Below are 53,387 nucleotides of genomic sequence, written 5' to 3' on the forward strand. Positions count from 1 at the left end.
TCAATGCCCTGATCGCGCTGACCATCATGGATATCTTCGGCCCGCTGCCCAACCTGCGCCGCGCCTGGCATGCGGTTGACCGGTCCGATCTGCTGCGCCTGACCATCGGATGCGCGCTGATCCTGCCCGTTGGCCTGTGGTTGCTGACCCTGGTCGCCCCCGAGGTATTTCGTTACGCGGTCAGCCTGATCTCACTGTCGATGCTGGTCATCCTGATCCTCGGCCTACGCTATACCGGCGCGGTGTCACGCGGTATGGTCGCCTTTATCGGCGGCATAGCCGGGTTTCTGGGCGGCGTCGCCGGTTTGCCCGGCCCGGCGGTGATCCTGTTCTACATGACCCGCCCGCTGCCGGTCGAGGTGATCCGTGCCACGATCCTGCTGTTTCTCTTTGCCTTCGACTTCCTGATCCTCGGCTTTCTGTTCGGCATGGGACACTTCACACTTGCTGGCACGGTTCTGGGTCTGTCTCTGGTGCTGCCCAATCTGGCCGGGAACTGGCTGGGCGGCTGGCTGTTCCACCCCGAACGCGAACGGCTCTACCGCGCTGCCGCCTATCTGGCCATCGCAACTGCCGCCTTGTCGGGCCTGCCGCTTTGGGGCTAGAAGACGGCCATGCGTCTGAACGAGATCACCTATACCAACGCCGTCCCCATCGACGGCTACGGCCCCGGCTTCTTCCGTATCGGAGGTCAGGTCCACGAGGGCCCCGTCCTGACCGGCCCCACAGGCACCAAAAGCTGGGGTGGCTACAAGGACCACCCAGCGCTGCTCGCACTCGCCGACCACATCGACGTTCTGTTCATCGGCACCGGCGCGGACCTCTCCCACATCCCCGCTGACCTGCGCAGCACGCTGGAAGAGGCCGGACTGGGCGTCGAAATCATGAACTCCCCCGCCGCCTGCCGCACCTATAACGTCCTCCTCTCCGAAGGCCGCCGGGTCGCACTCGCCCTGATCCCGACCTAACACGGGTCCGTCCTTCATCTGGCCATAAATATCCCGGGGAGCGCGAGGGGCAGCGCCCCTCGCTCCGACCTCTCCGCAAACACCCTGCGTCAAATCCCACCTTTTGCCCGCAACACCAATCGGCTAAGCGGGACCTCATGACACTGACCGTAACCGATCTGGCCATCACCCGTGGCGGCATTCCTGTGCTCGAAGGGTTGAGCTTTACGCTGCCACCCGGCAAGGCCCTGATCCTGCGCGGCCCGAACGGGATCGGCAAGACCACGCTGCTGCGCACATTGGCGGGACTGCAGCCGCCGCTGACAGGCCGGATCGACGGCGCCGAAGACCAGATTGCCTACGCCTCGCACTCCGACGGGCTGAAACCGACCCTGACCGTGACCGAGAACCTGAGCTTCTGGGCCGCCGTCTTCGGCACGAAAGACATCCAACCGGCGCTGGACGCGTTTGCCCTGAATGAATTGTCGGACCGGCACGCAGGCAATCTGTCCGCAGGGCAGAAACGCCGCCTTGGACTGGCGCGGATGTTGGTCACCGGACGGCCGATCTGGATGCTGGACGAACCCACCGTCTCGCTGGACAAAAACGCGGTGCAGATGTTCGCCGACGCGGTGCGCGCGCATCTGGGGCAGGGCGGATCGGCCCTGATCGCCACCCATATCGACCTCGGCCTCGACGGAGAGGTTCTGGATGTCGGCCCCAACAAGGCGAAACCCAAACCCATCGACGATTTCGACGGAGGCTTCCTGTGATCGCCCTGCTGCTGCGCGACCTGAAACTGGCCTTCCGTGCGGGCGGCGGGTTCGGTCTTGGGCTGGCCTTCTTCCTGATCGTCACGGTGCTGGTGCCCTTCTCGGTCGGCCCGCAATCGTCGCTGCTGTCCACCATCGCGCCGGGCGTGCTGTGGCTGGGGGCGCTGCTGGCTTGCCTGCTGTCGCTGGACCGCCTGCTGGCGCTGGATTGGGAGGACGGCTCGCTCGACCTGCTCGCCACCGCGCCGCTGCCGCTGGAAGCCGTGGTCACGATCAAGGCGCTGGCCCATTGGCTGACCACCGGCCTGCCGCTGGTTCTGGCCGCCCCGTTTCTGGGCGTGCTGCTGAACCTGCCGGCACCCGGTTTCGCATGGCTGGTGATCTCGCTACTGATCGGCACCCCGGCGATGAGCGTCATCGGAACCTTCGGCGCGGCCCTCACCGTGGGCCTCAAACGCGGTGGGCTGCTGCTGTCGCTGCTGGTGCTGCCGCTGTATGTCCCAACCCTGATCTTCGGGGCCGAGGTCGCCCGGCGTGGGGCCACGGGCATGGAAACACAAACCCCACTGCTCATGCTGGCCGGGATCACCGCCGCCACCGTGGCACTTTTGCCCTTTGCCAGCGCCGCCGTTTTGCGCATCAATCTTCGGTAGGGTGATCAAACTTTGACTGAGGTCAATTGAGAACAACCAAGACTCGGACTAGATAGGGCCCATGTCAATCGCAGCCAAAGCCAACGCCCTCTGGGAATACGCCAACCCCAGAAAATTCCTCGCCACCAGCGAGCGTGTCTTGCCGTTCTTCTGGATCACGTCGGGGGCCTGTCTGGTCGTCGGTCTGGTCTGGGGCTTTTTCTTCACGCCGGATGATTACAAGCAGGGCTCGACCGTCAAGATCATCTATCTGCATGTGCCCGCGGCCCTGATGGCGATCAATTGCTGGCTGATGATGCTGGCCACTTCGCTGGTTTGGCTGGTGCGCCGCCACCATGTCAGCGCGCTGGCAGCCCGCGCCGCAGCCCCCATCGGCATCGTGATGACCCTGATCGCATTGGCGACCGGAGCGATCTGGGGTCAACCCATGTGGGGCACATGGTGGGCCTGGGACCCGCGCCTGACCTCATTCCTGATCCTGTTCCTGTTCTACCTTGGCTATGTCGCCCTGTGGGAGGCGATCGAGGACTCGGATACCGCCGCCGATCTGACCTCGGTCCTGTGTCTGGTGGGCTCGGTCTTTGCCATCCTCAGCCGCTATGCGGTGAATTTCTGGAATCAGGGCCTGCATCAGGGCGCATCGGTCATGCGGGCAGGGGCCATCACCGGCACGGATACCGAAGAGAAGGTCTCCAACATCTATTTCTATCCGCTGCTGCTGTGCATCGTGGGCTTTGTGCTGCTGTTCATCGCGCTGGTGCTGTATCGCACCGGCACAGAAATTCGCGCGCGCCGGATCAAGGCGCTGCTGACGCGGGAAAGGGTGAACGGATGATCCCTGATCTGGGTAAATATGCCGATACGGTGCTGTGGTCCTATGTTGTGTCCATTGGTCTGCTGATCGTTCTTGTCGGGTTCAGCGTGATCCGGGGCCGCAAGGTGCGGGCCGAGATGGAAAAGGTCGAACAGAGGATGACGCGCAATGGCTAAGATCTCGCCCCTGATGATTGCGCCGCCGCTGATATTCGGAGCTTTCGCGGTATTGGCAGGCATCGGCATGTTTCGCGATGATCCCAATGCGCTGCCTTCTGCGCGCGAGGGGCAATCGGCCCCGCCGGTCGTTCTGACGGATTTCGCAGGCAAACCCGGCTTTGATGACGCGACGCTGCGCGATGGGCAGGTCAAGCTGGTCAACTACTGGGCCAGCTGGTGCGCGCCCTGCCGTGTTGAACACCCCAATCTGCAGGCGCTGGCGGACGAAGGCATCCCGGTCTATGGCATCAATTACAAGGACCAGTTGGACAATGCCCAAGGCTTTCTGACCGAACTGGGCGATCCTTATGCCGGTATCGGCAGGGATGAACAGGGGCGCATGGGGCTGGACTGGGGCGTCTACGGCGTGCCCGAGACCTATGTGATCGATGGCGACGGTACGATCATTCTGCGCTTTGCCGGGCCGATCACCCAGCGCGTTATCGAAGGCACCATCCGCCCGGCGCTGGAAAAAGCCGCAGGCGGTTCATAAGCGATAGCCGCCGGTGACACCCAAAACCTCTCCGGTGATGAATCCCGCCGCATCCGAGGCCAGAAAGCGCACCACTTTGGCGATATCGTCGGGCGCGCCCACCCGGCCCAACGCCGTATCCTTGACGAACAACTCGGTCAGATCATCGGGGCGCGGGGCCTCGGGGATGTTGATGGCACCCGGGGCCACCGCGTTGACGCGAATGCCTTCGGGACCCAACTCTTTGGCCATGGCACGAGTCCACAGGTTCAGCGCCGCCTTGCTGGCCCCATAGGTCGCCGCATCACGCGGCGGCAGAACCGCGTTCATGGATGAGATGCTGACAATCGACGTCCCCCGCTTCAGATGCGGCAGCGCCGCCGCCAGCAGCGCCATCGGAGCCAGCAGGTTGAGGTCCAATACCGCCCGATGCGCCTCGGCCTCGAACCGCTCTTTCGGGGTCGAACGGACCAGTCCGGCATTGTTCACGATCACATCCAGTCGCCCGAACCGCTCGATCACCTGATCGACCACCGCCCCGGCCTGACCCTCCTGCGTCAGATCAGAGCGTAAGGCCAAAGCGCCCTGCATGGCTTCGGGTTCCGAAGTCAACCAGGTGAACGCAACCTGATGATCGCGGCACAGGTCTTCGACAATTGCCCGCCCGATTCCGCGCGCGCCACCTGTTATCAATGCGACTTTGTCCATCCTCACCTCCACGCACCAACAGATCGGGAAAACCGCGCAATGACAACTTCTTCTGTTCAAAAATACCTCGGAGCGCGAGGCAGAGCCTCGCACAAATCAAAAGGGCACCCGTGGGTGCCCTTTCAAAACGATCAGGGATAAGGGCGACCTCAGTCTGCTTTGGCCAGATTCCGCAACACGTAATGCAGCACGCCACCGTTTTCGATATATTCGATCTCGGGCGCCGTATCGATCCGGCATTTCAGCTGGATGGTCTTCTCGGAGCCGTCGCCATAGGTGATGGTGCAGGGCACCTCCTGCAGCGGCTGGATCGTGTCCAGACCGTGGATCGAGACGGTCTCATCCCCCTTCAGACCCAGCGACTTGCGATTGTCGCCGCCGGTGAATTCGAACGGGATGACGCCCATGCCCACCAGATTTGAGCGGTGGATACGCTCAAAGCTTTCGGCGATCACCGCCTTGACGCCAAGCAGCGCGGTGCCCTTGGCCGCCCAGTCCCGGGACGAGCCCGCGCCGTACTGTTCGCCGCCAAACACAACCAGCGGTGTGTCGTCCGCCTGATAGGCCATCGATGCGTCATAGATCGAGGTCTGTTCGCCATCGGGGCCTTTGGTATAGCCGCCTTCGACACCGTCCAGCATCTCGTTCTTGATGCGGATATTGGCGAAGGTGCCGCGCATCATGACCTCGTGGTTGCCCCGGCGTGAGCCATACGAGTTGAACTCGCGCGGTTGCACCTGACGGTCGGTCAGATACTTGCCCGCAGGCGTGGTGGTCGCAAAGGACCCGGCGGGTGAGATGTGGTCGGTGGTGACCATATCGCCCAGAATGGCCAGAACCTTGGCACCTTCGATATTGGTGATGGTGCCGGGCTCATGCCCCATGCCCTGGAAATAGGGCGGGTTCTGGATATAGGTCGAGCTTGCGGGCCAGTCATAGGTCTCGGCATCGGTGGTCTCGACCGCTTGCCATTTCTCGTCCCCTTTGAAGACGTCGGCATATTTCGACTGGAACGCCTCGCGGGTTACGGTCTGCTCGACCAGTTGGGCGACTTCCTGCTGCGACGGCCAGATGTCTTTCATGAAGACGTCATTGCCATCCTTGTCCTGACCGATCGGCTCGGACGTCAGGTCGATATCCATGGTGCCCGCCAGCGCGTAGACGACAACCAGCGGCGGCGAGGCCAGATAGTTGGCACGCACGTCGGGCGAGATACGGCCTTCGAAGTTGCGGTTGCCCGACAGGACCGAGGTGGCGACCAGATCGCCCTCGGCAATCGCCTCGGACAGTTCCTTCTGGATCGGGCCCGAGTTGCCGATACAGGTGGTGCAGCCGTAACCGACGAGGTTGAAGCCGATCTTGTCCAGATCCTCTTGCAGGCCTGCGGCTTCAAGATAGGCAGACACAACCTGCGATCCCGGCGCCAGCGAGGTTTTGACCCACGGTTTGCGATCCAGACCCAGCGCCGCGGCTTTGCGCGCCACCAGACCGGCCCCGATCATCACGTAGGGGTTCGAGGTGTTGGTGCAGGAGGTGATCGAGGCGATCACGACCTTGCCCGATTCCATGGTGTAGTCTTCACCTTTGACGGCCACTTCCTTGCCCATGGGGCGCTTGAAGGTCTCGGCCATTTCCTTGGTGAACGCGGATTTGGCACCGGTCAGCGCGACATAATCCTGCGGGCGCTTCGGCCCCGAGATCGCCGGAACGATGGTGCCCATGTCCAGCGACAGGGTGTCAGTGTAGATCGGAGCGTAGTTCTCGTCGCGCCAGAACCCGTTTTCCTTGGCATAGGCTTCGACCAGCGCGATGCGGTCCTCATCCCGGCCGGTGTTGCGCAGGTAGCGCAGCGTCTCACCGTCGATCGGGAAGAAGCCGCAGGTCGCGCCGTATTCGGGGGCCATGTTGGCGATGGTCGCACGGTCGGCCAGCGGCAGACGGTCCAGACCGCTCCCGTAGAACTCGACAAATTTGCCGACCACGCCCTTTTCGCGAAGCATTTCCACGACCTTCAGAACAAGGTCGGTGCCGGTGGTGCCTTCGACCAGATCACCGGTCAGTTCAAAGCCCACAACCTCGGGGATCAGCATCGAGATCGGCTGACCCAGCATCGCGGCCTCGGCCTCGATCCCGCCGACGCCCCAGCCCAGAACGGCCATGCCGTTGACCATGGTGGTGTGGCTGTCGGTGCCGACCAGCGTGTCGGGATAGGCGACCTCATCCCCGTTCTGGTCGGTGTCGGTCCAGACGGTCTGGGCCAGATATTCCAGGTTCACCTGATGGCAGATGCCGGTGCCGGGGGGCACAACGCGGAAGTTGTTGAACGCGTTCTGGCCCCATTTCAGGAACTGATACCGCTCCATATTGCGTTCGTATTCACGGTCCACGTTCATCTGAAACGCGCGCGGATTGCCGAATTCATCAATCATGACCGAGTGGTCGATGACCAGATCAACCGGGTTCAGCGGGTTGATCTTTTGTGCGTCGCCACCCAGACCCTTGATACCGTCGCGCATCGCGGCCAGATCGACCACGGCGGGAACACCGGTGAAATCCTGCATCAGAACGCGGGCCGGGCGATAGGCGATCTCGCGCGGGTTCTTACCCCCCTTTGCGCCCCATTCGGCAAAGGCCTTGATGTCGTCGACCGAGACGGAAAAGCCGTCATCTTCGAACCGCAGCATGTTTTCCAGCACCACTTTCAGCGCGGCGGGCAGGTTCGAAAAGTCACCCAGACCGGCCTCTTGCGCGGCGGGGATCGAGTAATAGGAAACGGATTTGCCATTCACGCTCAGGCTGCGGCGTGTCTTGGCGGTGTCCTGTCCGACTTTGATGGGCATCTGTGGCCTCCCTCTCAAATGACGTGGAATATGGGATTCGCTGTGCGCTAGATGCATCACCCGTGGCCATGGTTCAAGGTCCAACCGGCCAGGTGCGGCATTTTTTGTATACCATTGCACACATTTTTATTGAATGGAACTGAAACTGGTCTCAAGAAACATTGATTGGTGGGTGAAGCGATCTCTGGTTAGGTTGAAGCCATCGCCCAATCAGATCGAGAACCCGCCATGTTCAAACCCGCCGCCATTGCGCTTGCCACCATGCTTCTTGCCTCAACTGCCCACGCCGATTCTGACCCGGTTGTGGTCGAGTTGTTTACCTCGCAAGGCTGTTCGTCCTGCCCTCCGGCGGATCGGATCATGCATGAGCTGGCGCAACGTGACGATGTCATCGGTCTGGCGCTGCATGTGGATTACTGGGATTATATCGGCTGGAAGGATGAATACGCCAACCCCGATCACACCCTGCGTCAGCGTGCTTATGCGCGGGAAGGCGGGCGGAGCATGATCTATACGCCGCAGATGGTGATCAATGGGCAGCAGGATGTGGTCGGCGCCAAGGAGCATGATCTTGAGCGGATCATCAACGCCCATCTGACCGCCGCGCCAGAGGCCGAGGTGCGCGCGGTGCGTGCAGGCGACGAGATCACCGTTGATGTGATGCCGGTGGAACTGCCGGAAGGGCAGAGCTATGACGTGCGCGTCGTGCAGTATTCGCCGATGCGCCATGCCTCGATCCGGCGCGGAGAGCTGGCCGGGCACGAGTTGGATTATGCCAATGTCGTGGAGGGCTGGCAGTTGGCCGGACAGTGGGACGGGGTCGCGCCGCAACAGTTCACCGCCACTTTGTCTGGTGACCTGCCCGCGGTGGTCCTGATCCAGCGGATCGGGCACGGGCCGATTGTGGCGGCAGCGCACGTCAAATAAGCGGGAAGATCAGGGCATGTCGCTGGGCTGAACGCCCAGCCCGTTCCAGGATTTCCAGCGGCGGTGAATCCAGAACCACTGTCCCATATGCTGGCGCACCATCGCCTCAAGATCGTCATTGGTGAACTGCGTCATGGTTTTGGCGTCGGTATGCGGGACCGGGTCGTGCAGCACGATCTCGAAATCGATCCCGTTGGGCTGACGCACCGCGTAGCAAGGGATCAGCTCGGCCTTGTATTTGATCGCAAGCTCTGCATTCAGCACCGAGGTCACGGCGGGTTTGTCGAAGAACGTCAGTTCCTCGCCACCTTGTGCATGCAGATCCGAGACGATGGCGATGATGCCGCCGCTTTTCAGCGCGCGGACCATTTCAACCATGCCACGGCGGCCCTGTTCGAACATCGGTGCGCCGGTTTCGTAGAACGCCTCGACATACATGTCGTTGAAATAGGGGTTGGCCATGCGGCGATAGAGGCAGCCGATGGGGGCACCACTGCGGGCTTGCAGGGCAACGCGCGCGGCCAGGTAATGGCCGAAATGCGCCGTGATCATCATCACCGGACGTCCCTCGGCCACTGCCTTGTCAAAGGCTTCGATACCGGGGCCCGAGATTTTGGCATTGCTCTGCCGGTCGATGAACCCCTCAGAGGAGAAATGCTCCATGATCGCGCGGCCCGCATTGTCGGGAACCGCGCGGCAGATGCGCTTGATCTCACCTTCGGGCAAATCCGGGCAGGTGAGTTTCAGGTTACGCCTTATGCGGGTGCGAAACCCGACCACGGGGGCCAATGTGCGCATGATCGCCCCCATCGCATTGATGCGCCGTTCATAGGGCAACCGTCGCATCAGGCGGATCACGCCGCTTAGAACCAGATTGGCAACGTAGTATTTTCCAAGCTCAAATCGGCTCAGTTCCGACTTTTCTGCGGGCATGGGGAGGACTCACCGGGTGTTGTGACACGAACCCAGACATACAGCCCCACTCTCTCGTTCACAAGGGTGTGCCTGCCGCGTGCGCTCCGGCGTTATTCTACGGGGCTGTCGGGCCTATTCCTCGTCCTCCTCTTCTTCGATCTGGATGATGGTGCCTGCATCCAGCAGGGTCCGAATGGCGGCAACGACCTCGGACATGGCGTTTTCGGCTTCGGATTGTTTGACCTTGCCACGCTCTGTCACTTCTTCGCGCAGGTTGTCGGCCATGCGGCCCGAGATGTTGGACAGAAGGAATTCGACCACTACGCGATCCTCGTCCGAGGCGGCCCCGGCCATGGCGGCCACCAGAACGGGTTGGTCCACCTCACGCAGGATGGCGGGCACATCGCGGGGCTGAATGCGGGTCGGGATATGGGCGAAGATGAAGATGGATTTGCGCACCGTGTCGGCGAAATCCGCATCCTCTTCATCCAGCGCGGTCAGCAGCCCGTCGCGTGTATTGGCGGCCGACTGGTTCAGAATCGCGCCCACCCGCGCGCCGGGGCCATCCTTGAAGGCCGGGGTGGGACGTTGGTCCAGTTGCGCAGCCAGCGACCAGCCGATCCGCTCCACCGCCTCGGGCGTGACATTGGCGGTTTTCGACACCGCATAGGTGATCCGCCGCGCGGTGGGGCCGGGGAGTTGCCCCAACAACTGCGCCGCCTTGGCGGTTTCCAGTTTCGAGAGCATGACGGCGGCGACCTCGGTGCTTTCGGCCTGCGCCATTTCGGCCAGATCCTCAACCGCGATTTCGCGCAGGCGTTGCCAGGGGTCACCGATCTGGCGCACCCCGGCCACCTTGCGCAGCCGCGCCGCCGTGGCGGGAGCGATCTTGCCGTTCACCGCGTCCAGCGCGCCCGCCAGCCCATGGGGAAAGGCCAGCCCTACACTGTCCAATGCATCGGCAAATTCGCGGGCCACCGCATCCAGCGTGACCCGATCCACCAGTCCCATACGCCCCAGCTGATGGGTCAGCTGTTCCTGTAGCGGGTCTGGCAGTTCCTCCAGCGGAATATCGGCCCCTTCGTTCAGCAGCAGCCGCACGATTACGGCGGCTTTCTGCGTTCGGCTGAGCGTGCGGGGGATGACCTGAGGGGCGTCATCAACCTGTTCAATGCCCGAGGCCTGCGCCCCGGGTATCATCTGTACCAATGCGTTCGTGTCCTGCATCTGCCTGTCATGCCAAGTTTCGCGTCATGGGGCAGAATAGGGACAAGCGGGTAAAGAAACCCTGAACCTTAGTAGCTGTAAGTCAGCCCGGTCTGGATCGCTTCGCGCAGCGAGGCCTCGGCCCAGGTGCCTTCGCCGCCACGGGCCTTGATCTCGCGCCACTGTGCGATGGCCAGATCGGTTTTCCCTTCCGTGACAAAGCCTTGCCCCATATAGCTGCGGGCCAGAATATTGTCGGGATTGGCTTCGATGGCGTTTTCGTAGAAGGCATTCGCCAGTGCCAGCTCACCCATTTTGCGGTAGGTAAAGCCCCAATAGGTCATCACGCGGTCATCGTTTTGATCCATGACGCGCAGGATGTCCTGGGCGTGCTCGTATTGCCCGTCATAGGCCAGTTCGCGCACCGCATCATACAGTTGATCTTCGCTGAAATTGGTTTTGTTCGGCTTGACGCATTTACCGGCGGCTTCGTCAAAGACGCGGCCAAACAGGCATTTCTTGGTGGTGTTGGTCGGTTTCGGCGGGTTGTTGTCACCGCCGCCTGCTGCATGAACTACAGGTGCGAAGGCAAAAGCCTGAAGGGCAATTGCAGAAGCGAATACAAGGCGCATTTTCCTACTCCGTTCTCGGGGCTGCTTTCAAAATCATAAGCGTGATCTCTGAAAAAGCTAACAGCTGGACCGTCGCTTTTATTCACAAGTAGGAAAGTTTTTCGTCAACTGCTGGTAAGTTTCATGCAGCTTTTGGTGTCACTGTCCCAGAATGTGCCTTCCGCGCAGGATTGGGTCTGTTTGGAATGCCCGCTGCAGGCCAGCCCGACTGAGGCGGTGTAGATCAGGGCCAATGCACAGATTAAAGTACGGATCATGGTGTTTCTCCTGTGCGGAAAATGCAGCCCTAGACTATCCGATTATTGACGATCTGGCAAAAGAAAGGCCCGGTCTGCGGGATGCAGCCGGGCCTTGCCTTCGGTGATGCTGGGTTTGGCTTAGTCGCCAAACACCCGTGCAAAGATCGTGTCGACATGTTTGGTGTGGTAGCCGAGGTCGAATTTCTCTTCGATTTCCTCAGCGCTCAGCGCGGCGGTGACTTCGGCGTCACCCAGAAGTTCGGTTTTGAAATCCTTGCCTTCTTCCCAGACCTTCATCGCGTTGCGTTGCACCAGACGATAGGCGTCTTCACGGCTGACACCGGCTTGCGTCAGGGCCAGCAGCACGCGCTGGCTCATCACCAGACCGCGGAATTTGTTCATGTTGGCCAGCATGTTGTCGGGATAGACGACCAGCTTGTCGATCACGCTGGTCAGGCGCGACAGGGCAAAATCCAGCGTGACGGTAGAGTCGGGGCCGATGTTACGCTCGACGGACGAGTGCGAGATGTCCCGTTCATGCCAGAGGGCCACGTTCTCCATCGCAGGCACCACAGCCATACGGACCAGACGCGCCAGACCGGTCAGGTTTTCGGTCAGCACCGGATTGCGCTTGTGCGGCATCGCGGATGAGCCCTTTTGACCTTTCGAGAAGAACTCTTCGGCCTCCAGTACCTCGGTCCGCTGCATGTGGCGGATTTCGATGGCGATGTTTTCGATGCTGCTGGCGATGACACCCAGCGTGGCGAAAAACGCGGCGTGGCGGTCGCGGGGGATGACCTGCGTGCTGATCGGTTCGGGCACCAGACCCAGTTGATCGCAGACATGTTCCTCGACGCGTGGGTCGATATTTGCGAAGGTACCGACCGCGCCGCTGATCGCACCGGTGGCAATCTCAGCGCGAGCGTCGCGCATGCGGGACAGGTTGCGGTCCATCTCGGCGTAGAAACGCGCGAAGGTCAGGCCCATGGTGGTCGGCTCCGCGTGGATTCCGTGGCTGCGGCCGATGCGGACGGTTTCCTTATGCTCATAGGCGCGGCGTTTCAGGGCGGCCAGCAGACCTTCGAGATCGGCGATCAGGATGTCGGCGGCGCGGGTCAGTTGCACGTTGAAGCAGGTGTCCAGCACGTCGGAAGAGGTCATGCCCTGATGCACAAAGCGCGCCTCGTCGCTGCCGACATGTTCGGCCAGATGGGTCAGGAAGGCGATGACATCGTGTTTGGTGACAGCCTCGATCTCATCAATGCGGGCCACGTCGAATTCCACGTCCTTGGCTTTCCACACGGCCTGTGCGTTCTCGCGCGGGATCACGCCCAGATCGGCCATCGCATCGCAGGCATGGGCTTCGATCTCGTACCAGATGCGGAACTTGGTCTCGGGCGACCAGATGGCAACCATTTCGGGGCGGGAATAGCGGGGAATCATTGGCGGCAGCACCTTTTTGTGATTTGGCTTGAGGCGTTGGCGCGGGGTTTAAACGCCCCCGCGCAAGGGAACAAGACGCGAGTGTTGGGATGAGACGGTTTGCCCTGATTTTGATGATCTGGCCGGGTTTTTTGGCGGCAGAGGAGTTTCGCACGCTGAATGGCGATGAAATCCTGGCCGCTCTGACGGGTCAGAAACTGGATTATGGCGAGGGCGTCTGGCAGACCTTCGATGATACGATGCTGACGCAGTATTTTTCGGGCCGTCCCAGCGCGGGCCGCTGGGCGGTGCGCGAGGATCGCTATTGCTCGCTCTGGCCGCCCTCGGATCTGTGGGCTTGCTATGATGTGCAGCAAAGCGGCCAGACCATCCGGTTTGTCGATGACGGTGGCGGCACCACCGACGGGGTTTATGCCGAATGAACCTGCCGCAGCGCCTGTCTGATTTCGAGGGGTGCTGGCAGTTGAATCGCACCATCCGCGATGCCCGTGCCGGGCAGGTGGTACAGGCCGAAGGGCAGGCGCATCTGCACCGGGCCGAGGACGGGTTGATCTATGAGGAAGAGGTCACGCTGCACATCCCCGGCCAGCCCGCGATGAAAGGCACGCGCCGGTATCTGTGGCGCGAGGAGCCAGACGGGATTGCGGTGTATTTCGACGATGGCCGCTATTTTCACAGGCTGAAACTGGGGCAGGCGCGGGTTTCGGATCACCATGATTGCCCGCCCGACAGCTATGACGCCGCCTATGATTTCAACGGCTGGCCCCGCTGGAGCGTGCGCTGGACCGTGTCCGGCCCCCGGAAATCCTATGAAATGGACACGGAATACATGCTGCGCTAGCATAATCATATTGCAGTTTGAGCCTTCTAGGGGCATTGCTGTCGCGGAAATTCTGATCCGAATGGGGAGATATGAAGATGAGTGCAAATGTTCTGGCCAACGCCATTGGCCCGCGTGAGGGCACGGCGCTGCGCGTCAAACAGGCGGTTTTGGTGGTTCTGGGCATCGCCGCCCTGGCCGTGGCCGCCAAGATCAAAGTGCCGATGTGGCCGGTTCCGATCACCATGGGCACCTTTGCTGTCCTGACCATCGGCACCGCCTATGGCGCACGTCTGGGTCTGGTGACCATGCTGGGCTATCTGCTGATCGGTGCGCTGGGCTTTGACGTATTCGCGGGCTCCTCGGCCGAGAAATACGGGCTGACCTACATGATGGGCGGCACCGGAGGGTATCTGGTCGGCTACCTGCTGGCGACCCTGCTGCTGGGCGCGCTGGCCGCGCGTGGTTGGGACCGGTCGGTTGGCAAACTGGCGCTGGCGCTGGTGCTGGCAAACGTGCTGATCTACGTGCCGGGCCTGCTGTGGCTGGGTCAGCTGTTTGGTTGGGACAAACCGATCCTGGAATGGGGCCTGACGCCGTTCCTGCTGGGTGACGCGATCAAACTGGCGCTGGCCGCGCTGCTGATCCCGGCGCTGTGGAAGCTGGTGGGCGACGCGCGCGCCTGATCCTGTTTCACCGTTTCTTCAAAGCCGCGTCCGATGCTGTTCGGGCGCGGCTTTTTCGTGGCCGATCAATGCGACACTGGACAAAACACATTCGCGCAGGTCAATCTGATCCCAATGAAATGATCAGGTTATTGAGATATGCGTATTTTACTGAACACGGCGCTGGCCGGTTGCGCTGCTTGTTGGATCGGCATGACTCCGGCAATGGCGGAAACGCCGGTCACTTATACCGATAATGGCCGGGCGCTGTTTTCCTTTGCCATTCCCGATTTCTGGACCCTGCGCACTGGCGGTCCGCGCGATATCGAGGATACCGAACTGGGTGACCCCCGCGCCGTGGCGCGTGTCATGGGCATCCGGCCGGTGACGGATGAGACCGCATGGATGGGCTTTGTCTCACCCGCCGGGGTGGGTTCGATCCGGGGCGGGGTGCGGTATTTGCAGGATATCGACAAATTTCTGGTGAAAGAGCCCACAGTGACCAGCACCAGCGAAACCCGGATCGGAGGGCTGCCCGCCCGGGTCATCCGCGGCACCGGCAGCCGCGATGGGCGCGGGGTGAATTTCACCGTCGCTGTGGTCGATCTGCCGCGCGACCGCGTGGCCGTGATCGTGGCGGTGCTGCTGAGCGGGGCGAACCCGGATTATGTGGATGACCTGAATGACGTCTTCGCGTCGTTCCGGTCCGCACGCTGAGGGAGGTCCGGATGACACGCAAAATCCTGAAACGTTCCGTTCTGGCGCTGGGCCTTGGGGCATCGGCCTTTACCCTTTCGGCCTGCGATGGCGTCACTTTGGGCGTGGGGGTCGGGTACGGGTATGACCCGTTCTACGACTCGATGCTGTGGAATGACTATTACCACGACGTGGATGTCGATGTGGATGTGAACCGTCCCGATCGCCCGGACCGGCCCAAGCCGAAACCGCCGGTCGCAAAGCCGCCGATTGCTAAACCGCCGGCGCGTCCGCGTCCTCCGGCGGCGCGTCCGCCTGCGGCGCGACCTCCGATCCACCGCCCGCCACGCCCCCGGCGCTAGGGGGGTTTAGGGAAGCAGCTCGGTCGTGATCTGGGCCGAGCCTTCCAGCGTGCGGTGCACCGGGCATTTATCCGCGATCTCCATCAGCTTGGCCTTTTGCGCATCGTCCAAAGGCCCGGACAGGCGGATTTTGCGGCGGAACAGGTCAACCTTCAGGTCACCCGCCAGCCCGGCATCCTGCGCATGGACCTTGTTGTGGCACACATCCACCGTGATCCCGGTCAGCGGCCACCGTTTGCGGCGCGCATACATGCGGATCGTCATCGAGGTGCAGGCCCCAAGCCCCGAGGACACGAAGCCATAGGGCGACATGCCCCGATCCGTACCGCCATAAGAGGCCGGTTCATCCGCAATTGCGTGATGACGCGGGCCGGACTGGATGTCCTGCAGGAAGCCACTGGAATCGACCTCGGTCACCCGCACGACCCCTTCGGGCGCGCCGGGTGGCGGGGCGGGCGGGGAGAGTTTGACATAGCGCGTCACCCAGGCGGCGATCACATCTGCGGCGTATTCGGCATCTGCGGCGCGGGTGATCAGGTGATCGGCATCGTCCAGCGTGACAAAGCTTTTGGGGTGTTTGGCGGCCAGAAAGATGGTGCTGGCATTGTCGATGCTGACGGTCTCATCCCGGGGGGCGTGCAGGATCAGCAGCGCCGCCTTCAGATCGGCAATGGCCGGGGCCAGCGCGGTTTCCGAGATATCGTCTACAAACGCCTTGCCGATGCGGAAGGGGCGACCGCCCAGCGTGACCTCGGCGCTGCCATCCTGCTCGATCTCGGGCAGGGCGTCCTCGAAATGATGCGCCACATGGCCGGGGTCTGCGGGCGCGCCCAATGTCACCACCGCCTTGACCGATGGGATACCGGCCCGTGCGCGCAGCACCGCAGCACCGCCCAGCGAATGGCCGATCAGCAGGGACGGGGCCATATCCCGCCCGGCCAGATACATCGCGGCGGCAATCAGGTCTTCGACATTCGAGGTAAAGGTGGTGTTGGCGAACTCACCCCCCGAATGGCCAAGCCCGGTGAAATCGAACCGCAGCACGGCGATCCCCATCGCCGCCAGCCGGGCCGAGACGCGCCGCGCCGCCGGAATATCCTTGGAGCAGGTGAAACAATGCGCAAACAGGGCCGTCGCCAGCACCGGCCCGTCCGGCAGGTCAAGCCGCGCGGCCAGTTTGCTGCCGTCATGGCCGGAAAAGAAGATGCGCTCGGTCGGCATGGGAACACTCCTGAATCATCAGGTCCCAGAGTGGTCCCGACCGGGCCGTGCTACAACCCGCCTGACACGCGCCTCACGCGGAGGTGACCTTTTGCGTCAATACGTTACGACTGACCCATCAAAGCGGCGTCAAACGGGTATTTGGTCAGGTTCTCGTATCCGTTATCTGTGATCAGCACCTGATCTTCCAGCTTGATCGAGAAATCGCCGCCCTCAGGCGAAACCAGCGCTTCGACGCACAAAACCATGCCGGGTTCCAGCGGGTAGTCATAGGCGCCTTCGACCGCCTGATCGGGATAGGATAGCAGCGGCCATTCATCGCAAAGCCCGACACCATGCATGAAACAGCCGTATTTCTGTTTCTGATATTGGGCATCCAGCGGGTGACAATTGGCGATGATCTCGGGGATCATGACGCCGGGTTTCAGCAGTTCCATATTGGCCATGATGTGCTCATGCGCGTGCTGCATGGCATAGACCATATCGGGCCGCGGTTTTTCATCGCCAATCCACCAGCTGCGCGAGATGTCGACGCAGATGCCGTAAGAGCCGATCAGATCAGTATCGAACGAGACGATCTCGTTCTGCTGCGTGATCCGGGGGCCGCATTCCTGAAACCACGGGTTGGTGCGCGGGCCCGAGGCCAGCAGGCGGGTCTCGATCCACTCGCCCCCCCGGCGGATGTTTTCGGCGTGCAGAACGGCCCAGATATCATCCTCGGAGGTTTTGCCATTGCCGACATTGGCGCGGGCGAACCGCTCCATCTCGGCCACGGCGGATTCGCAGGCGTGGCTGGCGCAGCGCATCGCCAGAATCTCGTCCGGGCCCTTGATGGCGCGGGTCTTTTCGGTGACCTCTTCGCCTTCCATGACCTCGAACCCTTGTGCTTCAAGCGCACGCAAGCCGTGCAGCATGATCTTGTCCACCGCCAGCCGCATATTGCCGCCGCCATGTTCTTCGATCAACACCCGGATTTCGTTCGACAGTGCGTCAGCGGCCACATCCACCTTGTCGCCCCGGTCGAAATAGAACAGGTCCGCGCCCGAGCGTTGTTCGCGCACCAGCGGGTTGAATTCGGACAGGAAGGGCGACTGTTTATAGTCCCAGATCACCATATACCCGTCGGCGCACAGCAGCAGTGCCCGGAACGGGTTGTGGGTGTTCCACAGCTGCATATTGGTGCTGTCGGTGGCGTAGCGGATGTTCAGCGGATCGAACATCAACAACCCGCCATAGCCGCGATCCACGATGGCCTGGGTCAGCCGTTTCCAGCGAAATTCGCGCATCGCTTCAAGATTGGGCAGCTCCAGCCCGGCGACGGCCCATTCGGAAAAGGCAAGCTGAGTCGGGCCGATCTCGACCCGGTCATTGTCGTTTGGGGTGCCATCACCCAGAACCGCACCACGCGTCGGGTCGATCTTTCTGGTGTCCCTGTAATGCCGGTTCATCGCTTGCCTCCCTGCTTGCTGTTCGAACGTGGCCAAATCTGCTGCCGCAGTCGCGGTGGTTTGCGACTGCGCATGGGTCGCTTTTTGACCGACAAAAGCGGGCTTGGGTGCTAGACCGATCCCATGGCGACCATATTGCAGACCCAGATCCCTTACGACCCGCTTGTTGAACGGAACTTACCGGGTATTCAACCGACTGACATGCAGGACTGGCTGCACCGGGACGATGCCTTTGCCGCCCAGATGCGGCACCGGGAAACCCTGTTGACCACCCGCCGGGACGAGGTCCTGGCCCTGGACCCGTCAGCAGAACCCGCCGCGCAAGAGCTGCTGGATACGGTGTTGCAGCAACTTTATCCCGGAGCCGACGCCAGCATCACGCGGCCCGACGGGATGCAGGTTGTCATCGACCGATCCGATCCGCTGGGCACCCTGTGTCTGCTGGCGCAGGAGGATTTCTGCATTCTGCAAAAACAGGGGGATGAGCATGTCCTGACGGGTGCAATCCTGTGTTTTCCGGCCAGTTGGCGCCTGTCCGAGAAATTCATGCGCCCGCTGATCGGGATTCACGACACGGTGGACAGCTATGATGACAATATCGCCCGCCGTGTGCAGCGTCTGTTCGATGGTATCCAACCCGACCGTCCGTTGTGGCGGTTCAATGCGCTCTGGTATCAGGAGGCCGAGCTGTTTCAGCCGCGCAGTGCCGAAGACCCGCGTGAAATCCGGGATCGCGGCGCGGCCCGGTTTCTGCGCACCGAGCGGCAATCCCTATTGCGTCTGCCGCGCACGCAGGCCGTGGTGTTTTCCATTCACACCTATGTTCTGGACGTTGAGCAGGTGCCAAAACCAGAAAACCCCGCCTGATGGCGGGGCCTCCTAGGAGGGTCTTGGTGTATTCTTTACATGCCCAACACGTTGACGACGCCGGCGATGGCACCGCTGGTGTTTAGCCCGAAAATCGCGGTGGTCAGCGCCAGAACTTGCGTGTTCAGGCGGAAATCCTCACCCCGGATCAGGTTGACGGCGGCCATCGACATGGCAATGGGGGCGGAAATACTGGCCACGGCACCGGTCATGCCCCATGTGGTCAGTCGCAGAATATCGCTGGGGCGTTCGTCTTCAACGTCAGGGGCGGGGGTCGAGGATATGGGGGCCTCGGGTTCGGTCCGAAACGCAATGCTGAGCAACTGATCGTCGGTCAGCTGGATCGGCCTTGGTTTGGCTTTTGCTGGCTCGACCATGTCGGCGAGGGGATCCGGCAGGTCGAGCCCAGCGAAAGGACCGCTGATCGCATTGAAGATCTGTTTGCGGTCACGTGGTTTGCGGGGGGCCAAAGTGTCAAAAGCGCCCAGAAACTGTTCCAGCGTCAGGACGGTTTTGGGAGAGAGCCATTCGATGCGCTGGGTCGAGCAGATATCGACCATCCGATACAGCGCCACGACCAGCATCATCTCGGAAATCTCGCTGTCATCCAGCAACTCTGAGACCGGTGAGATCGTCATGGCCAGCCGGTTGCGCGGGCGCGTGGGTGCGGGCCGTGTCAGGGTCTTGAGGCCCGCAGCGCGATCCATCCGCTCGTACCGGTCGGTGTTTTCGACCTCCTGAACCTCAAGCTGCAGGCGTACCAGATACTGGCTGGTGACGATGCTGGCCTCGGACGGGTTCAGCAGGGATTTGCGTTCTACCAGGTGGCCGTAATCTTCCAGCGTGGCCGCGACGATGTCGCTGAACCGTTCCAGCGCGTGATCGGCGCTGCCGCTGAACTGAAGTCCGCCATGATATCTGTGCTTTGCAGTCACAGGATTTCCCTTTGTCGCAATCTTTCTGAAACAAGATGTTATCCGGGGATAAGGGGGAGAATTTGACGAAAATGGAGAAAAATCAAAATTCGGCAAGATTGATTACGTGTTGGAAACCAAAGGAATTAAGGCCAATTTTAATATTTGTGGCGGCATTGTGGCCAAAACGGGGTGGGCAGGTGTCCGAAACCGGGTGGCGTCAATTGTCGATTCGTGCTGCCATGATGGCGATGGATTGCTGGTACACCGTGGCTGCGTTCCACTGTTCGATCACCTTGAAATTCGGCTGCCCCGGCTGATAGCCGCGACCGGGTTTCCAGCCTTTCTTACGCAGAAAATTCGCAGTTGAGGCCAGCGCGTCGGTCATGTTGTAAAAGTCCACCCGCCGGTCCCCGGTCGCATCGACACCATAGGTCAGCGCATTGCCGGGCAGGAACTGCGTATGGCCCAGCTCGCCATGTTTTGCCCCTTTTGTCGCCACGGTGATACTGCCCGCGTCAACCAGTTTTAATGCCCCAATTGCATGCGGAATAAAAAACTCGGATCGGCGACAATCATAGGCCAATGTCGTGATTGCTGAAACAATCTGGCTGTCGCCCATGAAATTGCCAAAGCCGGTCTCCATGCCGTGAATGGCGATCAGGACGCCAGCGGGGACGCCGTATTGACGTTCGAGCGCGGCATAGAATTCGGGGTTGCGCGCCTTGCGCTTGCGCCCCTGTGCCACGATCGTATCGGCGCCACGCACCTGCATGAACTTGTCCAGCGAGTATTTGAAACTTTTCTGATTGCGATCCGCTGCAATGGTGCCGGTGGCATAGTGCGCCTGTGCCAGCGCCTGAAGACCTTTCTTTTTCACCCCGGCCCGTTTGGCGGTTTTGGCAAAATCGGCTTTCCAGCCCTCGAACCCGGCACTGGTATTGCCGCAGGGGGCGGCAAGTGCGGGCGAGGTCAGGGCAAGGCTCAGCATCAGGGCGCGCAACATGGGGGTAATCCGTTGTTTGAAATCTGCCCATCAGGGTAGAGCCCCTTTGTGCGTTCGCAAAGGGCGTTAATAAAGGTCCAGTTCATCTGTGCCTTTCAGGCTTTCGAACCATTCCTCGGGGGTTTTGTCGATCCTTGCGTGTTTGACCATCATCGCGTTCATGTTCGGCAGGCCCGAGGCATCCGGCCAGTTGTCCGGCTGCCACAGGTTCGCCCTTATCACGCATTTGGGGCAATGGGCAAAGGCGGTGTCGATGTGGATCAACAATGCCAACTTGGGTGGGTGGTTCTGCACCGCCATGCCGTTCAGCAGTTCTGGATCAGCGCAAATTCGGGCGGTGCCACGCAGGCGCAGAGTCTCCATCTTGCCGGGAACGAAGAAGATCACACTGACGCGCGGGTCCTGCAGGACGTTGTGGAACGTATCCACGCGCTTGTTGCCGGGTCGGTCGGGAATTGCGATCAGGTTGTCCGAGATCACCTGCACAAACCCCTCGGGGTCGCCGCGCGGTGAGATATCCAGATGGCCGTCCGGATTGGCCGAGGCGATCAGGCAAAAGGTAGATTTCGCAATGAAGTCGCGGCACATCTGATCCAGAGCGGTCAGTTCCTTGGCGATGATCTGGGGCATGGGCTGGCCACAAATCCGCTCCAGTTCTTCGGCAGATGTCACGATATCCGAGAATTGGGCAAAAGACGCGTCGCGGTCGGGCATAGGATTTCTCCGCTGGGAGGTAATGGGGTGAGTGTGAAAGATCGCCCGCGATCCGTCAAATCCTGTGACCTCGCGCAAAAAGGGGCGCCCGATGGACGCCCCGCGAGAATTTTCGTCGAAAATTCTTGGTCAGCAGCTGTAGTACATGCCGTACTCAACCGGGTGCGGTGTGTGTTCGTAGGTTTCGACCTCTTCCATCTTCAGCGCGATATAGCCGTCGATCTGGTCTTTGGTGAACACATCGCCCTGCAGCAGGAAGTCGTGATCGGATGCCAGAGCTTCCAGCGCCTCACGCAAGCTGCCGCAGACGGTCGGGATATCGGCCAGTTCCTCGGCAGGCAGGTCGTAGAGGTTCTTGTCCATCGCCTCGCCCGGGTCGATCTTGTTCTTGATGCCGTCCAGACCGGCCATCAGCAGGGCGGCAAAGGCCAGATAGGGGTTGGCCGCCGGATCGGGGAAGCGAGCCTCAACGCGCTTGGCTTTCGGGCTTTCGGTCCACGGAATACGCACGCAGCCCGAACGGTTGCGGGCCGAGTAGGCGCGCAGAACGGGGGCCTCGAAGCCGGGGATCAGACGCTTGTAGCTGTTGGTCGCCGGGTTGGTGAAAGCGTTCAGGGTTTTGGCGTGCTTCAGGATGCCGCCGATAAACCACAGCGCTTCATCCGACAGATCGGCGTATTTGTCGCCTGCAAACAGCGGCTTGCCGTCTTTCCAGATCGACATGTTCACATGCATGCCGGTGCCGTTGTCGCCTGCGATGGGCTTCGGCATGAAAGTAGCCGATTTGCCGTAGGCGTGGGCGACGTTGTGGATGACGTATTTGTATTTCTGCAACTCGTCCGCCTGTTTGGTCAGGCTGTCGAAGATCAGGCCCAACTCGTGCTGGCACGAGGCGACCTCGTGGTGGTGTTTGTCGACCTTCATGCCCAAACGCTTCATGGTCGAGAGCATTTCCGATCGCAGGTCCTGCGCCTCATCAATGGGGTTGACCGGGAAGTAGCCGCCCTTGACGCCGGGGCGGTGACCCATGTTGCCCATCTCATATTCGGTGTCGGTGTTCCACGATGCGTCGGTGGCATCAACTTCGAACGACACTTTGTTGATGCTGTTCGAGAAACGCACGTCGTCGAACAGGAAAAACTCGGCCTCGGGGCCCATATAGGCCACGTCGCCGATGCCGGAGGCTTTCAGATACGCCTCGGCCTTTTGCGCGGTGCCGCGCGGGTCGCGGCCGTAGGCCTCGCCGGTGTCAGGCTCAACAATCGAGCAGTGCAGGCACAGGGTCTTTTCGGCATAGAACGGATCAATATAGGCCGAAGCGGTGTCGGCGATCAGTTTCATGTCCGAGTTTTCGATCGATTTCCAGCCCGCGATGGACGAGCCATCAAACATGAAGCCTTCTTCCAGAAAGTCTTCGTCAACCAGATCGACGTCCACTGTCACGTGCTGCAGCTTGCCACGCACGTCAGTGAAACGGATGTCGACATAAGCGACGTCTTCTTCGCGGAGTGTCTTGAGAACTGCGTCTACGCTCATTCCCTTGGTCCTTCTGATAGATGTGTGAATATTCGTTAGGATTACAGCGCGTCCGAACCGGTTTCGCCGGTACGGATGCGGATGGCTTGTTCAACGGGCGAGACAAAGATCTTGCCGTCGCCGATCTTGTCGGTCTTGGCGGCCGAAACGATGGCGTCGATGGCGGCGTCGACCTGATCGTCGTCCAGCACCACTTCGACCTTCACCTTGGGCAGGAAATCGACCACGTATTCCGCACCGCGATAAAGCTCGGTGTGACCTTTCTGACGACCAAAGCCCTTGACCTCGATCACGCTGAGGCCCTGGACGCCCACGTCCTGCAGAGCCTCTTTCACTTCGTCCAGTTTGAACGGCTTGATGATCGCTTCGATCTTTTTCATTCCGGTTCACCTTGCATGGTTGTCTGCAGTGCAGTGATCACGTCTAAGATTGGGCGGCAATGTGATTGCTTGTTTGGCCGTGGTCTGATGCGGTGAAAATGGGCGGGTGGTCAATTTTTGACCAAGCTGCACAAAAAATGATCGAAATTGAATCGGGCGAGGGTTTGGGATGACGGAATTGCTGACGGCGGCGCAGATGCGGGCCATCGAACAGGCAGCCATCGAGTCGGGTCAGGTGACCGGGTTGGAGTTGATGGAGCGGGCCGGGCAGGGTGTTGTCGAGGCTGTTTTCGAAGAATGGCCAGCGTTGGACAGGCGAAGGGCCAGCCCCTCGCGCTCCCCGGGATATTTGGGGCCAGATGAAGAGGATCCTTTGCGGGCCGTCGTTTTGTGTGGGCCCGGGAATAATGGTGGGGACGGGTTTGTTGTTGCGCGATTGTTGCGCGAGTTGGGTTGGGACTTGAAGGTGTTTTTGTATGGCGATCCGGAGAAATTGCCGCCGGATGCGCGTAAGAACTTTGAGTTATGGGGCAGCAAGGGCGACGTGAGTATCCGAAGGGTCGATCCGCCTCCGCTCGGAGATGACTACCTCCAGCTACCGCCGGACTTTGATCTGATTGTTGATGGATTGTTCGGAACTGGTTTGACGCGCCCGTTTCAAGGGATTTTCTCGCTGTTGTCGATTGAGCCGGCTAGGAACTTAATTCGAGAGCATAATGTGCGAGTTGTCGCCATCGACATTCCGAGCGGTTTGTGTGCCGACAGTGGGCGCGTGCTTGGGAACGTGATTATGGCGGATTTGACCGTCACATTTCACCGCCGAAAAGTTGGGCACATGATCGGCGATGGCCCTGTCGGCTGCGGGAAAGTTCGGACCAAGTCAATCGGGCTTGAGTGTCAAGACTCCGCTCAAGCTGTTCAATTGGTTTCTGAAGGAAACCGTTCGGTGACGAAGGGGGTGAGGGGCCACAAATACGCACATGGCCATGCCCTGATCCTCTCCGGTGGTGCTGGCAAAACCGGCGCCGCGCGGTTGGCGGGGCGGGGGGCTCTGCGGATCGGGGCGGGGCTGGTGACGCTGGGCGTGCCGCCCTCGGCGCAGTTGGAGGTGGCGGGGCAGGTTACGGCCATTATGCTGCGGCGTATCGAGAACGCGGACGGGTTAGCGGAGGTCTTGCAAGATGAGCGGTTGAATGCGTTGTGTCTGGGGCCGGGGCTTGGGCTGCGGCGAGCGCGGGAGTTGGTGCCGGTGGCGTTGGCGGCCGGGCGCGCGACAGTGTTGGATGCGGATGCGCTGTCGGGGTTTGTCGAAGCGCCGGAAGCTTTGTTCGAATTGCTCCACGAGGATTGTGTGTTGACCCCGCATGGCGGTGAGTTTGCGCGGCTGTTTCCGGATATAGCCGAAAAACTGTCTGCTGTGCCCACCAAGGGTCCGGCCTATTCCAAGGTTGATGCCACGCGTGAGGCTGCCAAGCGGGCCGGGTGTGTGGTGTTGTTCAAGGGGCCAGATACGGTGATCGCGGCGCCGGATGGGCGGTGTTCGATCAATTCGGCCCATTACGAGCGCGCCGCGCCCTGGTTGGCCACCGCCGGATCGGGTGATGTGCTGGCCGGGTTCATCACCGGTTTGTTGGCCCGCGGGTTCGAGCCGATGCAGGCCGCCGAGACCGCCGCCTGGCTGCATGTGGAATGTGCAAGGCAGTTCGGACCGGGGCTGATCGCCGAGGACTTGCCTGAGCAATTGCCATCAGTATTCAAAAATCTTAATATTAGATAGTAACTGGCAAAATACAGCCGAAATCGCACCAGAACGGTGCAGTTTCGCCGCAGCGTCCCACCTGACGCATACCGGGTGTTTGCGGGGCGCAGGGCTGGGCGTCACTATTTACTTGGGCGCGAAATGAATCGAATGCGTGTCTTGGTATAAGGCATTGATAAAATACTATTATTAATAGTTTTCGCTGAGGGTGATGTGGCGAAAATGCAATGAGGCCGGAGCTTGGGCGGGCGATCACTGGAAACACAAGATTTGGTGAACATCTGAGCAGGAGACAACAACCCGAACCTTCATGGTGAATAACATGACAGTGAATTTCAAACTGACTTCAATGGCGGCGGTTCTGGCCGCAACAACGGCGATCCCCGCGGCGGCCGAGTTGAAATACGAAAACAACTCGGGCGGGTATGTGCTGCTTTATGGGCAGTTGAACCCGGCGCTGATCTCGGTCGATGACGGGCAGCAGACGGAAACGCGGGTTCTGGACAATGATCTGTCTAACAGCCGCGTCGGGCTGCGCCTGTTGCAACCCTTTGGCCAGAATGAATTCACCTTCCGGCTTGAGACTGGGCTGGGCCTGCCCAATTCCAGTGAGTGGAACCAGCTGGGCACCAATTTCAGCGGCTGGACGCGCGAAGACATCCGCCATGTGGATTTTGCGCTGAAAGGGGATTGGGGCACATTCTCGGCCGGGCAGGGCAGCATGGTGGCTGATGGCGCGGCTGAGGTGGACCTGTCCTATGTCGGCACGGCGCTGTATTCGTTCACCAATGACGAAAACGGCGGGTTCTTCTATCGCGACACCAATGGCGTTCTGAGCGGGATCACCGTCGGGGATACCAGCAGCAACTTTGACGGTTCGCGGCGCGGACGGGTGCGCTATGACACGCCGGAAATCAGCGGATTTACTGCCGGACTTGCCTATGGTCAGAACATCCTGGCCAGCGGTGATGACGATGACTACTACGATGTCGGCGTGCGCTACTCCAACACTTTCGCCGGTGGGGTCGAGTTTGCTGCCGCTGTGGCCTATTCGGTCCGTTCCAGCGATGCCAATACCGGCGACCGCAAGGATACGATCGGTTCGGCCTCGGTCCTGCTGCAAAACGGTCTGAGCTTTACTGCCGCTGCGGGCACGCGGTCCGACGATGCGGCGGGTGCCTCTGATCCGAACTATGTCTATGGCAAGATCGCGTATGAGGGCGACTGGATTGCCTGGGGCAAAACCGGGGTTGGGGTCGACTATTTCAGCGGTTCGGACTTCGACACCGCAGGCTCCAGCACCGATGCCTGGGGTATCGCGGTGGTGCAGCGGATCGACAGCATCAACACCGATGCCTACCTGAAATACCGCAGCCATGATTTCGACGACGGCACCTCGTTCGACAAGAACGAAGCCTGGGTGCTGGGCGCCCGCTGGCGGTTCTGATCCCGGATCGGGTTGAAGCATGCGCCCCGGCCTTGTCCGGGGCGTTTTTCGTTCGTGAACCGGTCAATTCCGGGTGGGATCGGGCCTTTGCCCCTTGCACGCAGGCGGCTGGGCAAATAGAAGGCGTCAAATTTGCCCGGCGCGCCCGTTTTGCGCGCCCCGAATCCTATGGGGACTACCATAATGCAGGTTACCGAGACGCTGAACGAAGGTCTGAAACGCGGCTACAACATCGTTGTGACCGCAGCCGAGCTGGACGACAAGGTCAACGAAAAGCTGACCGAGGCACAGCCGGATATCGAGATGAAGGGTTTCCGCAAAGGCAAGGTGCCGATGGCGCTGCTGAAAAAGCAGTTTGGCCAGCGCCTGCTGGGCGAAGCGATGCAGGAAAGCATCGACGGTGCCATGAACAAGCATTTCGAGGACAGCGGTGAGCGTCCGGCGCTGCAGCCCGAGGTCAAGATGACCAACGAGGACTGGAAAGAAGGCGACGATGTTGAGGTCGCGATGTCCTATGAGGCTCTGCCTGCGATCCCCGAGGTTGACCTGAAATCGGTTGAGCTGGAAAAGCTGGTGGTCAAGGCTGATGACGCAGCCGTTGAAGAGGCGCTGAACAACCTGGCCGAAACCGCGCAGGATTTCAAAGCGCGCCGCAAGGGGTCGAAAGCCAAGGATGGCGACCAGATCGTGTTCGACTTCGTCGGCAAGGTTGACGGTGAGGAATTCGAAGGCGGTGCGGCTGAGGATTATCCGCTGGTTCTGGGTTCGAACAGCTTCATCCCCGGCTTTGAAGAGCAGCTGGTTGGTGTGAAGGCCGAGGAAGAAAAAGACGTCAACGTCACCTTCCCCGAGGAATACGGTGCCGAGCATCTGGCCGGTAAAGACGCTGTCTTCTCTTGCACCATCAAAGAGGTGAAAGAGCCGGTCGTGGCCGAGGTCAATGACGAGTTGGCCACCAAGTTCGGTGCCGAGGATCTGGACGCGCTGAAAGGCCAGATCTCCGAGCGTCTGGAAGCGGAATATGCCGGTGCCTCGCGCGCGGTCATGAAGCGCAAGCTGCTGGATGTGCTGGACGAGAAGGTCTCGTTCGACCTGCCTCCGTCGCTGGTTGACGCCGAGGCCAAGCAGATCGCGCATCAGCTGTGGCACGAGGAAAACCCCGAGGTTGAAGGCCACGATCACGATCCGATCGAGCCCACCGACGAGCACACCAAACTGGCCGAGCGCCGCGTGCGTCTGGGCCTGCTGCTGGCCGAACTGGGCCAGAAGGCCGAGGTCGAGGTGACCGATGCCGAGATGACCCAGGCGATCATGAACCAGGCGCGTCAGTACCCGGGTCAGGAACGCCAGTTCTTTGAATTCGTGCAGCAGAACGCCCAGATGCAGCAGCAACTGCGCGCGCCGATCTTTGAAGACAAGGTTGTCGACTACATCGTCGAACTGGCGCAGGTTGCCGACAAGGAAGTCAGCAAGGACGACCTGCAGAAAGCCGTTGAGGCGCTGGAAGAGGAATAATCCTCTTCCTTCCTTGCCTTGCAGGGACAAAAAAAGCGGAGCCGCCTGTAGCTGAGGCGACTCCGCGTGGGTGGCTTTTGTTCCTATGAGGTGAGGGGGTCAGGCCTCATGAGCAAAAGCACGGGGGGTCTGTAACAGAGCGTATTTCTGCTCTGGGGTGAATTTCTCAGACAGTTCCTCGATCAGGTTCAGAACAGCCTGTCTTTCTTCTTCGTTCTGCGCCGCGCACATCTGTTCGACAAAGTATTTTTCCAGATCGCTCAGCGGCTTGTGGTCGCGATTTGCGGGTCTGAGTTCAGTGGCTTTCTTCGCCGCAAACATCTCCAGCGCTTTTTCTTCTTCGACAAAGACATCATCATGGATGCCAGCGAATTCGCGAAGCCCTGAAATCCGTTCCTCAGAACAATCCAGCAGGGCCGCCATGGCCGGGACCTTGCCCATCGGAACCGTTTCGCCCACATAGTCGTACGGCGCGCAGTTCGAGCGTTTCAGGACACGGTTCATGACCGGGTCAATCACGGTGATGATGTCCTGAATACCCGCGCTGCGGGCATATTCCAGCGAGCCGATCATCAGCTCACACGTGGCGTAAGAAACCGAGTTCTTTTCCTTGCCGCGGGTCAGGCGCTGCGTGTCCACGCAGAACCGGGTGGATTCCCACATGGTTGCGCTGCGAATGGGTGCTTCGCCACACAGGATTGCAGAAAACACGTCCGACAGCATATGCGGACCTGTGGTCTGGAGCGCACGCACGGCAGCGACGACATTCCCCCCGTCGTCGAGACCGATCACATATGCAGGATCCAGATGATCGAACTGGTCGATTTCCTTTCCATCTTCGATATTGACGTCCCATCCAAGACGTCCACCAAATACCCGGGCTCTCAGTTCAAACATTTCGTCGAGAACCTCGCCGAACAGATGTCTGTTCAGCCCATCAACTACCAAAATCATGTCATCCCCCTTCGAGTGGTTGTTCGGTGACTAAATCGTTACCGGTTTTCCACAGCGATTCTATTGGGGGATTCCCGTAGTTCGGTCTCATTTTTGGGCCGAAATCGTTAATTTTGGCTTTATCCTGGGTAGATTAGCCCGATTCCAATGGCGCGTCCGACGGCCTGAGGAGTGGTCAGTGCATTAAGCTTTTCGCGCGAGGAGCGCAAGTGTACTTCAACCGTGCGGTGAGAAATCGACAGGATATCGCCGATATCCTGCTGCGATTTCCCGGCAGCGGCCCATTGCAGTATCTCCAACTCGCGGCTGGACAGGGTCGGATGGTACAGCATCCGGCTGAGCGCATCGGACGCCATGACGTTGTCATGGATATGCACCGCCAGGGATTGAAGTTCGCTGATTACGTTGGGAACCAGCTTTTTCCATTCGTCCCGGCTGCAACTGCGGGTGGCGCTGAGCAGGCCGATATCGCCATAGGGACCGCGCACCGGGATGGTGATGCCTTGGTCCGGAAGCCCGAAATCATGCGCATCCCTGAAAACGCGCTGAAAATCCTTGTTGCGCTCCAGCCGGCTCCAATCCACCGGGGCGATGCTGCGCTGGCTCATGTGTAACGTCGGGTCAATCAGGTGCAGGCCCTGTTCCTGATAATGGGTCTTCCAGTCGTCGCCATAGGTGACATGGCCATGGATTGTGCCCGCAGCCGGGTTCATGCCCGCATAGGCGGCATGGTCCATTTCGAACTTGTCACAGACCTGTTTGAGGAACTCGTCATAGCGAGTGTCCTCTTGGGGAAGGGTGCTGAGATCTATAATTTCCATAAGGCAAAACCACCTGAACCCGGAGTGCCGGGCGACCCCATTTCCGCCAGAACGAACATACCCCACCGTTCGGACGCAGCCCAGAACACCATATTTCCAGCTATAAGACAAGAACATGTGGCAAATGTCTGCCGTATTGATTTCAATGCCTTCTAAATGCGTGGTTTTTCATGTGCTTCATCGGAAACCGAGCAGCTTTTCAGCGCATGAGAGGGGGTTTCGCGCCTTTTTCGGTCTTTAAAGGTCTGCTCATATAGTCAGATATGACTTCTTGTAGCGCCTAATTTGAGGCCGGGACAAGCCCGGTTTCGACCAGCATTCCGCGGGCCTTGGCTTCGGGGTAATAGCCCTTTGCATAAAGGAAAATCGCGCGTTTCTGGTCGCCATCCGACAACAGCCACGCACCCCGCAGGTATTTCCCGGCAAATTCCAGATTTGTATCGGCGTCCAGCAGACCCTCCGCATTGCCGGTGTACCCCATCGAACGGGCCGTCGCGGGCAGAATCTGCAGCAACCCGTAATAGGGGCGGTTCACGGCCCAAGGCCGGTGCGTGCTTTCGCGGATGGCCAGCTTGTGCACCAGTTCACGCGGGAGCTCGTAATGATCGGCCCATTTGTTGATCGAGGCGCGCAGTTCGGGTGTTTCATTGGGGTAAAGCGGCGGATCAAAGGTTGCGCGTGTCGGCGTGTCAGGCCCCCCGCAGGCGGCCAGCGGGGCGACGAGGAATAGGGCCAGCACGTGGCGGCGAAGAAGGTTGGTCATGAGGTCTGCTCCGAACTGCGAAGGCGGATGATATGGATCACCTTTCCGTTCGCAAGCCTAGGTGTGAATTCTGGCCAAAATTTGCTCATCTCCCCCGGCCAACGAAAAAGGCCGCGCATTTATGCGCGGCCTTCTGATTGGGATGTCCCGAAGGATTAGGCTTTGGCTTCTTCGTCTTCAGCAGCCGGGGCCTCTTCGGCGACCAGATCGTCATCGTCGGACGCGGCCGAGCCGATGTCGTCGAACAGTTCGGCGATTTCGAATTCAGCGGCAGCCTCTTCTTCGGCGGCCAGTTCCTGAATCGATTTGCCCGAAGCCTGCAGTTCGGCTTCTTCTTCCGAACGGGCGACGTTCATCTGGATTTCAACGGCGACTTCGGGGTGCAGGTTGACGGCAACCGCGTGCAGACCCAGTTCCTTGATCGGAGCGACCAGGGCGATCTGTTTCTTGTCGACGGTGAAGCCAGCCTCGGTCGCGGCGTCTGCGGCGTCACGCGGGGTGACCGAGCCGTACAGAGCGCCAGCATCCGATGCCGAGCGAATCACGATGAACTGCTGACCGTCCAGCTTTTCAGCCAGCGCTTCAGCTTCTTTCTTGGTTTCCAGGTTGCGGGCTTCCAGCTGCGCTTTCTGGGCTTCGAACGAAGCGATGTTCGCGCTCGACGCGCTCAGCGCTTTGCCCTGGGGCAGCAGGAAGTTGCGGGCGTAGCCGGGCTTGACGTCAACGACGTCGCCCATCTGACCCAGTTTCGCAACGCGTTCCAGCAGGATAACTTGCATATCAGTCTCTCCTTACTTCACGGCGTAGGGCAGCAGGGCGAGGAAGCGGGCGCGCTTGATAGCACGGGCCAGTTCACGCTGCTTTTTCGCCGAAACGGCGGTGATGCGCGACGGTACGATCTTGCCGCGCTCAGAGATGTAGCGCTGCAGCAGACGGGTGTCTTTGTAGTCGATCTTGGGCGCGTTCTCACCCGAGAACGGGCAGACCTTGCGGCGGCGGAAAAATGGTTTTGCGGCCATGGTTTAGTGTCCTTTTCTCAGGCGTTGATCAACGGCGCTCGCGGCGGTCGCCACGTTCGTCACGCTTCTGCATCTGAACCGACGGGCCGTCTTCGTGGCCGTCGACCTTGATGGTCAGAACGCGCATGACGTCGTCATGCAGGCGCATCAGGCGTTCCATTTCCTGAACCGCGCCCGAGGGGGCATCGGTCTTCAGGAAGGCATAGTGGCCCTTGCGGTTCTTGTTGATCTTGTAGGCCATCGTCTTGACGCCCCAGTACTCGCTATCCACGAGTTGGCCGCCATTGTCCGACAGCACGGTGCCGAAATGTTCGACAAGGCTTTCCGCCTGCGCGTTGGACAGGTCCTGACGCGCGATCATTACATGCTCATACAGTGGCATGTTCACTCCTGTTTATATCAAGGCGCATTTCAAAGGCGGGGTCTGATCATCCTTCGCGACCCTGCCACGAGAGGCTGCGCGATTCATACATATTGCGAAGGATGGCCCCATATACACGTTTCCACGGGCGGGGCAAGCCCTGCCACATATGCCATTGTGAAGTCGCCCTATTTCCTTTGCACTGCCCAATTCCTGACGCTTTTCGACCCGAGGTTGTTCATTAAGCCGGGGCGACCCGGATCATTCGGAACCACAGACAGGGTTAAGACAAATGGCCGTGATGAACACGAACACTTTCAAGCAAGCCGCGCCGGGTGCCGGTTTTGACAAATCCGTCCCCGTTCTGATCTCTTTCGCTCCGAACTGGAAAGCCCGGATGATCCTGTTCCGGGTGCTGGGCGCCTTTATGGTCGTATCGGCCTTTTCCATGTGGCTGATGCCCGGATCGGTGATGGGTACTGATGTCTGGCCGATCAAGCTGGCTGCGTCGCTGATGTTCCTGATTGCCGGTGTCAGCCTGCTGACCATCGAATTCCTGGACACCCGCCCGGACGCCTATTTCGACCCGATCCGCCGCGAGGTCCGCATCCTGCAAAAGAACGAAGACGGCCGTCCCCAGACCGTTCTGCGCCGCAGCTATGACTCGCTGGGCGGTGCGCGGTTTGACGAAGGTCAGGTTGAGCTTTTTGACGTGGATGGCAGCCTGCTGATGAAGCTACCGCTGGAATCGACGGATGTCAGCCGGGCGCTGAAAGGTCAGCTGAGCCAGAACGTGCCGATTTTCGCCTAAAGGGGCTTCTGTTCAAATAGGAACAGAGTTTGTTGAGGGAAATGCCTTGTGTGCCGCCTTTGGGCGGCACATTTTCGTTGGTGGGCAATCCAACCGGATTGCGACACCTAATTGCGGAGATTGTCATGAAATCCACACTTCTTGCTGCTGCCCTGGCCGTTTCGGCAACCGCAGCCCACGCGAGCGCTGAGAAATACCTGCTGGACCCCAGCCACAGTCAGGTTCTGTTCAGCTATAACCATCTTGGGTTTTCCACCACCTACGGCATGTTCTCGGGATTTGAGGGCGAGATCATGTTCGATCAGGAAGACCCCGCCGCGTCCAGCGTATCCGTGTCGATGCCTGTGATCGAGATGATCACCGGTTGGAAACCGCGCGAAGATCACTTTATGACCGAGGATTTCTTTGGCGCAGCCGAGGGCGATCTGGTCACCTTCACCTCGACCGGGATTGAGGTGACGGGCGAAAACACCGCCAACATCACCGGCGATCTGACCATGAACGGCGTGACCAAATCGGTTGTTCTGGATGCCAGGCTGAACCAGATCGGCGATCATCCGATGGCAGGCAAGCCCTGGGCCGGGTTCGACGCAACCACCACACTGGTACGCAGCGATTTCGATCTGGGCCAGTTCGCGCCTTTTGTCAGCGACGAGGTGGAAATCCGCATCTCGGTTGAGGCTCAGAAAGCCGAATAATCTGGCCAGAATACCCAAAGGAAAACCGCCGGAGCCTGCAGGCCCCGGCGGTTTTCTTTATTCGGCTCTTGTCGCCGTCAGTTCGACCGAAACCGTGACGCCAAAGCCCAATGACGCCTCGGTCGGTTGCGAGGTGCCGACATCGAAATCCAGCCGGTTCAGGTCGATCGAGCCCGCCATGGTGGCGGTATCGTCCTGCAGGTCCAGCGTGAAGGGCAGAACGATGTCCAGAGTCTTGTCGCGGATGGTCAGGGGGCCACGCGCCTCGTACCCGGTGTCGGTCTTGTAGAGGTCGGCCTTGAAAATTGCGGTCGGGAATGTGGCCGCGTCAAAGAAATCGGGGCCTTTGGCCTGATCGGACACGGTACCCAGATTGACGGACCCGATGGCGATCATGACATCGACCGTCCCCGCCAGGCCGGGGGCGTCCGGCTCGGCAAAGGCAATTGCTGCCGTCCAGTCGGCAAATGTTCCGGTTGCGGGGCTGCCCAGCTGGGTAAAGGTGATCGACAGGGTGCCGTCCTGTACCTGCCAGTCCGATTGCACCTCGGTCAGTTCGGTGGCGTCGTCGTCATCATCGGAATGGCCCGAGAATGTGCCAGTTGACCAGCCGAAGACCAGCACGGCACCCCAGATGGCGGCGGCGGCCAGCGCAGGCATTGCGGAATGGTGTTGTTGCGGCGGTTCGGGCGCGTCCGAGCGGCCCGGCAGCATCCGGCGCAGTGTGCTGTCCTTGTCCACCACATGGTGCTTCAGCGCGCCCAGAACATGCAGGCCCAACGCCACCGCCAGCACCCAGATGAACAGCCCGTGCAGGTCTGCCGAGACTTCGGACACGAAATGGGATTTGGGGACGAAGGGCAGGTTCTGCCCAAAGGGCCACAGGATCGGGGCAAAGCCTTCCTCGGCGGCGTGATGAATCCAGCCGGTCAGTGGCACCAGAACCAGCGACCCGTACAGCATCCAGTGCACGGTTTCCGCGGCAAATGCCTCGGGCTTGTTGTCGGCGTTCAGCAGGCCCGGTTTGGGTTGCGTCACCGTCCATGCGATCCGCGCCAGCGCGACGAAGAACACGGCCACGCCCACGGTCTTGTGAACCGAAAAGACCCGAGCGGCCCAGGCAATGTCTGCTTCGGTGGTCTGAATCGCGGGGTTGAACACGGCATGCGCCAGTTCGTCCGCGATCCAGCCCAGCGGCAGGGCAGTCAGGATCAGCAGGGCGGTCAGCCAGTGAAAAGTCTTGGTCACGCTGCCGTAGCTGGAAAAGGAATTGGTCGAGGCCATGGGGTGTTGCTCCGGAGGATTCGTCGGCTGATCTCAACCTAAAGACAGGGGGGCGGGAAACAAGTACCCGCCGATGCACAGTAAAGGTGTCGTTATGCAGAGCGCAGGCAGTGCTTGTGCCAGACGGTCAGTCAGTTTACACCCCGCCGCAACCTGACGTCATCCAAGAGGCAACCATGACACGTGCGTTCGTTTTTCCCGGGCAGGGCGCCCAGACCATCGGAATGGGCAAGGCGCTGGCCGAGGCATATCCTGCCGCCCAGGCCATCTATGATGAGGTGGACGAGGCCCTGGGGGAAAAGCTGAGCGCGCTGATCTGGGATGGCGACATTGCCGAACTGACCCTGACGCAGAATGCGCAACCGGCGCTGATGGCAACCTCGATGGCGGCGCTGCGCGCGTTGGAGGCTGAAGGGGTCGCGATCACCGATGCCGCCTTTGTGGCGGGGCATTCGCTGGGTGAATACTCGGCACTGGCGGCTGCCGGGTCCTTCTCGGTGGGCGACGCGGCGCGTTTGCTGCGGACACGCGGGCAGGCGATGCAAAGTGCGGTGCCGGTGGGCGTGGGCGCGATGGCCGCCATTCTGGGGCTGGATCTGGACGCTGTGCGCGCGGTGGCCGAAGAGGCCGCGCAGGGCGAGGTCTGTCAGGCCGCAAATGACAACGATCCGACGCAGGTTGTGGTCTCGGGCGCCAAGGCTGCCGTGGAACGCGCTGCCGAGATCGCCAAGGAAAAGGGTGCCAAGCGGGCGGTGATGCTGCCGGTGAGTGCTCCGTTCCATTGCGCGCTGATGCAGCCCGCCGCTGATGTGATGGCCGAGGCGCTGGCAAATGTACAGATCAACGCGCCTGCCGTGCCGCTGGTGGCCAATGTGCGGGCCGAGGCGGTCTCGGACCCTGATCTGATCCGCAGCCTGCTGATCGAACAGGTAACCGGCGCGGTGCGCTGGCGGGAAAGCGTGCAATACATGGCCGCGCAAGGTGTCACCGAGACATGGGAAATCGGCGCTGGCAAGGCGCTGTCGGGCATGGTGCGCAAGATCGACCGGGCCATTGCCGGAAAGGCAGTGGGTACGCCCGAGGATGTGCAAAAGGCCGTTCAGGTCGAAGATTAATCGAGGCATACGTCAGAAAACGACGAGACAAGAGGGAAACCGAATGTTTGATTTGACAGGTAAGAACGCGCTGATCACCGGCGCTTCGGGTGGTATCGGGGGCGATATTGCGCGCGCCCTGCATGGCGCGGGCGCAACAGTAGGTCTGTCCGGCACACGGGTCGAGCCGCTGCAGGCGCTGGCGGATGAGCTGGGCGAGCGCGCCCATGTCCTGCCCTGCAACCTGAGCGACCCCGAGGCTGTTGCCGCCCTGCCGAAACAAGCGGCGGAGGCGATGGGATCGGTCGATATTCTGGTCAACAATGCGGGTATCACGCGGGACAACCTGTTCATGCGCATGTCGGATGACGAATGGCAGAGCGTTCTGGACGTGAACCTGACCTCGACCATGAAACTGTGCAAAGGTGTCATTCGCGGCATGATGAAGGCGCGTTGGGGCCGGATCGTGAATATCTCGTCCGTTGTGGGATCGATCGGCAACCCCGGTCAGGCGAACTATGCGGCGTCCAAGGCCGGTATGGTCGGCTTCTCGAAGGCGCTGGCGCATGAGGTCGCAACCCGCGGGATCACCGTGAATGCGGTGGCGCCCGGTTTTATCACCACGGCGATGACCGAGAAACTGACGGACGACCAGAAAGCCGGTCTGCTGCAGCAGGTTCCCGCCGGACGCATGGGCGAGCCGGGCGAGATCGCGGCTGCCGTTTTGTATCTGGCCAGCCCCGAAGCGGGATATGTTACGGGAAGCACCTTGCATGTGAATGGCGGTATGGCCATGTTGTAGTCGCAACCTGAGGCAGGCGCGAAAGCGTTTGCCTTATGCGTTGTCTGTGTTATAGGCGGCGCACATGCGCAGGGGCCGGTCGAAAAGGCCGGTTCTCTGATTTCCCGGTCAGCCGGGACCCAAACCGCCCGGCAAGGGCAGAACCGGGCGGACCGCCCTGAAAAGGAATGAGGAATAGACATGAGCGACGTCGCAGATCGCGTTAAAAAGATCGTTGTTGAGCATCTGGGTGTGGAAGAGGACAAGGTTGCCGAAAACGCGTCCTTCATCGACGATCTGGGTGCGGACAGCCTGGACACCGTTGAGCTGGTTATGGCCTTCGAAGAAGAGTTCGGCATCGAAATCCCCGATGACGCAGCCGAGACCATCCAGACCTTCGGCGACGCGGTCAAGTTCATCAGCGAAGCGTCCTAAGCGCATCGCCTGAGATAAAAGCGGCGCTTCCGGGCAACGGAGGCGCCGTTTTTTTATGCCGTGCAGGAATTTACCCTTGCGCGGTGCCCGGCCCGCTCGCAATCTGCCCGGTGAGGCATAATTCAGGCGGGCAAGGGCATGATAAGATCCACCCCGATGATCAACACGGCACGGCTGACGCTGTGCGCGATGCGACCCGAGGATTTCGGGCGGTTCGCAGAGATTTGGCGCGACCCGGATGTGGTGCGCCATGTGTGTGGCACTCCGAAAACGCGGGGCGAGGCGTGGGAGTCCTTTCTGCGCAACGCAGGCCATTGGCAGATGACCGGGTTTGGCCAATGGGGCGTGGTGCTGCAATCGAATCGCACGCTGATCGGGCAGGCCGGGTTTTTCTACGGCAACCGCTGTCTGGGCGCGGATTTTGACGACTTCCCCGAGGCTGGCTGGGTTTTGGCGCCCGAAGGGCAAGGGCAGGGCTATGGGTATGAGGCCGCCAAGGCCGCCCATGACTGGTTCGACCGGGTGATCCCCGGCCCGCTGGTCGCGCTGGTCGATGCCGACAATGCGCCGTCGCGTAATCTAGCGATCAAGCTGGGATACGACCTGCTGCGCGAAGCGGAATATCGCGACACGCCGGTGCATCTGTATCGCAGAAACGGGCCACCAGCCCGGGCGTGAAACACGTCAGGTCTCATTTTGCCGCAAAATGAATCTGCTGTGCCGATCTCAAGAGATTTGAGACCGCGCGCCGCCCATATGCTATCGTGGAAGTCCCGGATGATTCAGCGGAGGATATGGGTCATGATGATTTTCCCCACGATGGAGTTGCAGAACGGCAAGTGTGTGACACTTGAAAAAGGCCGTCTGGATGAAGCGATGATCTGGCATGTCGATCCGATCGAAACTGCGCGCGGCTGGTCTGCGGCAGGGGCCGAGTGGATGCAGCTGACCGATTTCGATGCGATCGAAGGGCGTGACACCAATGTCGCGCTGGTTGAAGAAATCATTCGCTCGGCCGAGATGCCGGTTCAACTGGCCGGCGGCATGCGAACCCGTGAAAGGATCGAACATTGGATCGACAAGGGGGCAGGGCGTGTTGTGGTCGGGACTCTGGCGGCCCGCGATCCGCATCTGGTCAAGGAATTGGCCAAGTTTTACCCCGACCAAATCGTCCTGGCGGTGGATGTATGGCAGGGTTATGTGATGACCGAAGGCTGGCGCAGCCAGAGTGCCTTTACCGCTGAGGCGTTTCTGGAGGCTTTTGCCGATGCACCCTTTGCCGCCATCGTGGTCACCGATATCGACAGCGACATGGAGGATGTCGAAGCGCAGCTGGGGCTGATCTCGGGGTTGGCCAAGCAATCCCGCACGCCGGTTATTGCCAGCGGTGTGGTGCGGACGACGGATGACATCTCTCGCCTGGCCTATATTCAGAACATCGCGGGGGCCATTGTTGGACGTGCCCTGTTCCGCAAGACGCTGAGCTTGGATGCGGCGCTGGACGTTGCAAAAACCTCTCACGAACCGGTGGCGCAGTTTCAGTAATCCGCCGGTTGGAAGATGTGCCCGCCTTTCGTCCCATATTGAGGCGAGGCGGGTTGTTTTTGGCAAGATCGACCCGAGGCAAGCGGTGTTGTCGGCGTGATGGCGCAAGGGATTGCGCAGTGGCTCTTGCCCCCGGACCCCGGGCCGGGGTATGAGCGGTTCTCATAAACAGCAAGCAGGCAAGAGGCATTTTCATGCGCAGAGTCGTCGTAACCGGTCTGGGATTGGTCACTCCTTTGGCCAGCGGGGTCGAGGAAACGTGGTCGCGGCTGCTGGACGGTCAGTCCGGTGCGGGCCCGATCACTCAGTTCGATGCTGAGGCAAGCGGGGTCGCTACCACCTATGCCTGCGAAGTTCCGCGCGGGGATGGCAGCGATGGCACGTTCAACCCAGATGACTGGATGCCGCCGAAAGAGCAGCGCAAGATCGAGGACTTTATCCTCTATTCCATCGCAGCGGCCGAGATGGCCTGCAAGGACGCGAACTGGCTGCCCGAGGACGAAGAAGATCGCCTGCGCACGGGCGTTCTGATCGGGTCAGGGATCGGTGGGCTTGGATCCATCGCCAACACCGCCAATCTGATCCGTGACAAAGGCCCGCGTCGGGTGTCGCCGTTCTTTATCCCCGGCGCGCTGATCAATCTGGCCTCGGGTCAGGTGTCGATCCGTCACGGGTTCAAGGGACCGAACCATTCGGTCGTGACCGCGTGTTCGACCGGTGCCCACGCCATTGGCGATGCCAGCCGCATCATCCGCGCAGGCGACGCGGATGTGATGGTCGCAGGCGGCGGCGAAGGCTGCATCTGCGAGATTGGCATTGCCGGGTTCAACGCCTGCAAAGCGTTGTCGACCAAATATGCGGACGATCCGAAGAAGGCGAGCCGCCCCTATGATGTCGACCGCGACGGGTTCGTCATGGGCGAAGGGTCAGGCATTGTCGTTCTGGAAGATTACGAACATGCCAAGGCGCGCGGTGCCAAGATTTACGCTGAGGTACTGGGCTATGGCATGTCGGGAGACGCCTATCACATCACTGCGCCGTCCGAGGATGGTGATGGTGCGGAACGGTCGATGAAGGCCGCCCTGCGCAGCGCCGGGCTGGAGCCGAAGGATCTGGATTACATCAACGCCCATGGCACCTCGACCATGGCCGACACGATTGAACTGGGCGCGGTGGAACGGCTGCTGGGCGATCATGCGGGCAACGCGACCATGTCCTCGACCAAATCCGCCACCGGGCACCTGTTGGGGGCTGCGGGCGCGATTGAGGCGATCTTCTCGATCCTCGCGATCCGCGATCAGGTTGCGCCGCCGACGATCAATCTGGACAACCCTGCGGTGGAAACGCCGATTGACCTGGCCCCGAACGCAAAGCGTGAGCGTGAGATCAACGTGGCCCTGTCGAACTCGTTCGGGTTCGGCGGCACCAATGCAAGTGTGATCTTCGGAAAGGTCAGCTAAATGTGGCGGGCATTGGCATCGAACGCGCTGACCATGCTGGTGGTTGGCTTGTTCCTGATGGGCGGTCTGATCCTGTGGGGTCAGTCGCAATACAAGGCCGAGGGCCCGCTGCAGACCGCCATTTGCCTGCAGGTCAAAAGCGGTTCGAACATGACCAAAGTCAGCCGCAACCTTGAGGATCAGGGCGCGATCCACAGCGCCACGCTGTTCCGCATGGCGGCTGATTACACCGACAAGTCGCAGCAGCTGAAGGCGGGCAGCTTTCTGGTGCATGAAGGTGCCTCGATGCAGCAGATCATCGATGAGATCACCAGCAGCGGCGCCAGCACCTGCGGGTCCGAGATCGAATACCGCATCGGCGTGACCCGCGCCCAGACCCGTGTACGCGAGTTGAACCCGGCAACGCTGGAGTTTGTCGAGGTCGCCGCGTTCGACAACACTGGCAACGAAGTCCCTGCGGCCTATACGGACAAGCGGCAGGATGCGGATACGCGATATCGCGTGTCTCTGGCCGAAGGCGTGACCTCGTGGCAGGTGGTTGAGGCGCTGAAAGCGTTTGATGCGCTGACCGGTGAGGTGACTGAGGTTCCGGCCGAGGGCATGCTGGCCCCCGACAGCTATGACATTGCACCGGGGCAGGATCGCAACGCGGTGCTGCAGGCAATGCAGGACAAGCAGAAATTGCGGATCGATGCGGTTTGGGAAGGGCGGCAAGACGGGCTGCCGCTGGCCAATGCCGAAGAGATGTTGATCCTTGCGTCGATCATCGAAAAGGAAACCGCTGTCCCGGATGAGCGGGGGCAGGTGGCCAGCGTCTTCGTCAACCGCTTGAATCAGGGTATGCGCCTGCAAACGGACCCGACGGTGATTTACGGCGTGACCAAGGGCCAAGGCGTGCTGGGTCGTGGTCTGCGTCGCAGTGAACTGAACCGGCCAACGCCTTGGAATACCTATCAGATCGACGGGCTGCCGCCGACACCGATTGCCAATCCGGGTTTGGCCAGCCTGCAGGCTGCCGTGGCACCGGATAACACCGATTACGTGTTCTTCGTGGCCGATGGCACCGGCGGGCACGCCTTTGCGGAGACGCTGCAGGAACATAACCGCAATGTCGCCAAATGGCGTGAGATCGAAGCCGAGCAGAACTCGGGCAACTGATCCGGACATTCAGGTTTGAATGCGGCCCCTTCGATGTCCGGCATCGAAGGGGTCTTTTTTATGCGGCAGGCCGACGACGGCGCGGACGGCGGCGTTTTGAAGCGGCGGGCTGTTGCCCGTCTGACAGTGCCTTGGGCTTGAAACCCCGGCGGCGGTTGCCCTGACGGCGCGCAGGTTTCGGGGCGTCAACCGGTTCGGGCATGGTGCCGCTGGCAACCGGGATTTCGATCTTCATCAGTTTTTGGATCTGACGCAGCAGATCAACTTCCTCGGCCGAACAGAAAGCAATCGCCTCACCCTCGCGCCCGGCGCGGGCGGTGCGACCGATGCGGTGGACATAGTTGTCGGGCACCTCGGGCAGGTCGTAGTTGATCACATAGGCCACGCCGGGAATGTCGATGCCACGCGCGGCCACATCGGTGGCGACGAGAATATTGATCTCACCCGCGCGGAACGCCTTGATCGCCCGGTCGCGCTGCCCTTGGCTTTTGTTGCCATGGATCGAGGCTGCGTTGTAGCCATCGGCCACCAGCCCTTTCATCAGCTTTTCGGCCCCGTGCTTGGTGCGGGAAAAAACCAGCGTCAGGGCGTCGAGGTCTTGCGACAGGATCTCACGCAGTTTCGAAGGTTTCTCGGGTTTGCTGACGAAATGGATCGATTGGGTGATCTTGTCCGCCGCCTTGCCGGGGGGGGAGACCTGTACCCGCTGCGGGTTGGTCAGATAGGCGCGGCTGAGCTCTTCCATCTGTTTTGGCATGGTGGCCGAGAACAGCATGGTCTGACGCGGGGTGCCCAGTGCGGGCGCGATCTTGCGCAGGGCGTGGATGAAGCCCAGATCGAGCATCTGGTCGGCTTCGTCCAGCACCAGATGGCGAACCGAGCCGAGGTCGACCGCGCCACGCTCCATCAGGTCGATCAGACGGCCCGGCGTGGCGACCAGAATGTCGGTGCCGCGGGACAGAAACATGATCTGTTTGTTGATCGACTGGCCGCCAACCACGGTGGCCACACGCAGCTTGGTCTTTTGGGTCAGAGTGCGCAGGCTGTCGGCGATCTGGTTGACCAGTTCGCGGGTCGGGGCAAGGATCAGTGCCTTGGCGGTCTTGGGATCGGGCTTGCCGGGCTGGGCCAGCAGGTGGTCGATCAAGGGCAGGCCAAAGGCCAGCGTCTTGCCGGTGCCGGTTTGAGCCAGCCCCAGAATGTCATGCCCGTTCAGCGCCAGCGGAATGGCCTGGTTCTGAATCGGGGTAGGCTGTGAAAAATTCGCGCGTTTCAGCGCGTCGTTCAGGGCCGGTGCGAGGCCCAGCATGTCGAAGTCGAACAAATATCTATCCTTTACGGCCCGTTGGCTGAATGCCGAACGGACGAGACGTGTCTGGTCACGCGGATGCGCGACCGGCAGGGGTTGTGCGAGACCTCGGGACATACAGGCGGTTCCTGCACCATCCGGCCATCGCGTCAAGAACCCTGCGTGAAGGGGAACTGGGGGTTAAAAGGGGCGCTATGGGGCAGGATCGGCCTGCCGATGCTCACGCGGTAGCGCTGTATTTGGGGGCACATGCGGGTTGTGGGACGGATTGTCAAGCCCGAGGTTGGTTCATTCTAAACCGTCAGGCCCACAGCCTGATGGATAGTCAGGCCTGTTCGCACCGCCTTGTACGTTGGGAATGGCAGCCGCGCGGTGGTCTCAATGTCGCGCTGAATCCAATCCCGCGATTCCAGTTGCTGCAGCGAAGACGAAAGAGCCCGATCCGTAATGGGTGCCAGTTCTGATTTGATGGTTGAGAAACGATGGGGTGTGCCGGTCAACGCCAGAATTGGCACTGTCCAGGTCTTCCGCAGCAATTTGAACGCGTTGTCATCCGGTACTGTGTTGACAATCGCGTTGGCCATTCTGGCGGCCTCGGCCCCTGCGGGGGTGAGCCGGAATTCCGGGCGCAAAGGGTGTCCGTGGCCCGGGTTTCGTTCCAAGAAGCCAAGCTGGATCAGGTGATCGAGGCTGGCCGCAAAGGCCGTTCTGCTGGCGCTGGTGGCCGCGAGCAGAGGGGCTTGCCGCCCGGGTGCGCCCGAATGGAGAAGGGCCAGAATGTTCAGCGACCATGCACGGGACGTCAGCTTGACAAGGATACTAATGTCCATAAAGTATAGCTACTTTATTTTTAGTTTAAAGGAAAGCCGGATGTCTGTTGTAACATTGAAAAACACGATCACGCTGGCGATCTCGGTTCGGGATCGCCACGTCAGCGCGGATTGGTATGCCGAAAAGCTTGGGTTTGAACTGATCCACCATATGGACGAAGCGGGGTGGAGCGAAATGCGAACCAATGTTGACGGCGTGACCTTGGGTCTGGGAGAGCAGGCAGAACCCTCGCCGGGTAATAGCGTTCCGGTGTTCGAAGTCGCTGACATCGTCGCGGCGCGGGCCGCGTTGGAGGCTGATGGGGTTGCCTTTGACGGTGCAACGGAAACGATTGAGGGGATGGTCAGCACGGCCACCTTCTATGACCCCGACAAGAACGCCATGATGTTGGCGCAGGATCTTACCGGAGGCTAACCACACCGTTCGGTTCCTGTTGCGCCCTGTGTTGCGTAAAACCTTGACTTTGCGGGCTTTCTCTCGTATAGGTTGTGTCATGCTAGAAGAGGTGGGCGACGGCCCCGGGGCGACCCGGTGGCCGTTTTTCGTTTCTCTCGTGCGGAGATCACTCACGCATGAGGTCACAGGCAAACATGACTTTGATTACCCCGGAAGAGCGGATTTCTCAGACGGCTGACTTGTTGCAGTCCCTTGAGAGGTCCATTCGCGATCTGCGGCAAGCGGCGGAAGACCTGCGCAAACAGATCGGCACCGGGGAGGATGCAGATCTTGCTGGTTCAGCCAAGCAACTCGGGCAGTTAGAGGGGCTGATCCGAAGTTGTCAGAAAGTGGAGACAAGCTTTGTCGAACAACATCACAGACAAGCCGGAATTGCCCAAGGGGGGTATGCGCTCGACCTTGAGCGCGCTCGATTTGAGGTTGGGTGCAGGTTGGCTCGCCTCCGCGCCTGCTGCGGTTCGGGACAGATTTCTGAGTGAGATCGGGGAGGGAGGGCTGTGTGCCCTCCCTTTCCTGTTTGAGTTCTGGGCGCTGCCGCATCAGCTGCCGCCCGAAGGCGACTGGCGGTCCTGGGTGATCATGGGCGGGCGTGGTGCGGGCAAGACGCGGGCCGGGGCCGAATGGGTGCGGTCGATGGTTGAGGGGTCCTTGCCGCTGGATCGGGGCGCTGCCAGTCGGGTCGCTTTGGTTGGCGAGACCTTCGATCAGGTGCGCGATGTGATGATCTTTGGCGATAGCGGGATTTTGCGATGTTCGCCGCCGGATCGTCGACCCACGTGGAAGGCAACGGAACGCAAGCTGATCTGGCCCAACGGGGCCGAGGCGCAGGCGTTTTCAGCGCATGATCCCGAGGGGCTGAGGGGGCCTCAGTTCGATGCGGCCTGGGTGGATGAGTTGGCCAAGTGGAAGAAGGCCGGGGAGACCTGGGACATGCTGCAATTTGCGTTGCGGTTGGGGGATCAGCCCCGCGTCTGTGTGACCACGACGCCGCGTAATGTGAAGGTTTTGAAGGAATTGCTGGCGTCGCCCTCCACCGTGCAGACCCATGCGCCGACCGAGGCGAACCGGGCCAATCTGGCCGGGTCGTTTCTGGAGGAGGTGCGCGCGTGCTATGCAGGCACGCGGTTGGGGCGGCAGGAGTTGGATGGGGTGCTGCTGTCGGATGCCGAAGGGGCGCTGTGGACCGGGTCGATGCTGGATGCGGCGCGGGTTGAGACTGTGCCGGAACTGGATCGCATTGTGGTGGCGCTGGACCCGGCGGTGACGGCGGGGTCGGATGCGGATGCCTGTGGGATTGTGGTTGTGGGTGCGCAGCTACAGGGGCCGCCCGAGGGCTGGCGTGCCTTTGTGCTGGCTGACCGAACTGTGCAGGGCGTTGGCCCGGCGGGCTGGGCGCAGGCGGCGATTGACGCGATGGATGAGTTTGGGGCCGAGCGGCTGGTGGCCGAGGTCAATCAGGGCGGGCAACTGGTGGAAGAGGTGGTGCGGCAGGTGGACCCTCTGGTCCCGTTTCGCGCGGTGCGGGCGTCACGCGGCAAGGTGGCGCGGGCAGAGCCTGTGGCGGCCCTGTACGAGCAGGGGCGGGTGGCGCATGTCACCGGGCTGGACGCGCTGGAGGAGCAGATGTGCCAGATGACCGCGCGCGGGTTCGAGGGGCAGGGGTCGCCCGACCGGGTCGACGCACTGGTCTGGGCGTTGCATGAGTTGATGGTCGGCCCTGCGGGGGCGTATCGGCGACCGAGGGTTCGGGTGCTCTAACCGTTCGGAAAGGGCGGGAAATGCGGGTCGGGTGCGGTCTGCGCCAAGCGGTTGAAGCTGTTGGTGAAATGGCAATGGGCGATTTCGGCGACGATGGCGACCAGTTGGCTGTGGTCGAACCCATCCTCTAGCGCCTGCGCCAGTTCGGCGTCCGACAGTTGACCCCCTGTATCGGCCAGACGCTGCACCAGATGCTGCAGTTTGGCCGCGCGGCTGTCACCCTGCAGCCGTTCTCCCGAGGCGATACGGGTGATCATCTCCATATCTACTCCGCGCGCCTCTGACATGTTGAGATGGGCGGGGACGCAATAATGGCATCCATTACGGACGGCCATTTCCATGCAGATGACCTCGCGGTCCTCATGAGACAGTCCGCATTGGTCCAGCGCGGTCCAGAAGGCGAGGAACCCTTCGAGGACTTTGGGGTTATGGGCCATTGCATCGCTGATATTCAGATCACGTCCCCAAGTCGCGCGTACCTTGTCACGGGCAGTCTTTTGGCGTTGGGTTTGAGTGGCGGATGAAACTGGGGGGATGCGTTGGGTCAACCGAGATCTCCGATTGGTCATGTGTTTGGTGGGGAGGGGAATTTTACGGCCTCGCCTAATTTCATTCCCGAGCTTCGACGCCTATCGGATGGGGAGAGCGCGGACAACGAGAATAGTGCCACTGATACGGCCCTGTGCAAGCACAATTTCTTGAGGACGCCTGAGTTCTTGTAGTGCCTGGCCGGACTGGGCGCGTTGAAGGAGCGGATGAGCCAGATGACTCTAAAGGCAGGGCTCACCAGACAGGGTCGATGCGCTGGTCTGGGCGTTGCATGAGTTAGTCGTGAGACCTGCGGGGGCGTATCGGCGGCCTAGGGTGCGGGTGCTCTAGAGACGAACGATCAATTATGTCTGCGAGAGAATTGCGGCAATAACCAGGCAGTTCTAACGAGTATCGAGTCCAACGTCGTAGCAGCACCTTTTGACGAGCGACGCAGATCAAACTGCCCTTACGAACAACAAGCAGCCTGTCCGATGTGCGGATTGGCCAGTGCCTATCGCCCAAATCAACGATGACCAACCTGTCGTTCATCGATTTACCGGGAGCTTGGACAATGTCGACCACGCGTACATTTTTGTATTCGACGCCGACTTTCATGTCGTAAAGGACTAAAGCAAGGATCAAAAATAGAAGGCTTCCCCCCAGTACGTTGAGAGTTTTCTGTAGCTTTAAGCGAAAATGCGGTGTCAAAAATCAAACCTAAGCAATGTCTTATCAGCTAAGCTATGCAGCTATTTAGCTCGATGGCAACCTTTGCGTGTGTATGCTGCCCCTGTACCCGTTGCCTACCCCCCGCACGCCCCATTCCCGAGCCTTAAACTTCTTTCCGTCATAACTCCTTTCAACAAGCCGGGCAGAGCGGCGGCAGAAAGGAGCACAGATGGTATTCGATTTCTTGCGTCGTGGATCGGCTGGGGAAGCGCCCGAGGCAAAGGCGAGCGCGGCGGGGCCTGTGGTGGCGTGGCAGACGGGCGGGCGCGTGGCGTGGAGCCCGCGGGACACGGTGACGCTGACGCGGACGGGGTTTTCGGGGAACCCGGTGGGGTTCCGCTCGGTCAAGTTGATTGCTGAGGCGGCGGCGGCTTTACCCTTGGTGCTGCAGGATCAGGCGCAGCGGTTCGATGTGCATCCGATCTTGTCGTTGATGCGTCGTCCGAATGCGGCGCAAGGGCGGGCGGAGTTGATGGAGGCGCTGTTCGGGCAGTTGTTGCTGTCTGGCAATGCCTATGTCGAGGCGGTGCAGGCCGAGGAAGGCCTGCCGGTTGAGCTGCATGTGCTGCGTTCTGACCGGATGAGCGTGGTGCCCGGCGCAGATGGGTGGCCCAAGGCCTATGACTATGTGGTTGGTGGCAAGAAACATCGGTTTGCGGCGGAAAATATCTGCCATATCAAATCGTTCCACCCGCAGGATGACCATTATGGGTTCTCGCCCATGCAGGCGGCGGCGATGGCGATTGATGTGCATAACAGCGCGTCGCGGTGGTCGAAATCGCTGCTGGACAATGCGGCGCGGCCTTCGGGGGCGCTGGTGTGGAAGGGCGATGGCCATGGGGTGATGGCCGAGGATCAGTTCCGGCGTCTCTCGGATGAGATCGAGCAGAACTATCGCGGAGCGCGCAATGCTGGGCGGCCGATGGTTCTGGAAGGGGGGCTGGATTGGAAGCCGATGGGGTTCTCTCCGTCCGATATGGAGTTTCAAAAGACCAAGGAAGCCGCCGCCCGCGAGATCGCGCTGGCCTTTGGGGTCCCGCCGATGCTGCTGGGGATTCAAGGCGACGCGACCTATTCGAACTATCAGGAGGCCAACCGGGCGTTTTACCGTCTGACCGTGCTGCCTCTGGTGACGCGGGTGGCGGCGGCGGTGGCTGATTGGCTGGCAGGCTTCACCGGCGAGGAGATGGTGCTGAAACCCGATCTGGATCAGGTGCCTGCGTTGTCGGCTGAGCGGGATGCGCAATGGGCGCGGGTTAGCGGGGCGGACTTCCTGACGGATGCCGAAAAACGCGCGTTGCTGGGGCTGCCGGAGCGTGCGGATGGCTGAGGGGTATCCGCCGTTCGAATGCGCGCCGGGTCTGCGTCTGGCGGCGCATGAGCGGGTGGCCGAGATCCAGCATGCTCACCTCTGTCGGCGGCTGGATCAGATCGAGGAAATGATGGAGCGGCTGGATCGGCGGCTGTGGCTGACGGTGTATGGCGTGGCGGCGGTGATCCTGGCGCAGGCGGTTCAGTCGTTCCTGACGGTTGCGCCATGAATTCAGTGCTTTGCGTGGAGAAGTTGATGGATTTGGAACATAAATTCGCACGGTTCGGAGATGGGCTGTCGGTGTCCGATGACGCAGTGATCGAAGGCTATGCCAGCCTGTTTGGTCAGGTCGATCAGGGCAGCGATGTGGTGCAGAAAGGGGCCTATCGGACCTCGCTGGAGGGGCTGGTCAAGGCGGGTCAGCGGGTCAAGATGCTGTGGCAGCACGATCCGGCGCAGCCCATCGGTGTCTGGGACGAGGTGCGCGAGGACGACATGGGCCTGTGGGTCAAGGGGCGTCTGCTGGAGAGCACGCAGAAGGGCCGCGAGGCGGCGGAACTGATCCGCGCCGGGGCCATGGATGGGCTGTCGATTGGCTATCGCACCAAGCGGGCCGTGAAGAATGACAAGGGCCAGCGGGTCCTGACCGAACTGGAGCTGTGGGAGGTGTCCTTGGTGACCTTCCCGATGCTGCCCAGTGCGCGGGTGGCGGCGAAGGGGACGGACCCCGATGCCGAGAACACCTGGCGCAGTATTGCTGAGGTGTTCAATGACGCCCGGCAGGAGCTGGCGCGGACCTAGCGCGCCTCAAACCCACCCAAAAACAGGACATGCTGATGAGCAAGACCGAGACCCCGGCCTTGACCGGAGAGGGTGCGCCCCTGGTTCAGGAGGTGAAGCAGGCGATGGCTGGCTTCGTGAATGAATTCAAGGGCCTGAAGGCTGAAGTTAAAACCAAACTGCAACAGACAGAAGAGCGACTGACCATGCTGGATCGTAAATCAACCATCGCGGCACGCCCGCATCTTGCGGCCTCGATTGAGGACGGTGCCCCACACCAGAAGGCATTCGACGCCTATGTACGGTCGGGCGAGGATGACGGGCTGCGCGGGCTTGAGATGGAGTCGAAATCTCTGTCCAGTGCGGTCAACAGCGATGGCGGCTATCTGGTCGATCCGCAGACCGCCGAGATCATCAAGTCGGTGCTGAAATCCACCGCCTCGATCCGGTCGATTGCGTCGGTGGTGAATGTCGAGGCGAACTCGTTCGATGTGCTGATCGACCATACTGATGTGGGTGCCGGTTGGGCGGATGAAAATGCCGCTGCGACCGAGACGGCGACCCCGTCGATTGACCGGATTTCCATCGCGCTGCACGAGCTGAGCGCGCTGCCCAAAGCCTCGCAGCGGTTGCTGGATGACAGCGCTTTTGATGTCGAGGGCTGGCTGGCCGGTCGCATTGCCGACAAGTTTGCGCGGGCCGAAGCGGCGGCGTTTATTTCGGGCGACGGTGCGGACAAGCCTAATGGCATTCTGAACCATGCCAAGGTCGACAATGACGTCTGGGCCTGGGGCAATATTGGCTATGTGCCGACCGGGATTGACGGTGGTGTCGATGCGGATGCGATCGTCGATGTGGTCTATGCGCTGGGCGCGCAGTACCGGGTCAATGGCACCTTCGTGATGAATTCGAAGACCGCCGGTGTGATCCGCAAGCTGAAGGACAGCGATGGCCGCTTCCTGTGGTCGGATGGTCTGGCCGCCGGTGAGCCTGCGCGTCTGATGGGCTATCCGGTGCTGATCGCCGAGGACATGCCGGATGCGGGCAGCGACAGTTTCTCGATTGCCTTTGGCGACTTCCAGGCGGGCTACACCATTGCTGAGCGTCCCGATCTGCGCGTGCTGCGCGATCCGTTCAGCGCCAAGCCGCATGTCCTGTTCTACGCGACCAAGCGCGTGGGCGGCGACGTGAGCGACTTTGCCGCGATCAAGCTGGTGAAATTCGGCACCGCCTAACGCGGGCTGAAACCGGGGGGCCTGAGGCCCCTCGGGACGGCGGGCGCGGGCCGGGGTGAGATCCCCTGCGTTGTCTAGCTGCTCCCCTCCGTCCGAGCAACGTGGGGCGGCGCGTGCCCGTCATTTTCCTGAGTGGCCCCCGGAGGGGTCCGAGATTGCGGAGTGAATGGATGATGTTGATCGAAGAAACCGCCATCGCGGATGCGGCGCTGCCGGTGGATCAGTTCAAGGCGCATCTGCGGCTGGGCACGGGGTTTGCCGAGGACAGCGTGCAGGACGAGGTGTTGAAGGGTTTTCTGCGCGCGGCGATTGCGGCGATTGAGGCGCGCACGGGCAAGGTGCTGATCGAACGCGCGTTTTCCTGGGATTTGAACGGGTGGCGTGACCGGACGGCCGAGGTGTTGCCGGTGGCTCCGGTCACGGTGGTTGATGCGGTGACGGTAACCGATGCGGCGGGTGCCGAGACAGTTATTGCACCCGCTGATTATCGGTTGGAGGCGGACAGTCAGCGGCCCCGGCTGCGGGCGTCCGGCTCGGCTTTGCCTGCGATTGCGCCGGGCGGGTCGGTGAAGATCGCCTTTACCGCCGGGATGGCTGCGGATTGGGGCAACTTGCCCGCTGATCTGGGGCAGGCGGTGCTGCTGCTGGCGGCGCATTACTACGAATACCGCAACGAGACCGCGCTGGCCGCCGGGTGCATGCCGTTTGGCGTCACCAGCCTGATCCAGCGCTACCGGATGGTGCGTTTCGGTGCCGGGGTGGCGCAATGAAGGCGCCTCATCTGAACCGCAAGCTGGTGCTGGAGGCCCCGATGCGTGTGGCCGATGGCGCCGGGGGGTATACCGAAAGCTGGGCCGCGCAGGGCACGCTTTGGGTCGAGATGACGGTGCGCGGCACCGGGGCCGAGCGGCAGATCGGCGAGGCTTCGATCTCGCGCGCCAGTTATCGGATCGTGGTGCGAGGCGCGCCCGAGGGATCCTCGATGCGGCCCGCGCCAGACCAGCGGTTTCGCGAGGGCGGGCGGCTGTTCGTCATCCGCGCGGTGGCCGAGCGTGATCCGGGTGGCCAGTACCTGACCTGTTTTGCAGATGAAGAGGTGGCGGCATGAGTTACGGCGTTTCAGCCGCGCTGCAAACGGCAGTGTTTCAACAGCTGATCGGCGATGCGCAAGTCAGTACCCTGTCCGGTGGCGCGATCTATGATGCGGTGCCCGCTGGGGCGGTGCCGCAGACCTATGTGACACTGGGGCCGGAGGAGGTGCGTGAAGCCTCGGACCGGTCCGGCGCAGGGGCGGTGCATCGGTTCACGGTCTCGGTCGTGTCCGAGGCTGCCGGGTTTGGCGCCGCCAAGACGCTGGCCGGGGCGGTGTGCGATGCGCTGGAAGACGCGGCGCTGACCTTAAGCCGGGGGCGTTTGGTGGGGCTGTGGTTCGAGCGCGCCTCGGCCCGGCGCACTGGAACCGGCGGCACGATCCGCCAGATCGACCTGAGATTCCGCGCCCGCGTGGAAGACGATTAAGCAATCATTGGAGAGAGCATATGGGTGCCCAGAACGGTAAGGACCTGCTGGTCAAAGTGGATATGGACAGCACTGGCCTGTTCCAGACAATCGCGGGCCTGCGCGCCACGCGGATCAGTTTCAACGCCGAAAGCGTGGATGTGACCACGCTGGAAAGCCAGGGCGGCTGGCGCGAGCTGCTGTCGGGGGCGGGGGTGAAATCGGCCTCGATCTCGGGTTCGGGCGTGTTCAAGGACGAAGGCACGGACGAACGCGCTCGGCAGTTGTTCTTTGATGGCGAGACGCCCGAGTTTCAGGTGATCATCCCAGATTTCGGCATCGTGCAGGGGGTGTTTCAGGTGACCGGCATCGAATATGCGGGCTCGTATAACGGCGAGGCCACCTATGAGATGAGCCTGGCCAGTGCCGGTGCCCTGACCTTTACGGCGCTGTAACCCAGATGGCCAATCCGTGGACGGGTGAGGTGGCATTGACCATCGACGGGGAGCGGCGGGTGCTCAAGCTGACATTGGGCGCTTTGGCGGAACTGGAACAGGAGTTGGGCGCAAGTTCACTGGTGGAACTGGTGCAGCGGTTCGAGGGCGGCAGTTATTCCAGCGGCGATGTGCTGGCGCTGATCGTGGCCGGGCTGCGTGGCGGTGGGGCGGATGTGACCCGCGCTGACCTGCTGCGCGCCGAGATTGCGGGCGGTCCGATGGTGGGCGCCCGCGCGGCGGCGGAACTGCTGGCCCGCGCCTTCATGGTGCCGGATCAGGCATGAGCGGGTTCGACTGGCCCGTGCTGATGCGCGCCGGATTTCTGGGCCTGCGACTGACGCCGGATCAGTTCTGGCGTCTGACCCCGGCCGAGCTGCGGCTGATGCTGGGGCAGGGCGCGGGCATGCCCGCGATGAACCGGGCCGGGCTGGACGCGTTGCTTTCGGCCTATCCGGACAACACACAAGGAGAGCGTGATGACGACGGATCGTGACGGTTTGGACGACCTGCAAGAGCGGGGCGAGGCGCTGGGGGACGCGCTGGGCGATGCCGCGACGATGGCGGCGGCGTTTGACAGCCAGATGAAGCGCATCAGCGCGGCCTTTGAAGAGACCGGCAAGGATGCCGCCACGCTGGAACGCGGCATGTCCAGCGGGCTGCGCAAGGCGTTTGATGGCGTGGTGCTGGACGGGATGAACCTGTCGGGTGCGTTGGATATTCTGAAGAATTCACTGATCCAGACGGCCTATGCGGCGGCGATCAAGCCGGTGACGGATCACTTCGGCGGTTTGCTTTCGAACACGGTCGGAGGGCTGGTGCAGGGGATTTTGCCCTTCGCCAATGGCGGCAGTTTCAGCCAGGGGCGGGTGATGCCCTTTGCCAATGGCGGTGTGGTCAGTGGCCCGACCACCTTCCCGATGCGCGGCGGCACCGGGTTGATGGGCGAGGCGGGGCCCGAAGCGATCATGCCGCTGGCGCGCGGTCCCGACGGCAAGCTGGGGGTGCGGACCTCGGGCGGCGGGGGTGCTGTCAACGTGGTGATGAACATCACGACGCCCGATGTGCAGGGCTTCAACCGCTCACAAGGTCAGATCGCGGCGCAAATGAGCCGCGCGCTGAGCCGTGGCAATC

The 53,387-nt window shown here is 61.0% G+C and carries 63 protein-coding genes (2 of these 63 running past the window's edge); 39 read left to right on the forward strand and 24 right to left on the reverse strand.

Going from position 1 to position 53,387, the window contains the following annotated elements; all coding sequences use genetic code 11:
• From MPJ51_RS01700 to MPJ51_RS01730, 7 genes are all read left to right on the forward strand, one after another.
• On the forward strand, positions 1-605 hold the 3' portion of the coding sequence (locus MPJ51_RS01700) for a sulfite exporter TauE/SafE family protein (protein WP_298381255.1). The gene continues 154 nt to the left of window position 1, outside the view; the window shows 605 of its 759 coding nt (coding positions 155-759); the start codon falls outside the window, past its left edge; it ends in the stop codon at positions 603-605.
• Positions 606-614: 9 nt separating this feature from the next.
• Positions 615-968 (forward strand): Mth938-like domain-containing protein, encoded by a 354-nt coding sequence (locus tag MPJ51_RS01705; protein WP_298381256.1) that lies wholly within the window; start codon positions 615-617, stop codon positions 966-968.
• A 137-nt stretch (positions 969-1,105) separates the two neighbouring features.
• Positions 1,106-1,720, forward strand: coding sequence for a heme ABC exporter ATP-binding protein CcmA (gene ccmA / locus MPJ51_RS01710; RefSeq protein ID WP_298381257.1), 615 nt, complete (start codon positions 1,106-1,108; stop codon positions 1,718-1,720).
• On the forward strand, positions 1,717-2,373 hold the full coding sequence (gene ccmB, locus MPJ51_RS01715; RefSeq protein WP_298381258.1) for a heme exporter protein CcmB: 657 nt from the start codon (positions 1,717-1,719) through the stop codon (positions 2,371-2,373). The genes ccmA and ccmB overlap by 4 nt, the downstream gene beginning before the upstream one ends.
• Before the next feature lie 61 nt (positions 2,374-2,434).
• A complete protein-coding gene (locus MPJ51_RS01720) occupies positions 2,435-3,208 on the forward strand; it encodes a heme ABC transporter permease (RefSeq protein ID WP_298381259.1) in 774 nt (257 codons plus the stop codon).
• Positions 3,205-3,363, forward strand: coding sequence for a heme exporter protein CcmD (gene ccmD, locus MPJ51_RS01725; RefSeq protein WP_298381260.1), 159 nt, complete (start codon positions 3,205-3,207; stop codon positions 3,361-3,363). The genes MPJ51_RS01720 and ccmD overlap by 4 nt, the downstream gene beginning before the upstream one ends.
• Entirely contained in the window at positions 3,356-3,898 is a 543-nt protein-coding gene (locus MPJ51_RS01730) for a DsbE family thiol:disulfide interchange protein (RefSeq protein WP_298381261.1), read from the forward strand. Before ccmD ends, MPJ51_RS01730 begins: the two co-directional genes overlap by 8 nt.
• On the opposite strand, the gene MPJ51_RS01735 is transcribed toward MPJ51_RS01730, so the two are convergent.
• Both MPJ51_RS01735 and acnA read right to left on the reverse strand, forming a co-directional pair.
• Positions 3,893-4,585 (reverse strand): SDR family oxidoreductase, encoded by a 693-nt coding sequence (locus tag MPJ51_RS01735; protein ID WP_298381262.1) that lies wholly within the window; start codon positions 4,583-4,585, stop codon positions 3,893-3,895. The two genes, MPJ51_RS01730 and MPJ51_RS01735, sit on opposite strands and share 6 nt — an antisense overlap.
• A gap of 149 nt (positions 4,586-4,734) precedes the next feature.
• Positions 4,735-7,425 carry an aconitate hydratase AcnA gene (gene acnA / locus MPJ51_RS01740; RefSeq protein WP_298381263.1) on the reverse strand — a complete coding sequence of 897 codons (2,691 nt, stop codon included), beginning with the start codon at positions 7,423-7,425 and terminating at the stop codon, positions 4,735-4,737.
• Positions 7,426-7,653: 228 nt separating this feature from the next.
• On the opposite strand from acnA, the gene MPJ51_RS01745 reads away from it, so the two are divergent.
• Complete coding sequence (locus tag MPJ51_RS01745) at positions 7,654-8,352, forward strand: DUF1223 domain-containing protein (protein WP_298381264.1); 699 nt, start codon at positions 7,654-7,656, stop codon at positions 8,350-8,352.
• Between the two features lie 9 nt (positions 8,353-8,361).
• Here the strand turns inward: MPJ51_RS01745 and MPJ51_RS01750 are convergent, their stop codons facing one another.
• The 5 genes from MPJ51_RS01750 to purB form a co-directional block, all read right to left on the reverse strand.
• Positions 8,362-9,285, reverse strand: coding sequence for a lysophospholipid acyltransferase family protein (locus MPJ51_RS01750; RefSeq protein ID WP_298381265.1), 924 nt, complete (start codon positions 9,283-9,285; stop codon positions 8,362-8,364).
• A 114-nt stretch (positions 9,286-9,399) separates the two neighbouring features.
• Positions 9,400-10,494, reverse strand: coding sequence for a FliG C-terminal domain-containing protein (locus MPJ51_RS01755; protein ID WP_298381266.1), 1,095 nt, complete (start codon positions 10,492-10,494; stop codon positions 9,400-9,402).
• Between the two features lie 68 nt (positions 10,495-10,562).
• Positions 10,563-11,105 (reverse strand): hypothetical protein, encoded by a 543-nt coding sequence (locus MPJ51_RS01760; RefSeq protein WP_298381267.1) that lies wholly within the window; start codon positions 11,103-11,105, stop codon positions 10,563-10,565.
• 104 nt (positions 11,106-11,209) lie between these two features.
• A complete protein-coding gene (locus MPJ51_RS01765) occupies positions 11,210-11,362 on the reverse strand; it encodes an adenylosuccinate lyase (RefSeq protein ID WP_298381268.1) in 153 nt (50 codons plus the stop codon).
• Positions 11,363-11,482: 120 nt separating this feature from the next.
• Positions 11,483-12,787 (reverse strand): adenylosuccinate lyase, encoded by a 1,305-nt coding sequence (purB, locus tag MPJ51_RS01770; protein WP_298381269.1) that lies wholly within the window; start codon positions 12,785-12,787, stop codon positions 11,483-11,485.
• 89 nt (positions 12,788-12,876) lie between these two features.
• On the opposite strand from purB, the gene MPJ51_RS01775 reads away from it, so the two are divergent.
• From MPJ51_RS01775 to MPJ51_RS01795, 5 genes are all read left to right on the forward strand, one after another.
• Positions 12,877-13,209, forward strand: coding sequence for a hypothetical protein (locus MPJ51_RS01775; RefSeq protein ID WP_298381270.1), 333 nt, complete (start codon positions 12,877-12,879; stop codon positions 13,207-13,209).
• A complete protein-coding gene (locus MPJ51_RS01780; protein ID WP_298381271.1) occupies positions 13,206-13,628 on the forward strand; it encodes a DUF6314 family protein in 423 nt (140 codons plus the stop codon). Before MPJ51_RS01775 ends, MPJ51_RS01780 begins: the two co-directional genes overlap by 4 nt.
• Before the next feature lie 71 nt (positions 13,629-13,699).
• Entirely contained in the window at positions 13,700-14,293 is a 594-nt protein-coding gene (locus MPJ51_RS01785; RefSeq protein WP_298381272.1) for a biotin transporter BioY, read from the forward strand.
• 138 nt (positions 14,294-14,431) lie between these two features.
• Positions 14,432-14,989, forward strand: a complete 558-nt coding sequence (locus tag MPJ51_RS01790; protein WP_298381273.1) for a hypothetical protein — start codon at positions 14,432-14,434, stop codon at positions 14,987-14,989.
• Positions 14,990-15,000: 11 nt separating this feature from the next.
• Positions 15,001-15,330 (forward strand): hypothetical protein, encoded by a 330-nt coding sequence (locus tag MPJ51_RS01795; protein WP_298381274.1) that lies wholly within the window; start codon positions 15,001-15,003, stop codon positions 15,328-15,330.
• A gap of 6 nt (positions 15,331-15,336) precedes the next feature.
• Here the strand turns inward: MPJ51_RS01795 and MPJ51_RS01800 are convergent, their stop codons facing one another.
• Both MPJ51_RS01800 and dddP read right to left on the reverse strand, forming a co-directional pair.
• Positions 15,337-16,551, reverse strand: coding sequence for a bifunctional alpha/beta hydrolase/OsmC family protein (locus MPJ51_RS01800; protein WP_298381275.1), 1,215 nt, complete (start codon positions 16,549-16,551; stop codon positions 15,337-15,339).
• Positions 16,552-16,655: 104 nt separating this feature from the next.
• Positions 16,656-17,999: a dimethylsulfonioproprionate lyase DddP gene (gene dddP / locus MPJ51_RS01805; protein WP_298381276.1), complete on the reverse strand. Its 1,344-nt coding sequence runs from the start codon at positions 17,997-17,999 to the stop codon at positions 16,656-16,658.
• Positions 18,000-18,122: 123 nt separating this feature from the next.
• Here dddP and MPJ51_RS01810 point away from each other — a divergent pair, with 123 nt between their 5' ends.
• Positions 18,123-18,866, forward strand: a complete 744-nt coding sequence (locus tag MPJ51_RS01810; RefSeq protein ID WP_298381277.1) for a DUF3445 domain-containing protein — start codon at positions 18,123-18,125, stop codon at positions 18,864-18,866.
• A gap of 35 nt (positions 18,867-18,901) precedes the next feature.
• Here MPJ51_RS01810 and MPJ51_RS01815 read toward each other — a convergent pair whose 3' ends face one another.
• The 5 genes from MPJ51_RS01815 to MPJ51_RS01835 form a co-directional block, all read right to left on the reverse strand.
• A complete protein-coding gene (locus MPJ51_RS01815; protein WP_298381278.1) occupies positions 18,902-19,801 on the reverse strand; it encodes a hypothetical protein in 900 nt (299 codons plus the stop codon).
• A 199-nt stretch (positions 19,802-20,000) separates the two neighbouring features.
• Complete coding sequence (locus tag MPJ51_RS01820) at positions 20,001-20,786, reverse strand: lytic murein transglycosylase (protein ID WP_298381279.1); 786 nt, start codon at positions 20,784-20,786, stop codon at positions 20,001-20,003.
• Between the two features lie 66 nt (positions 20,787-20,852).
• Positions 20,853-21,500 carry an MSMEG_1061 family FMN-dependent PPOX-type flavoprotein gene (locus MPJ51_RS01825; RefSeq protein ID WP_298381280.1) on the reverse strand — a complete coding sequence of 216 codons (648 nt, stop codon included), beginning with the start codon at positions 21,498-21,500 and terminating at the stop codon, positions 20,853-20,855.
• Positions 21,501-21,629: 129 nt separating this feature from the next.
• Positions 21,630-23,036: a type I glutamate--ammonia ligase gene (gene glnA, locus MPJ51_RS01830; protein WP_298381281.1), complete on the reverse strand. Its 1,407-nt coding sequence runs from the start codon at positions 23,034-23,036 to the stop codon at positions 21,630-21,632.
• Between the two features lie 41 nt (positions 23,037-23,077).
• Positions 23,078-23,416, reverse strand: coding sequence for a P-II family nitrogen regulator (locus tag MPJ51_RS01835; RefSeq protein WP_170472761.1), 339 nt, complete (start codon positions 23,414-23,416; stop codon positions 23,078-23,080).
• 169 nt (positions 23,417-23,585) lie between these two features.
• Here MPJ51_RS01835 and MPJ51_RS01840 point away from each other — a divergent pair, with 169 nt between their 5' ends.
• The 3 genes from MPJ51_RS01840 to tig all read left to right on the forward strand — a co-directional run bounded on the left by MPJ51_RS01840 (position 23,586) and on the right by tig (position 28,137).
• A complete protein-coding gene (locus MPJ51_RS01840) occupies positions 23,586-25,193 on the forward strand; it encodes an NAD(P)H-hydrate dehydratase (protein ID WP_298381282.1) in 1,608 nt (535 codons plus the stop codon).
• Positions 25,194-25,497: 304 nt separating this feature from the next.
• On the forward strand, positions 25,498-26,622 hold the full coding sequence (locus MPJ51_RS01845; protein WP_298381283.1) for a porin: 1,125 nt from the start codon (positions 25,498-25,500) through the stop codon (positions 26,620-26,622).
• 183 nt (positions 26,623-26,805) lie between these two features.
• Entirely contained in the window at positions 26,806-28,137 is a 1,332-nt protein-coding gene (gene tig, locus MPJ51_RS01850; protein WP_298381284.1) for a trigger factor, read from the forward strand.
• 99 nt (positions 28,138-28,236) lie between these two features.
• Here tig and MPJ51_RS01855 read toward each other — a convergent pair whose 3' ends face one another.
• The 6 genes from MPJ51_RS01855 to rpsF form a co-directional block, all read right to left on the reverse strand.
• Positions 28,237-29,091, reverse strand: a complete 855-nt coding sequence (locus tag MPJ51_RS01855; protein WP_298381285.1) for an acyl-homoserine-lactone synthase — start codon at positions 29,089-29,091, stop codon at positions 28,237-28,239.
• A 119-nt stretch (positions 29,092-29,210) separates the two neighbouring features.
• Complete coding sequence (locus MPJ51_RS01860; protein WP_298381286.1) at positions 29,211-29,912, reverse strand: LuxR family transcriptional regulator; 702 nt, start codon at positions 29,910-29,912, stop codon at positions 29,211-29,213.
• A gap of 280 nt (positions 29,913-30,192) precedes the next feature.
• Positions 30,193-30,675, reverse strand: a complete 483-nt coding sequence (locus MPJ51_RS01865; protein ID WP_298381287.1) for a lytic transglycosylase domain-containing protein — start codon at positions 30,673-30,675, stop codon at positions 30,193-30,195.
• 155 nt (positions 30,676-30,830) lie between these two features.
• Positions 30,831-31,454, reverse strand: a complete 624-nt coding sequence (gene rplI / locus MPJ51_RS01870) for a 50S ribosomal protein L9 (RefSeq protein ID WP_298381288.1) — start codon at positions 31,452-31,454, stop codon at positions 30,831-30,833.
• Between the two features lie 12 nt (positions 31,455-31,466).
• Positions 31,467-31,694 carry a 30S ribosomal protein S18 gene (gene rpsR / locus MPJ51_RS01875; protein ID WP_005608650.1) on the reverse strand — a complete coding sequence of 76 codons (228 nt, stop codon included), beginning with the start codon at positions 31,692-31,694 and terminating at the stop codon, positions 31,467-31,469.
• Between the two features lie 28 nt (positions 31,695-31,722).
• Complete coding sequence (gene rpsF, locus MPJ51_RS01880) at positions 31,723-32,076, reverse strand: 30S ribosomal protein S6 (RefSeq protein ID WP_298381289.1); 354 nt, start codon at positions 32,074-32,076, stop codon at positions 31,723-31,725.
• Between the two features lie 280 nt (positions 32,077-32,356).
• Between rpsF and MPJ51_RS01885 the strand changes: the two genes are divergently transcribed.
• Positions 32,357-32,866 (forward strand): hypothetical protein, encoded by a 510-nt coding sequence (locus MPJ51_RS01885; RefSeq protein WP_298381290.1) that lies wholly within the window; start codon positions 32,357-32,359, stop codon positions 32,864-32,866.
• Positions 32,867-32,991: 125 nt separating this feature from the next.
• Positions 32,992-33,564: a YceI family protein gene (locus tag MPJ51_RS01890; RefSeq protein ID WP_298381291.1), complete on the forward strand. Its 573-nt coding sequence runs from the start codon at positions 32,992-32,994 to the stop codon at positions 33,562-33,564.
• A gap of 57 nt (positions 33,565-33,621) precedes the next feature.
• Here MPJ51_RS01890 and MPJ51_RS01895 read toward each other — a convergent pair whose 3' ends face one another.
• Complete coding sequence (locus tag MPJ51_RS01895) at positions 33,622-34,848, reverse strand: cytochrome b/b6 domain-containing protein (protein ID WP_298381292.1); 1,227 nt, start codon at positions 34,846-34,848, stop codon at positions 33,622-33,624.
• 176 nt (positions 34,849-35,024) lie between these two features.
• Here MPJ51_RS01895 and fabD point away from each other — a divergent pair, with 176 nt between their 5' ends.
• The 7 genes from fabD (at position 35,025) to mltG (ending at position 41,321) form a co-directional block, all read left to right on the forward strand.
• A complete protein-coding gene (fabD, locus tag MPJ51_RS01900) occupies positions 35,025-35,963 on the forward strand; it encodes an ACP S-malonyltransferase (protein WP_298381293.1) in 939 nt (312 codons plus the stop codon).
• A gap of 43 nt (positions 35,964-36,006) precedes the next feature.
• Positions 36,007-36,744: a 3-oxoacyl-[acyl-carrier-protein] reductase gene (gene fabG / locus MPJ51_RS01905; RefSeq protein ID WP_298381294.1), complete on the forward strand. Its 738-nt coding sequence runs from the start codon at positions 36,007-36,009 to the stop codon at positions 36,742-36,744.
• Between the two features lie 180 nt (positions 36,745-36,924).
• Positions 36,925-37,158, forward strand: coding sequence for an acyl carrier protein (locus tag MPJ51_RS01910; RefSeq protein ID WP_008756330.1), 234 nt, complete (start codon positions 36,925-36,927; stop codon positions 37,156-37,158).
• Between the two features lie 138 nt (positions 37,159-37,296).
• Positions 37,297-37,836, forward strand: coding sequence for a GNAT family N-acetyltransferase (locus MPJ51_RS01915; protein WP_298381295.1), 540 nt, complete (start codon positions 37,297-37,299; stop codon positions 37,834-37,836).
• Positions 37,837-37,959: 123 nt separating this feature from the next.
• The gene (locus tag MPJ51_RS01920; RefSeq protein ID WP_298381296.1) at positions 37,960-38,703 is read left to right on the forward strand and encodes a 1-(5-phosphoribosyl)-5-[(5-phosphoribosylamino)methylideneamino] imidazole-4-carboxamide isomerase; all 744 of its coding nucleotides are present in this window, start codon (positions 37,960-37,962) and stop codon (positions 38,701-38,703) included.
• A 194-nt stretch (positions 38,704-38,897) separates the two neighbouring features.
• Positions 38,898-40,163, forward strand: coding sequence for a beta-ketoacyl-ACP synthase II (fabF, locus tag MPJ51_RS01925; RefSeq protein WP_298381297.1), 1,266 nt, complete (start codon positions 38,898-38,900; stop codon positions 40,161-40,163).
• Positions 40,164-41,321 (forward strand): endolytic transglycosylase MltG, encoded by a 1,158-nt coding sequence (gene mltG, locus MPJ51_RS01930; RefSeq protein ID WP_298381298.1) that lies wholly within the window; start codon positions 40,164-40,166, stop codon positions 41,319-41,321.
• A gap of 58 nt (positions 41,322-41,379) precedes the next feature.
• Here the strand turns inward: mltG and MPJ51_RS01935 are convergent, their stop codons facing one another.
• Positions 41,380-42,645: a DEAD/DEAH box helicase gene (locus MPJ51_RS01935; protein ID WP_298381299.1), complete on the reverse strand. Its 1,266-nt coding sequence runs from the start codon at positions 42,643-42,645 to the stop codon at positions 41,380-41,382.
• 278 nt (positions 42,646-42,923) lie between these two features.
• On the reverse strand, positions 42,924-43,460 hold the full coding sequence (locus tag MPJ51_RS01940; protein ID WP_298381300.1) for a winged helix-turn-helix transcriptional regulator: 537 nt from the start codon (positions 43,458-43,460) through the stop codon (positions 42,924-42,926).
• Between the two features lie 40 nt (positions 43,461-43,500).
• On the opposite strand from MPJ51_RS01940, the gene MPJ51_RS01945 reads away from it, so the two are divergent.
• The gene (locus MPJ51_RS01945; RefSeq protein WP_298381301.1) at positions 43,501-43,875 is read left to right on the forward strand and encodes a VOC family protein; all 375 of its coding nucleotides are present in this window, start codon (positions 43,501-43,503) and stop codon (positions 43,873-43,875) included.
• 573 nt (positions 43,876-44,448) lie between these two features.
• Positions 44,449-45,675, forward strand: a complete 1,227-nt coding sequence (locus tag MPJ51_RS01950; protein ID WP_298381333.1) for a terminase family protein — start codon at positions 44,449-44,451, stop codon at positions 45,673-45,675.
• On the opposite strand, the gene MPJ51_RS01955 is transcribed toward MPJ51_RS01950, so the two are convergent.
• Entirely contained in the window at positions 45,672-46,112 is a 441-nt protein-coding gene (locus MPJ51_RS01955; protein WP_298381302.1) for a carboxymuconolactone decarboxylase family protein, read from the reverse strand. The two genes, MPJ51_RS01950 and MPJ51_RS01955, sit on opposite strands and share 4 nt — an antisense overlap.
• A gap of 992 nt (positions 46,113-47,104) precedes the next feature.
• Between MPJ51_RS01955 and MPJ51_RS01960 the strand changes: the two genes are divergently transcribed.
• The 11 genes from MPJ51_RS01960 to MPJ51_RS02010 form a co-directional block, all read left to right on the forward strand.
• Positions 47,105-48,265: a phage portal protein gene (locus MPJ51_RS01960; protein ID WP_298381303.1), complete on the forward strand. Its 1,161-nt coding sequence runs from the start codon at positions 47,105-47,107 to the stop codon at positions 48,263-48,265.
• Positions 48,258-48,476, forward strand: coding sequence for a hypothetical protein (locus MPJ51_RS01965; RefSeq protein WP_298381304.1), 219 nt, complete (start codon positions 48,258-48,260; stop codon positions 48,474-48,476). Before MPJ51_RS01960 ends, MPJ51_RS01965 begins: the two co-directional genes overlap by 8 nt.
• 26 nt (positions 48,477-48,502) lie before the next feature.
• Positions 48,503-49,048: an HK97 family phage prohead protease gene (locus tag MPJ51_RS01970; protein ID WP_298381305.1), complete on the forward strand. Its 546-nt coding sequence runs from the start codon at positions 48,503-48,505 to the stop codon at positions 49,046-49,048.
• Between the two features lie 35 nt (positions 49,049-49,083).
• The gene (locus MPJ51_RS01975; RefSeq protein ID WP_298381306.1) at positions 49,084-50,262 is read left to right on the forward strand and encodes a phage major capsid protein; all 1,179 of its coding nucleotides are present in this window, start codon (positions 49,084-49,086) and stop codon (positions 50,260-50,262) included.
• A gap of 170 nt (positions 50,263-50,432) precedes the next feature.
• Positions 50,433-51,032 carry a head-tail connector protein gene (locus tag MPJ51_RS01980; protein WP_298381307.1) on the forward strand — a complete coding sequence of 200 codons (600 nt, stop codon included), beginning with the start codon at positions 50,433-50,435 and terminating at the stop codon, positions 51,030-51,032.
• Complete coding sequence (locus tag MPJ51_RS01985; RefSeq protein ID WP_298381308.1) at positions 51,029-51,370, forward strand: head-tail adaptor protein; 342 nt, start codon at positions 51,029-51,031, stop codon at positions 51,368-51,370. The genes MPJ51_RS01980 and MPJ51_RS01985 overlap by 4 nt, the downstream gene beginning before the upstream one ends.
• A complete protein-coding gene (locus MPJ51_RS01990; protein WP_298381309.1) occupies positions 51,367-51,780 on the forward strand; it encodes a DUF3168 domain-containing protein in 414 nt (137 codons plus the stop codon). The genes MPJ51_RS01985 and MPJ51_RS01990 overlap by 4 nt, the downstream gene beginning before the upstream one ends.
• 20 nt (positions 51,781-51,800) lie before the next feature.
• Positions 51,801-52,214, forward strand: a complete 414-nt coding sequence (locus tag MPJ51_RS01995) for a phage major tail protein, TP901-1 family (protein WP_298381310.1) — start codon at positions 51,801-51,803, stop codon at positions 52,212-52,214.
• 5 nt (positions 52,215-52,219) lie between these two features.
• The gene (locus MPJ51_RS02000) at positions 52,220-52,540 is read left to right on the forward strand and encodes a gene transfer agent family protein (RefSeq protein WP_298381311.1); all 321 of its coding nucleotides are present in this window, start codon (positions 52,220-52,222) and stop codon (positions 52,538-52,540) included.
• Positions 52,537-52,749, forward strand: coding sequence for a rcc01693 family protein (locus tag MPJ51_RS02005; RefSeq protein ID WP_298381312.1), 213 nt, complete (start codon positions 52,537-52,539; stop codon positions 52,747-52,749). The genes MPJ51_RS02000 and MPJ51_RS02005 overlap by 4 nt, the downstream gene beginning before the upstream one ends.
• Positions 52,733-53,387 carry the 5' portion of a phage tail tape measure protein gene (locus MPJ51_RS02010; protein WP_298381313.1) on the forward strand. The gene runs 11 nt beyond the window's last position, so 655 of the gene's 666 nt are visible here — the first part of the coding sequence; its start codon is at positions 52,733-52,735; its stop codon lies beyond the right edge, outside the window. Before MPJ51_RS02005 ends, MPJ51_RS02010 begins: the two co-directional genes overlap by 17 nt.

The organism is Ruegeria sp., from assembly GCF_028066395.1.
Classification (GTDB): domain Bacteria; phylum Pseudomonadota; class Alphaproteobacteria; order Rhodobacterales; family Rhodobacteraceae; genus Ruegeria.

Coding starts and splice junctions, on each gene's coding strand:
- MPJ51_RS01780 (WP_298381271.1), top strand. CDS start 13,206: ATGAACCTGCCGCAGCGCCTGTCTGATTTCGAGGGGTGCTGGCAGTTG.
- MPJ51_RS01990 (WP_298381309.1), top strand. CDS start 51,367: ATGAGTTACGGCGTTTCAGCCGCGCTGCAAACGGCAGTGTTTCAACAG.
- MPJ51_RS01820 (WP_298381279.1), bottom strand. CDS start 20,786: ATGTTGCGCGCCCTGATGCTGAGCCTTGCCCTGACCTCGCCCGCACTT.
- dddP (WP_298381276.1), bottom strand. CDS start 17,999: ATGAACCGGCATTACAGGGACACCAGAAAGATCGACCCGACGCGTGGT.
- MPJ51_RS01895 (WP_298381292.1), bottom strand. CDS start 34,848: ATGGCCTCGACCAATTCCTTTTCCAGCTACGGCAGCGTGACCAAGACT.
- fabG (WP_298381294.1), top strand. CDS start 36,007: ATGTTTGATTTGACAGGTAAGAACGCGCTGATCACCGGCGCTTCGGGT.
- MPJ51_RS01825 (WP_298381280.1), bottom strand. CDS start 21,500: ATGCCCGACCGCGACGCGTCTTTTGCCCAATTCTCGGATATCGTGACA.
- glnA (WP_298381281.1), bottom strand. CDS start 23,036: ATGAGCGTAGACGCAGTTCTCAAGACACTCCGCGAAGAAGACGTCGCT.
- rpsR (WP_005608650.1), bottom strand. CDS start 31,694: ATGGCCGCAAAACCATTTTTCCGCCGCCGCAAGGTCTGCCCGTTCTCG.
- mltG (WP_298381298.1), top strand. CDS start 40,164: ATGTGGCGGGCATTGGCATCGAACGCGCTGACCATGCTGGTGGTTGGC.
- purB (WP_298381269.1), bottom strand. CDS start 12,787: ATGATTCCCCGCTATTCCCGCCCCGAAATGGTTGCCATCTGGTCGCCC.
- MPJ51_RS02000 (WP_298381311.1), top strand. CDS start 52,220: ATGGCCAATCCGTGGACGGGTGAGGTGGCATTGACCATCGACGGGGAG.
- ccmA (WP_298381257.1), top strand. CDS start 1,106: ATGACACTGACCGTAACCGATCTGGCCATCACCCGTGGCGGCATTCCT.
- ccmD (WP_298381260.1), top strand. CDS start 3,205: ATGATCCCTGATCTGGGTAAATATGCCGATACGGTGCTGTGGTCCTAT.
- MPJ51_RS01960 (WP_298381303.1), top strand. CDS start 47,105: ATGGTATTCGATTTCTTGCGTCGTGGATCGGCTGGGGAAGCGCCCGAG.
- MPJ51_RS01945 (WP_298381301.1), top strand. CDS start 43,501: ATGTCTGTTGTAACATTGAAAAACACGATCACGCTGGCGATCTCGGTT.
- tig (WP_298381284.1), top strand. CDS start 26,806: ATGCAGGTTACCGAGACGCTGAACGAAGGTCTGAAACGCGGCTACAAC.
- MPJ51_RS01835 (WP_170472761.1), bottom strand. CDS start 23,416: ATGAAAAAGATCGAAGCGATCATCAAGCCGTTCAAACTGGACGAAGTG.
- MPJ51_RS01795 (WP_298381274.1), top strand. CDS start 15,001: ATGACACGCAAAATCCTGAAACGTTCCGTTCTGGCGCTGGGCCTTGGG.
- MPJ51_RS01910 (WP_008756330.1), top strand. CDS start 36,925: ATGAGCGACGTCGCAGATCGCGTTAAAAAGATCGTTGTTGAGCATCTG.
- MPJ51_RS01920 (WP_298381296.1), top strand. CDS start 37,960: ATGATGATTTTCCCCACGATGGAGTTGCAGAACGGCAAGTGTGTGACA.
- fabD (WP_298381293.1), top strand. CDS start 35,025: ATGACACGTGCGTTCGTTTTTCCCGGGCAGGGCGCCCAGACCATCGGA.
- MPJ51_RS01940 (WP_298381300.1), bottom strand. CDS start 43,460: ATGGACATTAGTATCCTTGTCAAGCTGACGTCCCGTGCATGGTCGCTG.
- fabF (WP_298381297.1), top strand. CDS start 38,898: ATGCGCAGAGTCGTCGTAACCGGTCTGGGATTGGTCACTCCTTTGGCC.
- MPJ51_RS01840 (WP_298381282.1), top strand. CDS start 23,586: ATGACGGAATTGCTGACGGCGGCGCAGATGCGGGCCATCGAACAGGCA.
- MPJ51_RS01750 (WP_298381265.1), bottom strand. CDS start 9,285: ATGCCCGCAGAAAAGTCGGAACTGAGCCGATTTGAGCTTGGAAAATAC.
- MPJ51_RS01705 (WP_298381256.1), top strand. CDS start 615: ATGCGTCTGAACGAGATCACCTATACCAACGCCGTCCCCATCGACGGC.
- MPJ51_RS01980 (WP_298381307.1), top strand. CDS start 50,433: ATGATGTTGATCGAAGAAACCGCCATCGCGGATGCGGCGCTGCCGGTG.
- MPJ51_RS01965 (WP_298381304.1), top strand. CDS start 48,258: ATGGCTGAGGGGTATCCGCCGTTCGAATGCGCGCCGGGTCTGCGTCTG.
- MPJ51_RS01890 (WP_298381291.1), top strand. CDS start 32,992: ATGAAATCCACACTTCTTGCTGCTGCCCTGGCCGTTTCGGCAACCGCA.
- MPJ51_RS01745 (WP_298381264.1), top strand. CDS start 7,654: ATGTTCAAACCCGCCGCCATTGCGCTTGCCACCATGCTTCTTGCCTCA.
- MPJ51_RS01765 (WP_298381268.1), bottom strand. CDS start 11,362: ATGATCCGTACTTTAATCTGTGCATTGGCCCTGATCTACACCGCCTCA.
- MPJ51_RS01755 (WP_298381266.1), bottom strand. CDS start 10,494: ATGCAGGACACGAACGCATTGGTACAGATGATACCCGGGGCGCAGGCC.
- MPJ51_RS02005 (WP_298381312.1), top strand. CDS start 52,537: ATGAGCGGGTTCGACTGGCCCGTGCTGATGCGCGCCGGATTTCTGGGC.
- MPJ51_RS01885 (WP_298381290.1), top strand. CDS start 32,357: ATGAACACGAACACTTTCAAGCAAGCCGCGCCGGGTGCCGGTTTTGAC.
- MPJ51_RS01810 (WP_298381277.1), top strand. CDS start 18,123: ATGGCGACCATATTGCAGACCCAGATCCCTTACGACCCGCTTGTTGAA.
- MPJ51_RS01985 (WP_298381308.1), top strand. CDS start 51,029: ATGAAGGCGCCTCATCTGAACCGCAAGCTGGTGCTGGAGGCCCCGATG.
- MPJ51_RS01845 (WP_298381283.1), top strand. CDS start 25,498: ATGACAGTGAATTTCAAACTGACTTCAATGGCGGCGGTTCTGGCCGCA.
- MPJ51_RS01975 (WP_298381306.1), top strand. CDS start 49,084: ATGAGCAAGACCGAGACCCCGGCCTTGACCGGAGAGGGTGCGCCCCTG.
- MPJ51_RS01855 (WP_298381285.1), bottom strand. CDS start 29,091: ATGATTTTGGTAGTTGATGGGCTGAACAGACATCTGTTCGGCGAGGTT.
- MPJ51_RS01775 (WP_298381270.1), top strand. CDS start 12,877: ATGAGACGGTTTGCCCTGATTTTGATGATCTGGCCGGGTTTTTTGGCG.
- rpsF (WP_298381289.1), bottom strand. CDS start 32,076: ATGCCACTGTATGAGCATGTAATGATCGCGCGTCAGGACCTGTCCAAC.
- MPJ51_RS01915 (WP_298381295.1), top strand. CDS start 37,297: ATGATAAGATCCACCCCGATGATCAACACGGCACGGCTGACGCTGTGC.
- acnA (WP_298381263.1), bottom strand. CDS start 7,425: ATGCCCATCAAAGTCGGACAGGACACCGCCAAGACACGCCGCAGCCTG.
- MPJ51_RS01735 (WP_298381262.1), bottom strand. CDS start 4,585: ATGGACAAAGTCGCATTGATAACAGGTGGCGCGCGCGGAATCGGGCGG.
- MPJ51_RS01785 (WP_298381272.1), top strand. CDS start 13,700: ATGAAGATGAGTGCAAATGTTCTGGCCAACGCCATTGGCCCGCGTGAG.
- MPJ51_RS01865 (WP_298381287.1), bottom strand. CDS start 30,675: ATGACCAACCTTCTTCGCCGCCACGTGCTGGCCCTATTCCTCGTCGCC.
- rplI (WP_298381288.1), bottom strand. CDS start 31,454: ATGCAAGTTATCCTGCTGGAACGCGTTGCGAAACTGGGTCAGATGGGC.
- MPJ51_RS01790 (WP_298381273.1), top strand. CDS start 14,432: ATGCGTATTTTACTGAACACGGCGCTGGCCGGTTGCGCTGCTTGTTGG.
- MPJ51_RS01730 (WP_298381261.1), top strand. CDS start 3,356: ATGGCTAAGATCTCGCCCCTGATGATTGCGCCGCCGCTGATATTCGGA.
- MPJ51_RS01955 (WP_298381302.1), bottom strand. CDS start 46,112: ATGGCCCATAACCCCAAAGTCCTCGAAGGGTTCCTCGCCTTCTGGACC.
- MPJ51_RS01995 (WP_298381310.1), top strand. CDS start 51,801: ATGGGTGCCCAGAACGGTAAGGACCTGCTGGTCAAAGTGGATATGGAC.
- MPJ51_RS01970 (WP_298381305.1), top strand. CDS start 48,503: ATGGATTTGGAACATAAATTCGCACGGTTCGGAGATGGGCTGTCGGTG.
- MPJ51_RS01860 (WP_298381286.1), bottom strand. CDS start 29,912: ATGGAAATTATAGATCTCAGCACCCTTCCCCAAGAGGACACTCGCTAT.
- MPJ51_RS01720 (WP_298381259.1), top strand. CDS start 2,435: ATGTCAATCGCAGCCAAAGCCAACGCCCTCTGGGAATACGCCAACCCC.
- MPJ51_RS01760 (WP_298381267.1), bottom strand. CDS start 11,105: ATGCGCCTTGTATTCGCTTCTGCAATTGCCCTTCAGGCTTTTGCCTTC.
- MPJ51_RS01800 (WP_298381275.1), bottom strand. CDS start 16,551: ATGCCGACCGAGCGCATCTTCTTTTCCGGCCATGACGGCAGCAAACTG.